This is a genomic window from Porticoccus sp. GXU_MW_L64 (assembly GCF_052983295.1).
Genome location: NZ_JBRKJK010000001.1, coordinates 1 through 55,759, shown reverse-complemented (window position 1 = coordinate 55,759; position 55,759 = coordinate 1). Strand labels below are relative to the sequence as shown.

Annotated in this window: 60 protein-coding genes and 1 tRNA gene; 26 read left to right on the top strand and 35 right to left on the bottom strand. The window is 49.3% G+C overall.

The genetic code is table 11. The annotated features are described in order from the left end of the window. Positions 1–276 precede the first annotated feature (276 nt). The 7 genes from ACVBEJ_RS00305 (at position 277) to ACVBEJ_RS00275 (ending at position 6,898) form a co-directional block, all read left to right on the top strand. Positions 277–2,286 (top strand): carboxy terminal-processing peptidase, encoded by a 2,010-nt coding sequence (locus tag ACVBEJ_RS00305; RefSeq protein ID WP_447127595.1) that lies wholly within the window; start codon positions 277–279, stop codon positions 2,284–2,286. A 22-nt stretch (positions 2,287–2,308) separates the two neighbouring features. Continuing rightward, on the top strand, positions 2,309–3,142 hold the full coding sequence (gene xthA, locus ACVBEJ_RS00300; RefSeq protein WP_447127594.1) for an exodeoxyribonuclease III: 834 nt from the start codon (positions 2,309–2,311) through the stop codon (positions 3,140–3,142). A gap of 88 nt (positions 3,143–3,230) precedes the next feature. Then, a complete protein-coding gene (locus ACVBEJ_RS00295; protein WP_447127593.1) occupies positions 3,231–3,827 on the top strand; it encodes a hypothetical protein in 597 nt (198 codons plus the stop codon). Position 3,828: 1 nt separating this feature from the next. Continuing rightward, positions 3,829–4,446, top strand: coding sequence for an RNA polymerase sigma factor (locus tag ACVBEJ_RS00290; protein WP_447127592.1), 618 nt, complete (start codon positions 3,829–3,831; stop codon positions 4,444–4,446). Positions 4,447–4,491: 45 nt separating this feature from the next. Next, positions 4,492–4,848 carry a hypothetical protein gene (locus tag ACVBEJ_RS00285; protein WP_447127591.1) on the top strand — a complete coding sequence of 119 codons (357 nt, stop codon included), beginning with the start codon at positions 4,492–4,494 and terminating at the stop codon, positions 4,846–4,848. Further along, complete coding sequence (locus ACVBEJ_RS00280; protein WP_447127590.1) at positions 4,845–5,105, top strand: DUF3106 domain-containing protein; 261 nt, start codon at positions 4,845–4,847, stop codon at positions 5,103–5,105. Before ACVBEJ_RS00285 ends, ACVBEJ_RS00280 begins: the two co-directional genes overlap by 4 nt. Before the next feature lie 167 nt (positions 5,106–5,272). Next, positions 5,273–6,898: an electron transfer flavoprotein-ubiquinone oxidoreductase gene (locus tag ACVBEJ_RS00275; RefSeq protein ID WP_447127891.1), complete on the top strand. Its 1,626-nt coding sequence runs from the start codon at positions 5,273–5,275 to the stop codon at positions 6,896–6,898. A gap of 55 nt (positions 6,899–6,953) precedes the next feature. Here ACVBEJ_RS00275 and ACVBEJ_RS00270 read toward each other — a convergent pair whose 3' ends face one another. Together ACVBEJ_RS00270 and ACVBEJ_RS00265 are read right to left on the bottom strand one after the other, a co-directional pair. Further along, positions 6,954–7,511 (bottom strand): DUF1285 domain-containing protein, encoded by a 558-nt coding sequence (locus ACVBEJ_RS00270; RefSeq protein WP_447127589.1) that lies wholly within the window; start codon positions 7,509–7,511, stop codon positions 6,954–6,956. An 8-nt stretch (positions 7,512–7,519) separates the two neighbouring features. Beyond that, positions 7,520–8,179 carry a TetR/AcrR family transcriptional regulator gene (locus ACVBEJ_RS00265; RefSeq protein WP_447127588.1) on the bottom strand — a complete coding sequence of 220 codons (660 nt, stop codon included), beginning with the start codon at positions 8,177–8,179 and terminating at the stop codon, positions 7,520–7,522. Positions 8,180–8,368: 189 nt separating this feature from the next. Between ACVBEJ_RS00265 and ACVBEJ_RS00260 the strand changes: the two genes are divergently transcribed. Beyond that, a tRNA-Pro gene (locus tag ACVBEJ_RS00260) sits at positions 8,369–8,445 on the top strand. A gap of 791 nt (positions 8,446–9,236) precedes the next feature. Further along, the gene (locus tag ACVBEJ_RS00255; protein ID WP_447127587.1) at positions 9,237–11,081 is read left to right on the top strand and encodes a ParB/RepB/Spo0J family partition protein; all 1,845 of its coding nucleotides are present in this window, start codon (positions 9,237–9,239) and stop codon (positions 11,079–11,081) included. Here the strand turns inward: ACVBEJ_RS00255 and ACVBEJ_RS00250 are convergent. Then, positions 11,078–12,016 (bottom strand): hypothetical protein, encoded by a 939-nt coding sequence (locus tag ACVBEJ_RS00250; RefSeq protein ID WP_447127586.1) that lies wholly within the window; start codon positions 12,014–12,016, stop codon positions 11,078–11,080. The two genes, ACVBEJ_RS00255 and ACVBEJ_RS00250, sit on opposite strands and share 4 nt — an antisense overlap. Before the next feature lie 245 nt (positions 12,017–12,261). On the opposite strand from ACVBEJ_RS00250, the gene ACVBEJ_RS00245 reads away from it, so the two are divergent. Beyond that, complete coding sequence (locus tag ACVBEJ_RS00245; protein ID WP_447127585.1) at positions 12,262–12,798, top strand: STY4526/YPO1902 family pathogenicity island replication protein; 537 nt, start codon at positions 12,262–12,264, stop codon at positions 12,796–12,798. Here ACVBEJ_RS00245 and ACVBEJ_RS00240 read toward each other — a convergent pair. After that, the gene (locus ACVBEJ_RS00240) at positions 12,795–13,529 is read right to left on the bottom strand and encodes a GntR family transcriptional regulator (protein WP_447127584.1); all 735 of its coding nucleotides are present in this window, start codon (positions 13,527–13,529) and stop codon (positions 12,795–12,797) included. The genes ACVBEJ_RS00245 and ACVBEJ_RS00240 overlap by 4 nt on opposite strands. A 429-nt stretch (positions 13,530–13,958) precedes the next feature. Here ACVBEJ_RS00240 and ACVBEJ_RS00235 point away from each other — a divergent pair, with 429 nt between their 5' ends. Continuing rightward, complete coding sequence (locus ACVBEJ_RS00235; protein WP_447127583.1) at positions 13,959–15,794, top strand: ATP-binding cassette domain-containing protein; 1,836 nt, start codon at positions 13,959–13,961, stop codon at positions 15,792–15,794. 30 nt (positions 15,795–15,824) lie between these two features. On the opposite strand, the gene ACVBEJ_RS00230 is transcribed toward ACVBEJ_RS00235, so the two are convergent. Then, on the bottom strand, positions 15,825–16,448 hold the full coding sequence (locus ACVBEJ_RS00230) for a thiol:disulfide interchange protein DsbA/DsbL (RefSeq protein ID WP_447127582.1): 624 nt from the start codon (positions 16,446–16,448) through the stop codon (positions 15,825–15,827). A gap of 199 nt (positions 16,449–16,647) precedes the next feature. Between ACVBEJ_RS00230 and ACVBEJ_RS00225 the strand changes: the two genes are divergently transcribed. Then, positions 16,648–17,340, top strand: coding sequence for a lasso peptide biosynthesis B2 protein (locus tag ACVBEJ_RS00225; RefSeq protein ID WP_447127581.1), 693 nt, complete (start codon positions 16,648–16,650; stop codon positions 17,338–17,340). A 2-nt stretch (positions 17,341–17,342) separates the two neighbouring features. Continuing rightward, on the top strand, positions 17,343–19,256 hold the full coding sequence (locus ACVBEJ_RS00220; RefSeq protein ID WP_447127580.1) for an asparagine synthase-related protein: 1,914 nt from the start codon (positions 17,343–17,345) through the stop codon (positions 19,254–19,256). A 314-nt stretch (positions 19,257–19,570) separates the two neighbouring features. Here the strand turns inward: ACVBEJ_RS00220 and ACVBEJ_RS00215 are convergent, their stop codons facing one another. Continuing rightward, positions 19,571–20,890, bottom strand: a complete 1,320-nt coding sequence (locus tag ACVBEJ_RS00215; protein WP_447127579.1) for a TlpA family protein disulfide reductase — start codon at positions 20,888–20,890, stop codon at positions 19,571–19,573. A gap of 70 nt (positions 20,891–20,960) precedes the next feature. After that, positions 20,961–23,465: a TonB-dependent receptor domain-containing protein gene (locus tag ACVBEJ_RS00210; RefSeq protein WP_447127578.1), complete on the bottom strand. Its 2,505-nt coding sequence runs from the start codon at positions 23,463–23,465 to the stop codon at positions 20,961–20,963. Positions 23,466–24,321: 856 nt separating this feature from the next. On the opposite strand from ACVBEJ_RS00210, the gene ACVBEJ_RS00205 reads away from it, so the two are divergent. The 5 genes from ACVBEJ_RS00205 (at position 24,322) to ACVBEJ_RS00185 (ending at position 27,160) form a co-directional block, all read left to right on the top strand. Continuing rightward, entirely contained in the window at positions 24,322–24,867 is a 546-nt protein-coding gene (locus ACVBEJ_RS00205; protein WP_447127577.1) for an RNA polymerase sigma factor, read from the top strand. Next, the gene (locus tag ACVBEJ_RS00200) at positions 24,864–25,907 is read left to right on the top strand and encodes a FecR family protein (RefSeq protein WP_447127576.1); all 1,044 of its coding nucleotides are present in this window, start codon (positions 24,864–24,866) and stop codon (positions 25,905–25,907) included. The genes ACVBEJ_RS00205 and ACVBEJ_RS00200 overlap by 4 nt, the downstream gene beginning before the upstream one ends. A 95-nt stretch (positions 25,908–26,002) precedes the next feature. Next, positions 26,003–26,326 carry a type II toxin-antitoxin system HigB family toxin gene (locus tag ACVBEJ_RS00195; RefSeq protein ID WP_447127575.1) on the top strand — a complete coding sequence of 108 codons (324 nt, stop codon included), beginning with the start codon at positions 26,003–26,005 and terminating at the stop codon, positions 26,324–26,326. 3 nt (positions 26,327–26,329) lie between these two features. Further along, positions 26,330–26,764: a helix-turn-helix domain-containing protein gene (locus tag ACVBEJ_RS00190; RefSeq protein ID WP_447127574.1), complete on the top strand. Its 435-nt coding sequence runs from the start codon at positions 26,330–26,332 to the stop codon at positions 26,762–26,764. A 93-nt stretch (positions 26,765–26,857) separates the two neighbouring features. Next, positions 26,858–27,160, top strand: coding sequence for a hypothetical protein (locus tag ACVBEJ_RS00185; RefSeq protein WP_447127573.1), 303 nt, complete (start codon positions 26,858–26,860; stop codon positions 27,158–27,160). A gap of 15 nt (positions 27,161–27,175) precedes the next feature. On the opposite strand, the gene ACVBEJ_RS00180 is transcribed toward ACVBEJ_RS00185, so the two are convergent. After that, entirely contained in the window at positions 27,176–27,814 is a 639-nt protein-coding gene (locus tag ACVBEJ_RS00180) for a helix-turn-helix transcriptional regulator (RefSeq protein ID WP_447127572.1), read from the bottom strand. Positions 27,815–28,131: 317 nt separating this feature from the next. On the opposite strand from ACVBEJ_RS00180, the gene ACVBEJ_RS00175 reads away from it, so the two are divergent. The 5 genes from ACVBEJ_RS00175 (at position 28,132) to ACVBEJ_RS00155 (ending at position 29,659) form a co-directional block, all read left to right on the top strand. After that, complete coding sequence (locus ACVBEJ_RS00175) at positions 28,132–28,338, top strand: helix-turn-helix domain-containing protein (protein WP_447127571.1); 207 nt, start codon at positions 28,132–28,134, stop codon at positions 28,336–28,338. Between the two features lie 114 nt (positions 28,339–28,452). Next, the gene (locus ACVBEJ_RS00170) at positions 28,453–28,719 is read left to right on the top strand and encodes a helix-turn-helix domain-containing protein (protein ID WP_447127570.1); all 267 of its coding nucleotides are present in this window, start codon (positions 28,453–28,455) and stop codon (positions 28,717–28,719) included. A gap of 45 nt (positions 28,720–28,764) precedes the next feature. Beyond that, on the top strand, positions 28,765–29,004 hold the full coding sequence (locus tag ACVBEJ_RS00165; protein ID WP_447127569.1) for a helix-turn-helix domain-containing protein: 240 nt from the start codon (positions 28,765–28,767) through the stop codon (positions 29,002–29,004). A gap of 59 nt (positions 29,005–29,063) precedes the next feature. Then, positions 29,064–29,300 (top strand): helix-turn-helix domain-containing protein, encoded by a 237-nt coding sequence (locus tag ACVBEJ_RS00160; protein WP_447127568.1) that lies wholly within the window; start codon positions 29,064–29,066, stop codon positions 29,298–29,300. A gap of 128 nt (positions 29,301–29,428) precedes the next feature. Then, positions 29,429–29,659, top strand: coding sequence for a hypothetical protein (locus ACVBEJ_RS00155; RefSeq protein WP_447127567.1), 231 nt, complete (start codon positions 29,429–29,431; stop codon positions 29,657–29,659). Between the two features lie 46 nt (positions 29,660–29,705). Here ACVBEJ_RS00155 and radC read toward each other — a convergent pair whose 3' ends face one another. The 8 genes from radC to ACVBEJ_RS00115 form a co-directional block, all read right to left on the bottom strand. Continuing rightward, entirely contained in the window at positions 29,706–30,197 is a 492-nt protein-coding gene (gene radC / locus ACVBEJ_RS00150; RefSeq protein ID WP_447127566.1) for a RadC family protein, read from the bottom strand. Between the two features lie 108 nt (positions 30,198–30,305). Continuing rightward, positions 30,306–30,881, bottom strand: a complete 576-nt coding sequence (locus ACVBEJ_RS00145; RefSeq protein ID WP_447127565.1) for a DUF3577 domain-containing protein — start codon at positions 30,879–30,881, stop codon at positions 30,306–30,308. A 207-nt stretch (positions 30,882–31,088) separates the two neighbouring features. Beyond that, the gene (locus ACVBEJ_RS00140) at positions 31,089–32,657 is read right to left on the bottom strand and encodes a conjugal transfer protein TraG N-terminal domain-containing protein (protein WP_447127564.1); all 1,569 of its coding nucleotides are present in this window, start codon (positions 32,655–32,657) and stop codon (positions 31,089–31,091) included. Between the two features lie 3 nt (positions 32,658–32,660). Then, complete coding sequence (locus ACVBEJ_RS00135) at positions 32,661–33,020, bottom strand: hypothetical protein (RefSeq protein ID WP_447127563.1); 360 nt, start codon at positions 33,018–33,020, stop codon at positions 32,661–32,663. Beyond that, positions 33,017–34,363, bottom strand: coding sequence for an integrating conjugative element protein (locus ACVBEJ_RS00130; RefSeq protein WP_447127562.1), 1,347 nt, complete (start codon positions 34,361–34,363; stop codon positions 33,017–33,019). Before ACVBEJ_RS00130 ends, ACVBEJ_RS00135 begins: the two co-directional genes overlap by 4 nt. Further along, positions 34,360–35,373, bottom strand: a complete 1,014-nt coding sequence (locus ACVBEJ_RS00125) for a TIGR03756 family integrating conjugative element protein (RefSeq protein ID WP_447127561.1) — start codon at positions 35,371–35,373, stop codon at positions 34,360–34,362. The genes ACVBEJ_RS00130 and ACVBEJ_RS00125 overlap by 4 nt, the downstream gene beginning before the upstream one ends. Beyond that, on the bottom strand, positions 35,370–35,828 hold the full coding sequence (locus tag ACVBEJ_RS00120) for a TIGR03757 family integrating conjugative element protein (protein ID WP_447127560.1): 459 nt from the start codon (positions 35,826–35,828) through the stop codon (positions 35,370–35,372). Before ACVBEJ_RS00120 ends, ACVBEJ_RS00125 begins: the two co-directional genes overlap by 4 nt. A gap of 106 nt (positions 35,829–35,934) precedes the next feature. After that, entirely contained in the window at positions 35,935–36,153 is a 219-nt protein-coding gene (locus ACVBEJ_RS00115) for a hypothetical protein (RefSeq protein WP_447127559.1), read from the bottom strand. 107 nt (positions 36,154–36,260) lie between these two features. Between ACVBEJ_RS00115 and ACVBEJ_RS00110 the strand changes: the two genes are divergently transcribed. Then, entirely contained in the window at positions 36,261–37,250 is a 990-nt protein-coding gene (locus tag ACVBEJ_RS00110; protein ID WP_447127558.1) for a DUF4238 domain-containing protein, read from the top strand. Here the strand turns inward: ACVBEJ_RS00110 and ACVBEJ_RS00105 are convergent. The 10 genes from ACVBEJ_RS00105 to ACVBEJ_RS00060 form a co-directional block, all read right to left on the bottom strand. Further along, positions 37,247–39,982 (bottom strand): conjugative transfer ATPase, encoded by a 2,736-nt coding sequence (locus ACVBEJ_RS00105; protein ID WP_447127557.1) that lies wholly within the window; start codon positions 39,980–39,982, stop codon positions 37,247–37,249. The two genes, ACVBEJ_RS00110 and ACVBEJ_RS00105, sit on opposite strands and share 4 nt — an antisense overlap. Before the next feature lies 1 nt (position 39,983). After that, the gene (locus tag ACVBEJ_RS00100) at positions 39,984–40,337 is read right to left on the bottom strand and encodes a hypothetical protein (RefSeq protein ID WP_447127556.1); all 354 of its coding nucleotides are present in this window, start codon (positions 40,335–40,337) and stop codon (positions 39,984–39,986) included. Continuing rightward, positions 40,297–41,652: a TIGR03752 family integrating conjugative element protein gene (locus ACVBEJ_RS00095; RefSeq protein WP_447127555.1), complete on the bottom strand. Its 1,356-nt coding sequence runs from the start codon at positions 41,650–41,652 to the stop codon at positions 40,297–40,299. The genes ACVBEJ_RS00100 and ACVBEJ_RS00095 overlap by 41 nt, the downstream gene beginning before the upstream one ends. Continuing rightward, complete coding sequence (locus tag ACVBEJ_RS00090) at positions 41,645–42,520, bottom strand: TIGR03749 family integrating conjugative element protein (protein ID WP_447127554.1); 876 nt, start codon at positions 42,518–42,520, stop codon at positions 41,645–41,647. The genes ACVBEJ_RS00095 and ACVBEJ_RS00090 overlap by 8 nt, the downstream gene beginning before the upstream one ends. After that, positions 42,517–43,203 (bottom strand): PFL_4703 family integrating conjugative element protein, encoded by a 687-nt coding sequence (locus ACVBEJ_RS00085; RefSeq protein ID WP_447127553.1) that lies wholly within the window; start codon positions 43,201–43,203, stop codon positions 42,517–42,519. The genes ACVBEJ_RS00090 and ACVBEJ_RS00085 overlap by 4 nt, the downstream gene beginning before the upstream one ends. Continuing rightward, positions 43,200–43,568: a TIGR03750 family conjugal transfer protein gene (locus ACVBEJ_RS00080; protein WP_447127552.1), complete on the bottom strand. Its 369-nt coding sequence runs from the start codon at positions 43,566–43,568 to the stop codon at positions 43,200–43,202. Before ACVBEJ_RS00080 ends, ACVBEJ_RS00085 begins: the two co-directional genes overlap by 4 nt. Before the next feature lie 2 nt (positions 43,569–43,570). Continuing rightward, positions 43,571–43,942, bottom strand: coding sequence for a TIGR03745 family integrating conjugative element membrane protein (locus tag ACVBEJ_RS00075; RefSeq protein ID WP_447127551.1), 372 nt, complete (start codon positions 43,940–43,942; stop codon positions 43,571–43,573). A 45-nt stretch (positions 43,943–43,987) separates the two neighbouring features. Continuing rightward, complete coding sequence (locus ACVBEJ_RS00070) at positions 43,988–44,224, bottom strand: TIGR03758 family integrating conjugative element protein (protein ID WP_447127550.1); 237 nt, start codon at positions 44,222–44,224, stop codon at positions 43,988–43,990. Continuing rightward, positions 44,224–44,514, bottom strand: coding sequence for an integrative conjugative element protein, RAQPRD family (locus tag ACVBEJ_RS00065; RefSeq protein WP_447127549.1), 291 nt, complete (start codon positions 44,512–44,514; stop codon positions 44,224–44,226). Before ACVBEJ_RS00065 ends, ACVBEJ_RS00070 begins: the two co-directional genes overlap by 1 nt. Before the next feature lie 176 nt (positions 44,515–44,690). Continuing rightward, a complete protein-coding gene (locus ACVBEJ_RS00060) occupies positions 44,691–45,107 on the bottom strand; it encodes a MarR family winged helix-turn-helix transcriptional regulator (protein ID WP_447127548.1) in 417 nt (138 codons plus the stop codon). Positions 45,108–45,230: 123 nt separating this feature from the next. Here ACVBEJ_RS00060 and ACVBEJ_RS00055 point away from each other — a divergent pair, with 123 nt between their 5' ends. Then, complete coding sequence (locus ACVBEJ_RS00055) at positions 45,231–45,692, top strand: hypothetical protein (RefSeq protein WP_447127547.1); 462 nt, start codon at positions 45,231–45,233, stop codon at positions 45,690–45,692. 1 nt (position 45,693) lies between these two features. Continuing rightward, complete coding sequence (locus tag ACVBEJ_RS00050; protein WP_447127546.1) at positions 45,694–46,065, top strand: antibiotic biosynthesis monooxygenase family protein; 372 nt, start codon at positions 45,694–45,696, stop codon at positions 46,063–46,065. A gap of 79 nt (positions 46,066–46,144) precedes the next feature. Here the strand turns inward: ACVBEJ_RS00050 and ACVBEJ_RS00045 are convergent, their stop codons facing one another. The 9 genes from ACVBEJ_RS00045 to ACVBEJ_RS00005 all read right to left on the bottom strand — a co-directional run. After that, positions 46,145–47,035, bottom strand: a complete 891-nt coding sequence (locus ACVBEJ_RS00045) for a DUF6602 domain-containing protein (protein ID WP_447127545.1) — start codon at positions 47,033–47,035, stop codon at positions 46,145–46,147. 139 nt (positions 47,036–47,174) lie between these two features. Continuing rightward, positions 47,175–49,058, bottom strand: coding sequence for an AAA family ATPase (locus ACVBEJ_RS00040; RefSeq protein ID WP_447127544.1), 1,884 nt, complete (start codon positions 49,056–49,058; stop codon positions 47,175–47,177). Positions 49,059–49,184: 126 nt separating this feature from the next. Next, complete coding sequence (locus ACVBEJ_RS00035; protein ID WP_447127543.1) at positions 49,185–49,901, bottom strand: TIGR03747 family integrating conjugative element membrane protein; 717 nt, start codon at positions 49,899–49,901, stop codon at positions 49,185–49,187. A 3-nt stretch (positions 49,902–49,904) separates the two neighbouring features. After that, on the bottom strand, positions 49,905–51,968 hold the full coding sequence (gene traD, locus ACVBEJ_RS00030) for a type IV conjugative transfer system coupling protein TraD (RefSeq protein ID WP_447127542.1): 2,064 nt from the start codon (positions 51,966–51,968) through the stop codon (positions 49,905–49,907). Continuing rightward, positions 51,965–52,444, bottom strand: coding sequence for an integrating conjugative element protein (locus tag ACVBEJ_RS00025; protein ID WP_447127541.1), 480 nt, complete (start codon positions 52,442–52,444; stop codon positions 51,965–51,967). Before ACVBEJ_RS00025 ends, traD begins: the two co-directional genes overlap by 4 nt. Continuing rightward, positions 52,441–52,977: a transglycosylase SLT domain-containing protein gene (locus ACVBEJ_RS00020; protein ID WP_447127540.1), complete on the bottom strand. Its 537-nt coding sequence runs from the start codon at positions 52,975–52,977 to the stop codon at positions 52,441–52,443. The genes ACVBEJ_RS00025 and ACVBEJ_RS00020 overlap by 4 nt, the downstream gene beginning before the upstream one ends. Further along, positions 52,974–53,798: a TIGR03759 family integrating conjugative element protein gene (locus ACVBEJ_RS00015; RefSeq protein ID WP_447127539.1), complete on the bottom strand. Its 825-nt coding sequence runs from the start codon at positions 53,796–53,798 to the stop codon at positions 52,974–52,976. Before ACVBEJ_RS00015 ends, ACVBEJ_RS00020 begins: the two co-directional genes overlap by 4 nt. Beyond that, positions 53,795–54,613, bottom strand: a complete 819-nt coding sequence (gene pilL2 / locus ACVBEJ_RS00010; protein WP_447127538.1) for a PFGI-1 class ICE element type IV pilus protein PilL2 — start codon at positions 54,611–54,613, stop codon at positions 53,795–53,797. Before pilL2 ends, ACVBEJ_RS00015 begins: the two co-directional genes overlap by 4 nt. A 166-nt stretch (positions 54,614–54,779) precedes the next feature. Next, positions 54,780–55,759: hypothetical protein (locus ACVBEJ_RS00005; protein ID WP_447127537.1), on the bottom strand; the 980-nt coding region annotated here is incomplete at its 5' end.

Below are 55,759 nucleotides of genomic sequence, written 5' to 3'. Positions count from 1 at the left end.
TTTGATAATTATAGTCTGCGTTCGGCTGAGGCGTTTCATCTGGTGCATTCCATTTATGTAAAAAACTGTAACCCCTCTAGGGGAAATTTTTACCACTGGTGGTAAACTCCGGCCAAAGTCCCTTGTCGTATTAAGGGTGAAATTGACAGGTTGTTTATGCTTATGCTGAAAATCCACAGAGCTCCTCTACTTCTTTCGCTGCTGTTCGCTGGCAGCTTTACCGCAAGCGCCGCGACACTGGATAGGCTTGAACCAGAGAAAAAACACGGCAAGTTAATGAAGGAGATGCTTTCAGCGCTGGTTTCCGGGCACTACCAAAAGCGCGCTATTAACGATAATTTTTCCCAAGAGCTTTACGACGCTTACTTGAACGCCCTGGATGCGACCAAAAGCCACTTTTTGCAATCTGATATCAACCAGTTCTCCTCCTGGCGACTGGCGTTGGATGATGCACTCAAACAAGGTCGCCTGGAGTTTGGTTATTCCGCCTACAACCGCCTGCAGGCTATTCGCCTGAAGCACCTGGAACACAATATCGAGTTATTGGAAAGCGATTATCAGTTCAATCTGGACGACGATGAATCCCTGCCGCGCAATCATAAAGAGAGGGATTGGCTGCAGTCTGCTACAGAGCGTCAGGAATTGTGGCGTAAAACCATCGAAGCTGAACTGGTGCAAAAACTTCTTGCAGGCGAACAGCTGGACAAGGCCCGCGAGCAGCTGGTCAAACGCTATCAAAATCAGTTAAAACTGCTGCAGCAAACGGAATCGCGGGATGTGTTCAGTGCCTACGCCGGCATCACCGCCACCCTTTTTGACCCCCACACCAACTACTTTTCCCCCAGCAACAGCGATACCTTCAACATCAATATGTCTCTGTCTTTAGAGGGTATTGGAGCGGTTTTACAGCGCACTGACGACTATATAGAAGTGGTGAGTATTGTGCCTGGCGGCCCTGCTGACAAGCAGGGGCAATTGCAAGTAGGCGATAAGATTGTTGCCATCAAAAACCCCGGTGATCAGGAGCATACCAACCTGGTAGGCTGGCGCCTGGATGACGCCGTAAATCTGATTCGAGGCCCCAAAAGCAGCATTGCTTCACTGCAGGTCTTGCCGGGCAAGGCGGAAGCCTCCGGGCTGATGAAAACCATCGATATCACCCGCGACAAGGTAAAGCTGGAAGATCAGGCAGCGCAAAAACAGATTGTAGACGTGCCCGTTGGCGGTACCACCTATCGCGTCGGTGTTATTGATATTCCCACGTTTTACCTGGATTTTGAGGCGCTGCGCAAAAACGATCGCAATTACCGCAGTACCACTAAAGACGTGTCTCGATTGATGGGTGAACTGCTCAGTGATGATGGTGTGGATGGCATTATCCTGGATTTGCGCGGCAATGGCGGCGGCTCCCTGCTGGAGGCCACACACCTCAGCGACATGTTTATCAACCCCGGCCCGGTGGTACAGATTCGCTCCAGCAATGGGCAGATAGACCGCACCCAGCGTTCACGGCGTCCCGCGGCTTACAAGGGGCCGCTGGTGGTATTGATTGATCGCCTCAGCGCTTCCGCATCGGAGATTTTCGCCGGGGCTATTCAGGACTACGGACGCGGCATTATTGTCGGCAGCCAGAGCTTTGGTAAAGGCACCGTGCAAACCCTGCAACCTCTTGGCAAGGGCCAGTTGAAACTGACCGAACACAAGTTTTACCGCGTTTCTGGCGACAGCACTCAAAGCCGGGGAGTGGTGCCGGATATTCACTTTCCCAGCCAGGCAAACCCGGAAAAAATTGGTGAAAGCAGTAACGAAAACGCCCTGCCCTGGGATCGTATTCGCGCCGCCCCCTACCGACAGTTTGGCAACCTTTCCGAGCAACTTGTTCTGCTGCAACAGAATCACCAACGCAGAGCCAATCAGGACCCGGATTTTAACTACGCCGTGGAATCTGCTGAACTGGGGCGTCGCTTCAGTGAGGAAAATGAGCTTCCCTTAAGCCTTAACCTGAAACAACGAAAAGCCATTCTGGAACAGCGTCAACAACAGCAGTTGAGTCTGGAAAACCAGAGGCGCAGCACTAAAGGACAAGAACCTTATCAAGACTTCGAGGCGTACGAGGCAGCAGTTGAGGATATAGATGTAGACACACTGCCGCTGGCAGAAAAAGACCCTCTGTTGATGGAGGCAAGCCGTATTGTTGCCGACATGGTTTTGTTGAAACAGAACCCCAGGCGCTTTGCCCGGCAACTGCAAAAAGACGAACTGAGCAATAACCTGAGCCATCAGTAATCCCAGTGCCCGTGAACCAAATATGAGCCAAACCAGCTTCAAATGTGTTTCCTTTAATGTGAACGGGCTTCGCGCTCGCTTGCATCAACTGCAGGCAGTAATTGACAGTCACCAGCCCGAGGTCATTGGCCTGCAGGAAACGAAGGTGCACGATGACGAATTCCCCCTGGAAGCCTTGCAGTCCATGGGCTATCAGGTGACTTATCACGGCCAGAAAGGGCATTACGGTGTAGCACTGCTGTGCAAGCGCCCTCCCCTGACAACCAGTAAAGGGTTTCCCGGTGATGATGACGATGCCCAGCGGCGCCTGGTAAGTGCCACAGTGGAGCTTGACAGTGGAACCCGCCTGCAAGTCATCAACGGTTATTTTCCGCAAGGGGAAAGCCAGCAACACCCCCTCAAATACCCGGCCAAAAAAGCCTTCTATGCCAACCTGCTTGAACTGTTAAACAGCGCCTGTAATCCGGCGGATCATCTGCTGATTATGGGTGATATGAATATCTCCCCTTCCGACCTGGACATCGGCATCGGTGAAGACAACCGCAAACGCTGGCTGCGCACTGGCAAATGTTCATTTTTGCCGGAAGAGCGGGAGTGGTATCAGGCGCTTTATGACTGGGGGCTCGGCGATTGCTACCGCAAGCACTACCCGGATAGCCAGCAGCATTACAGCTGGTTCGACTACCGCAGTCGCGGTTTCGAACGCGAGCCCAAGCGTGGCTTGCGTATAGACCACCTGCTGGCCACGGCGCCTCTCTTGCAAAGTTGCAGCGCCGCCGGTATTGACTACCAGATTCGAGCCATGGAAAAACCTTCAGACCACGCTCCGGTATGGGCGGAGTTTCAGCGACTGTAATCTGTCAACCACTACATAATCACCGCGTTTTCCTGTGCACGCCTGTGCTGTTTATTTGGCAACCTAACTTGGCAAACAGGAGAGCTCCATGAAAGTATCGGGATCAATTGCCCTGCTATTACTGGCATTAACCACCGCGCCGGCCTTTGCCGACAGCAGCGCTTATGACCAACAGGGCTACACTGGTAAATTCAGCAATCACCACAGCAGTTATTTACTGGCCCATGGTGGCGATCGCCACTACCACACCAACAAACATCGCAAATACAGAAACAATCGCAGGCACCATCGCAATCATTATCGCAGTCACGGCGGTTATGATTATCACTTGGACTTCCACGTTTACCCTTATTACCGCTCAGACCGTCGTTATCGCCACCACAAGCGCAATTACCGCCGCCACTACCGCCACCAAAAACGGCACCACCGATACCGTGACTATCGTTGCGGCTATCGCAATGATGGTGTGACCTGGCTCGCTGGCGCTGTTGTTGCCAGCGAGTTATTGCATTACGCCTTCGACAATCCTCAGGATGAATGGCACTATAGCGGCCATCGTGACTACTCGGCTGATGATTGGGCCGATGACTGGAGCGACGCGGATTTTCAAGAGTACGCCCCTGTCACCGAGGTTGATCACGAACAACACTACCGCAGCTACCATGCAACAAGGTATGGCGGCTGATATGACCACAGCAAGCAGCTATGCGGTTGGTATTACCAGCACCGCTCAAAAAATGGAGGTTGCGCTGGATAACCGCACTCTGAATGACTTTTTGCGCTCGGTAGAAAAGCGTGGCTTTCGAATGGCTCAGGTTGCAGTGGGCAACCGGGAAGATGCGCTGGACATAGTGCAAGACACCATGAGCAAACTGGCGCAGCTGTATGGGGACCGCACCTGGGACGATTGGCGCCCCTTGTTTTATCGAATATTGCGCAGTCGCATTAACGATTTTCACCGCCGCAGAGCGGTACAAAACCGCTACCGCACCTGGATAGAGCGCCTCAAACCCGCCTCTATAGAACCTCAGGATCAAGCGGCCGACCCCTATGAGTATGTCGCCGCAGCGGAGCACGTAAACCCGGATGCGGAGCTAGAGAGCGACCAGCGCATCGCCCGCCTGGAACAAGCCATACAGGATTTACCCAAGCGCCAGCGTGAAGCTTTTATGCTGCGCTGCTGGGAAGGTTTGAGCACCGCTGACACAGCCAGCGCCATGCAGTGCAGCGAAGGCAGTGTAAAAACCCACTACTTTCGGGCGCTGCAGGCGTTGCGCGCCAAGTTGGGGGAATGTTGGCGCTAGCCAATAGATATTGTAAATTGATCGACTATCAATGAGGTAGCAGAAATGAAACAGCCCGAGCAACTGGAACAGCAGCTTCGGCAAACACTGCGGGAGTCTGAAACAAATATTCCAGATAGCCTGCAGTCCCGGTTGGCCGCCGTGCGTCAGGAGGCCCTGGCCAATCCTGAGCCCGGAAAATCACAACCCATGTTTACCTGGCCCGGATTTGCTGTGGGCATGGCAACCGTTGTGGTCGTGGCAATGCTGTTCGCACCGATGTTTAACAACAATAACAGCGCAACATTCACCAACACCGCGGCGATGGCCATGGTGGAGCAGGAAATCGAAAACGACCTGGAATTCTATCAGTGGCTGTTGGAAACTGATGCCATAGAGGGTCTTCACGAGCAACAACCATGAAACGAACTGTTTTCTCTCTGGCTCTTATTGTCTTTTTAGCTGCTACTGGCTTGCCAGTCGATGCTGATGCCAGCGACAAAGACAAGCAGAAAAAGCATCAAAAAGACAAATCTCGAAACAACTATAAAGTCCTCCCGCCCAAGCAGCGGGAGAAAATTCGCAATGTTCGCGACCGCTATCAAGAGTTATCCCCCCAGAAAAAGCGACAGCTGCGCGAAAAATGGCAGCGAGACAAGCGCAAAAAACAAAGCAAGTAATCGCGACCACCCCGTCACTATCCTGCACTGATTTTTTCACCGTACCCATGACGCCTCCTCAATTGTCAGGGTAGAATGCCTTGCATCAGAGCCTGTTCTCCCTAGCGTGAACAGGTCTTGGAAACCTTCGTTAAAAACTTTTGGAGAGTGACGTGCAGCGAGAATCCATGGAGTACGACGTTGTAGTAGTTGGCGCTGGCCCGGCTGGTCTGTCAGCTGCGTGCCGCCTTAAACAGTTGTCGCCAGAAACCTCAATCTGTGTTGTGGAGAAAGGCTCTGAAGTAGGCGCTCATATTCTTTCTGGGGCTGTGTTCGAGCCCAAAGCGCTCAATGAGCTATTCCCGGACTGGCAAGAGCGTGGTGCTCCACTGCACACCGCGGTGAGCAGCGACGATATTCTGCTGCTGTCAGATGCCCAAAAATTCCGCAAGATTCCCGGTTTTTTTGCCCCTAAAACCATGCACAACCATGGCAACTACATCATCAGTCTGGGCAACTTGTGCCGCTGGCTGGCGCAGCAGGCTGAAGCTCTGGGTGTGGAAATTTTCCCTGGTTTTACCGCCTCCGAACTGGTGTTTGATGACAATGGTGCGGTAAAGGGCATCGCCACTGGCGATATGGGCTTGTCTGCCGACGGCAACCAGAAAGACAGTTACATGCCCGGTATGGAATTACACGGCAAATACACCCTGTTTGCCGAGGGTTGCCGGGGTCATTTGGGTAAGCAGCTTATTGCCAAATACGAGCTGGATAAAGATAAAGAACCCCAGCATTATGGTTTGGGAATCAAAGAGTTGTGGTCAATACCTGAAGAAAAACATCAACAAGGGCTGGTGGTCCACAGTGCCGGTTGGCCGCTTTCGGAAAGCAACTCCAGTGGCGGTGGCTTCCTCTACCATCTGGAAGACAACCAGATAGCTGTGGGCTTGATTACGGACTTGTCATACCACAACCCCCACGTCAGCCCGTTTGATGAATTTCAGCGCTACAAGCACCATCCCGCCATTGCCCGCTATCTTGAAGGGGGGCAGCGAATTTCATACGGTGCCAGGGCCTTGGTAAAAGGTGGTTTGCAAGCACAACCCAAAATGACCTTTGCCGGTGGTTTGTTGATTGGTGATGACGCCGGCACGCTCAATTTCGCCAAGATCAAGGGTACCCATACCGCTATGAAAAGCGGCATGGTGGCGGCAGAGTGCATTGCCGAAGCATTGGCGAACAGTCAAAGCGGCGATGATTTAACCGCTTTTGAAAGCGCATACCAAAACAGCTGGGCCTGGAAAGAGCTGCATGCACAACGCAACTTTGGCCCCGCTCAACACCGCTGGGGCAATGTGCTTGGCTCCGCTTACGCTTTTTTGGACATCAATATATTCAATGGCAAGCTGCCCTGGACCCTGTCAGATCTGAAAGCGGATTGGGACACTTTGAAACCCGCCAGTGATTGCCAGCCCATCAACTACCCCAAACCCGATGGCAAACTGAGTTTTGACAAGCCTTCCTCGGTGTTCCTTTCAAACACCAACCACGAGGAAGACCAGCCCTGTCACCTTAAACTGGCAGACAGCGCCATCCCTTTAAACCACAATTTGCCCATATTTGACGAGCCCGCACAGCGTTACTGCCCGGCAGGAGTGTATGAAGTGGTAGAAAGCGCCGACGGTGACAGGCAGTTCCAAATTAACAGCCAGAACTGCGTGCACTGTAAAACCTGTGATATCAAAGATCCCAGTCAGAATATCACCTGGGTGGTGCCCGAAGGTGGTGGCGGGCCCAACTATCCAAATATGTAAGTTAACACCTCCGCTCCACGATTGGTGGATTACGCCGCTTCGCGGCTAATCCACCCTACTCCAGAGCAAAGAATGCCCCGAGACTGACTACCCCATGGCGAGAACACCCATCGCCCTCGCCCAGCTGAGCCCAGTCTGCCAATTGGTAATAAACCGAGCGGCTCAACAGCCCCGGCAGATTGCCCCGTACGCGAATATAAGGGAGGAGTTCATTGCCCTTCCCTGACGGTTCCATCCAAATGGGATTGTCGGGCCCCGCCACCACCTGGTTGCCAGTATTGGCGGTAAAACAGAGTGCGTCTTCCCCGGCTTCCTGTCTGCGTTCGACCTCAACCAAAAGAAACGGAGCACATTCCACACGTATACGCAGCTTTTCCACGGGGGTTACTAAATAGTAGTCATTCCCTTCCCGCTTCAGTACGGTGGAGAATAGCTTTACCAGCTCCGGTCGCTGGATGGCACTGCCCTCGTACAGCCAGGTGCCATCCCGCCGAATCAGTAAATCCATGTCGCCACAAAACGACGGATTCCACTTATCCACCGGAGGCAGTGAGGCGTTGGCTTTTTGTTGTTCAGCAAGCAGAGTGGCAAACAGGGAGGAGACTTTTGACACAACCGTCGTCAGCTGCGCAGCTGCCCCCGGTTGCCCATAGTGACACCAATGTCGGTGATGTAGTCCAGCAGTTTATGCTTGTCGCGAATGTTGAGAAAATCCAGAGTCTGATTAAAAAACAGATCCACAGCCCCCTGAGCCAGAGCCCAACAAGCCAGGTAGTGGTGGTGTGGGGGAACATCTTCCAGGCGTCCTGCGCTGATCAAATCCGCCACCATGTTGTTGAGACGTTCCATATTGGCGTGGCGCAAATTGTGCAACTTCTTCAGCATAACGGACATTTCAGGCTCTGCTTCCAAACGTACTTCCAGTTGTTGAACCAGGCGATCCAGAGCCGGGTTGCTCAGACGGGAGCGAAAGTAGGCTGTGGCGGCCGCGCCGGGCTCGCCATTGCGGGCGCGTGCTATACCATCGTTGAGATTTTCACTTAAGCGGTTCTCGTAATCCATGACAATACGCATCAGAATTTCGTTTTTTGTCATGAAGTGCTTGTACACCGTACCCTTGCCGATGCCTGCCATGCGTGCAATATCGAACACAGTAACGCGATCCACCCCTTTATCCAGCAATAACTCTAAAGCGGCTTCAACAATTTTTTCTTCACGGGCCATAAAATGGCGCTTTTTCTCGCGAATTTTTTCGGTACTGGTGTTTCTGGTTGTTTTCATAACTAGGGGAATCACAGGAGAAGAACACCCTTAAGCATAGGCACCTAGCCGACGAAGAACAAATAAAATCTGCTCACAATTGTCCTTGGGTAAACTTTTTACAGCACAAATGGCCAGCGACAAGACAATATACAGGGCCATAAACGGTGCTATAATGCCGCCGTTTTCCGCTTCGGCAAGCGGAATTATCGGAGTGTAGCGCAGCCTGGTAGCGCACCTCGTTCGGGACGAGGGGGTCGGAGGTTCGAATCCTCTCACTCCGACCAATAAAAATCAAATAAATCAATAACTTAAAAAAATGTATCGCTGTTGTGTTTTTTGCAGCTTACAATTTACACAGTATTTACACAGAAATAAATCCCACATCTACTTTGCTCACATGACAATTATAAACAGGCTCAATACAGCATTTGAGCCTATATCTATATCGCCGTCAGAGAACTAAGAGGGCTTATCACTTTGCGGCCAGCCATGCTAAAAAGGCCGCTGATTATGTTCTGAGCTGCTCTGATGTAGATGCCCTGTATGAAAGCGAAAATTAATACAGGCAATCAATTATACGATATGAGTCGATTTCATTTATTCAAGTTCACACCTACCCTTTGAAATTGACTCAAGAATCATCCTGGGTGTAACTATTTATAGGTTCGCCGATTTGAACTGCCCCGTCTTCGACACCGGCAGATCAAAGCGGCGTTTTTTGGCAGATCGTTCCGAACTGCCTCGGCGGCACAAATCGCCGCATAAGGATGCCAGGCATTCGCCTTGGCGCTCACTGACTCTACCTTCCCTCTGGGCCTTGCCACAGCGTAGCACCTGATTCGCGGGCGTCGAGGTATCCCCCACATTTCGTAAACGAAATGCTGCGCTGGCTCACAACTGCCTTGAGCCTGCTTGCCCTTCGCCTTGCTTCGGGTGGCCTGCCCGTTGGGGGGAACCCTGCCTCGACGCCCGCGAATCCGGTGCTTTCGCGCCCGGTGGGGCTGGGCGCTGCTGGGGGTTTTCAACCCCAGAGGGAGTGGGGGTTAAACCCTTAAACACAACAAGAGGCAGAATCATGTATACACAAATACCTTTAAACCAACTCACCATTTCACCCCGCAATGTTCGCACTGTGAATCCATCGAAAGCGGCAGATAAAGAGTTGATCGCCAGCTTACAGAGTCACGGGCTATTGCAGAATCTGGTGGTGACACGGGCCAAACGTGGCAAATTTGAGGTGGAAGCTGGTGGCCGTCGATTGGCTGGCTTGGAGTATCTGGCCAAGCAGAAGGAAATCCCCGATGACTACCTGACAGACTGCAACCTCAAAACCAAAGACGATGCCCTCACTGAAATCTCTCTGGTTGAGAACACGCACCGCGTAGCCATGCACCCAGCGGATGAACTGGTGGCCTATTCCGACCTCATAGACAACCAAGGGCTTGAAGCGACCGAGGTAGCCGAGCGATTTGGCAAGCCACTGACCCATGTGAAGAAAATATTGAGCCTGGGCCGAGTATGCCCAAAATTAATGGACGAGTACCGCAAAGGGAAGTTAACCATTGAGGAAATGCAAGCCTTCACTCTGTCCGATGATCACGAGAGACAGTTGGCTTGTTATCGGGAACTGAGCAAAAACTACCAACTTTACCCCGGCGCCATCAAATGCTGGCTAATGGGTGAAGCGGTGACCACCAATAGTCGTATCGGTGCATTTGTCGGTAAAGCGGCCTACGTGAGAGCCGGTGGCGCTGTATCCACTGACCTGTTTGGGAAAAAGGTTTATCTCTCCGACCCGGAATTGGTATACACCCTGGCCGAGAAAAAACTCACCAAGACAGCCGAGAAGATTGTTTCTGATGAAGGCTGGTCGGGCTTTACGGTCGTTTGCAGTTCGGATTTCCGCGAAGCTGAGGAAGGTAAAGTCCAACTTTCGCCAGAACATATCGGCGTTCCAGACAAACTTCGCCACCGACTGGCAGATTTGGAGGCCGAATTGAAAGAGATCGATACTCGTGGAGAAGATGAAAATTGGCCCGATGAATTGCTCGATGCTTCTAATGAGAAAGAAGATGAAATCACCCAAGCAGAGAAAGCGATTGACGAATATCTCACCTACACCGATGATCAAAAAGCCATTTCCATCATTATTGTGGGGTTCGACTACCAAGGTAAGCTGCTGGTCAAACGTGGTATGGCTGATCGCAAAGCCGTTCAAGCCAACAATACGAACGACGAAAACCATGAGTCAGATACTCATGACCAAGGCGAGAAACAGCCCTGTATCTCAAATGCACTGAAAACCGATTTGGGCATGTATCGCCAACAGGCCTGCAAGGCTGTTATTGCCAACAAGGCTTCTGTCGCCATTGATTTGCTGCACTACACGATCTGTTTCAAAGTGCTGGCTGAGTGGGGTTGCAGCAAGTGTGATCTGCTTGATACCAGCATACGCTTTGTTGGCAGCGAAACCACACGGAAAGACACCAAGGAATCCATCGCTGCCTCCGAACTGGAAGAAGCCCGCGCCGCACTGGATACACAATGGCTGACCCCAGACACCCAGGCAGAGCGATTTGATGCCTTCCGTGCCTTACCCAAGCGGACAAAAGAGAAGCTGCTGGCCTATTGTGTGGCATCGTCCCTGACCATTGAAACCCGAGGTGTATCCGATCTGCAAGACCACTTGATTGATCTGCTGGAAGTCCCCTTTGAAAAGTACTGGCGGCCAACAAAGGAAAACTACTTATCAAGAGTTAGCCTTCCAATTCTGGCCAGCACACTGGAGCCAGTTCTTGGTAAAGAGTGGGCAGATAAAGCCAAAAGTGGGAAGAAAGGCCAAGTGGTTGAGGGGTTGGTTGAACACTTTACCAATCCGCCAACAACGGAAGCGGCCAAATGGGTGCCTTCTGAATTTTAGGCATCCTTTGAATCAGGGAGAGATAATTGATAGCCGCTCTTGCGGGCTGATTGTTCAATCAGTCCGCTTTTTTCCAGGCATTTGAAGATGAGTTTAAGGAAACTCCGACTGACCCCATAGCCCGCCGCCTGGCATTGTCGCAATGAGGGCTTCACGTTCCCCAAAATAACATCCATTGCAATGCGAATGGCTTTGGCCTCTCGTTGTTGAAAGAGTTCGGCCTCTGTGGGGACTCTTTTAGTTTTATTTTTTTTGGGTCTCGGGGTGTTGAGGCTGATCATCCCAAGACTGCTGACTTCCAGTAACAACCCAAGCAGCCCGTAGAAGACCATTCTTATCCAACGGCTGTCAAAGCCCAATAAAGCAGAGATGTCAGTAAAAAGTTGGCGGCTCGCAAGCCGTGGGGCTAGCTCGCTCGTTAATGCTGCTTTTTGCTGAATGTGCATTGCTACCTGCGCCTTTACATCGGCTATGGCCTGAACATCTTCCTGAGCGCGTTGCCACTGGCTGTGATAAGCACTGTCGAAACGCTTGTTAGCCAATCGTTGCAGATTCTCTGCCTGAGATTGCAGGCTGGTGATTTTGTGGTTCAGGGACTCTACCTGGCGTTCCGCGTCTCTATGGCCCGACAACAAATTGACTTCCGAGGTAAAAAAGAAAGCGCAGCTGGCCAACCAGGAAAAGAGCATCAATGTTAAAGCGGTAACTGTATTGAAAACACCCCGCGCCCTGTACCGCCAAAAGATGTACTTGCAGGCGTCTATTGCCACTCCCAGACAAACCAGCAATACGGTTCCCAAGATATAAGATAGGCCATTCCCTTCCAGAGTGTTCTCTGGTTTTCCGACTTGACCAATTTCTATCGCAAACAGGCAGGTAAAAACCGCACTTATCAGACAAATAAAGTACTGCGTTATCTGTAAAACCCGTTTCACAAATTGACCACTTTCATAAAATTATCATGTAGCCTATAAATAGAGTTAACCCTTTATATTGTTTTTCCAATCGGGTTTCCTATAAAATTAATGTTGTGTTTTTTTAGTTTCAGATAGCCAATATCCCCTTTCCAATATTTTAAAAATTTCTTTTTAAGTCGCTTACTTTTTAAGCGATATTACAACCTTCATTCGTAGTATTCAGTCGCAAAGGCAACTGCCCTTCACGACAAGGAATCTATGGTATGGCTTACTTTGAAGACAAAATGTGCGAATCTGCGGCCCACTTTTTGGTGGCCACTTCTGAGAACCTGATTGCCGATCACTTCAAAGGCAACGCGCTCACCGATGAGTTGATCTGCAAGCTGTCTCAGCTCAGCCTCTCACAACAAAAATCCCTGGTTCAACGGGCTAAGAATTTTCTCAATATTTCCATCGACACCCCTGCCCTCAAAAAGCAATTGTATGAGCTGGACTTAAAACGGGAAGAAAAGGAACTTGAAGATATCTATATGCTTATGGGCGCACCACTGATATTGATGCGCCGTCTGTTTGGCATGCACGCTGCCGAGTTCTCACGCCGCCGCTGCGCGCTCAAGATTCAAGGCAGTGGCTCCGGGCGACCCAGGAATTGCGAAGAAGAAATCGACCATCAACTCTGGCAGCTTTGGAAAACCCACCACGAACTGGATGAACGGGAGCGGTTTATGACCATAGCCGAAGAGTCCGGATTGGATCTTCACATCGTCTGGAGTTCACTGAGAGACTACATCGATTCTTAAGTTGAAAGCGTGTATTCCCTACTTATCATCTTTGCCGCTTTCGCCCTCGGCCCAAATTGGTAGGTACAATCTGTTTTTTCAAACGATGTCCGCACCAACTTGCACAAGTCAAGCAAGTGATAAAACCTCGATTCAAAGTAGGTGTCGAGAGCTTGCCGTAAATTTTGATGGTCAAGAGCGTTATAAAAATCACAGATCTTGAGCAGCTCCTCACTGGCCGGATCATGTAACTCAGTCTCTATGCATCGAATGTAATAAAGCCTTTCCAGCAAATTCTTGGTCTTTTGAACAATCAGTTCATTACCCGACCGAACACTCAACTCTGTGAAAAACGCATTACTGAAATCAACGGACACCTGAATGCCGTTGGATTCCGCCTTTTCCAGCCGTTCTTTGAAGCGGTCAACACTGAAATGTGGGGTATTGAGTGATTTACGGGTATTCAAAGAATCCGAACAATTCAGGATTATCATTCGTAAAAATTCGTACATATCTCTGACTTCGGTTTCCGACAGGTTCTTCATAAAGAAACCGACTTTAGGTACCAAAATCAAAAAACCTTCTGAAACCAGTCGATTCATAATAGACCGAACCGGAGTAGCACTGACTCGCAGTTCTTCTGCGATCAAATCTATACAGAGTCGATCACCGGGCCGGTATTGGCAGTGCATCACCCGCTGTTTGATATCGTCGTACACGCGGGAAATAATATCTGCATTTTGCGTTTCCATGTCACACCTCAAGAGTAAAATCCATGGCGTAGAGGGCAGTGGTGACTGCCCTCTACGGCCTACTCTCCCCAAATGCGACTATGCGCATCCATTAAAAAACATATCCATCGGGCTTTATGCCTCATAAATTGGGCGGGCCATCGTAAATCAGTGTAGCAGACTAGTATCTTTCTGCCACTTTCGTGGTCTTCACATTCGAATTGTGAAAATTTCATTTATTTACAGAGAGTTAATTCGCGTCAGGCCACATATATACGGATATATGAACAATATTTTCATCCAATATTATTCTTATATTCCTAAATCGGATTTACCTTTTTGCTGATTTATCAACCAACATTTCAAATATTCCTCCTATATGGCTAACACTCAATGGAAGTGGTTTATATCATTTCAATCCGCATTAAGTCACAAGTCACCGGGGGCAGAATGGACAATCCGCGCATCAGCTTTGAACGACTGCCTCTGTTCAGTACGCTCAGTCGAGCCTTCACACTGATCAAGCCGAGCATTGAACGATTTGTGGCGCTACGATTGCTTGGTTCATTGGGTTTGGTGGTACTTGGCACCGCGGTGACAACCTTGATTCCGGTGCTGTTTTCAGCCCTGATTGATGCGCTCAGTGACGGAAAGCACACCACCCATGTTGCCCTTGCTCTCTCCCTCCCCTACGCGCTTCTTATTGCCTATGTGGTGGCACATTTCTCCAGCCGCCTGTTGGGTGAGTTGAGGGCCACGCTGTTTGGCAAAGCCGATGCACGACTGGCTCGGTCGATGAGTCGAAGACTGTTACTCCACGTTCTGCACTTGCCTCTGGATTACCACCTCAAGAATAAAAGCGGCACCACCAACCAAACCCTGGTGCAGGGACTCAGCGGCTACCGCATACTGCTGCAAACCGCCCTGTTCACCTTTTTACCCGTGATTGTCCAGGTGGTACTGGTGGCGAGCATTTTGTGGGGGTTGCAGCCGTTGTTTCTGTTGGTGCTGCTGGTGTCTTGCCTGGCCTATGTGGGCATATTTTTGAACGGCACCCAAAAGATCAGTGACGCCACGCGCTCGCTGTCCGGCTCACAGGTGGCCACCCACGGCATTTTGACCGACTGTCTGCTAAACATCGAAACGATCAAGAACTTTACCAACGAACACTATGCAGCCACGATGTATGACCGCTCATTGGGGTTGGCAGAATCCAGCTGGAGCCACTTATACCGGCATCGACTGCTGAATAACCTGCTGTTGTCCATCGTCTTCTGCCTGTCTCTGGGAACGGCCAACTGGATTGCTGTCAGTCAGTATTTGGAAGGCAACCTGTCTATTGGTGAGCTGGTTCTGATCAACACCTATCTCATTCAGATCATCGCCCCCCTGGAACAATTGGGTCACAGCTTTCGAGGACTGACCGAGGGCATTGCCTATCTGGAAAGGATGTTGTCTATTTTTGATCGAGCCGTAGAAGGTGAGCAGGCACCAGCAACTCAGCGATCTATTGACGAGGAGCCAAATCAAAACAGCAGTCAACCTGCATCGATTGAGTTCGACCAGATTCAGTTTGCCTACGACCTGCACCAGCCGATCTTGAAACATCTCAATTTTCAGCTTGTCGGCGGCAAGAGTCTGGCGGTGGTGGGTGCCAGCGGTTCCGGCAAATCCACGATTATCCGGTTACTGCTGCGACTGTACTCCCCGCAGAGTGGCGATATTCGGATAGGGGGCGAGTCCATCTATGGAATGCCCATTCGGGAGTTGAGATCGAAGATTGCGGTGATTCCGCAGGACACCATGATGTTTAACGACTCCCTGGCCACCAATATCGGTTTTGGCGACCCGGATGCGCCCATGAACGATATTATCTGGGCGGCGAAGCAGGCTCGCATTCACGAAACGATTCAGTCTTTGCCGGAACAATACGACACCGTAGTGGGCGAGCGTGGGTTGCGACTGTCTGGCGGTGAGCGCCAGCGTATCGCCATTGCCCGCGCCATCCTGAAAAAACCCAGTGTGTTTGTGTTTGATGAGGCCACCTCATCGCTGGATGTCAAAACCGAACAGCGCATTCAGGAAAACCTCTGGCAAATCTCCCAAAACACCACCACCATTATTGTCGCCCACCGGCTGTCTACCATCGTCAACGCCGACCACATTCTGGTCTTGGATAACGGTGAGATTGTGGAACAGGGGTCACATCGTGAATTGTTGGCTAAGGAAGGGCCATACTATGAGCTATGGGCTTGTCAAAATGAACCGGCCAATATTCAGCTTTGATCCAGGTTATATCGATTGAAACCCAAAGAGCTATTTGGCTTCTTCACCCTTCTCAATTAGCAAGCGTTCAATGACCGGAATGACATTATTGAAACCACCTGCGGATTTCAGGGTGATCAAATACCGGCCTTTGACCACCACAACCGGCGTTCCCGTTACACGCCATTCCCGAGCCAGGGACATCGCGGCTTGTTGGCGGTCAGCAATGATTTTAGACTGAATCAGGCCTTCTATTTTGGCGCGATAAATGCCCGTCTGTTGATGGATAAACTGCGCAGCCTGTTCCTCACTGTCCAGCGACCTGCGGTCATTTTTTAGCTGGTTATAGATGGGTAAATGCAATTCATCCAGGCGGTTTACTGCCTGGGCTACGTAGTACAACTTGGCGTGAACGACTTTTTGTTTGCTCAAACCCACAGGCAGAAAGCCGGTGGAAATGGTCGCGTTTTGTTCCTCGCGCCACTGCTTGAGCTTTAGGTGTAATGCCAGGCAATGGGGGCAACTGTATTGAAAGACTTCAAGCACATCCGGCGGGTTAGCGAGCGGTTTTTCCAACAATCGATATGGTTTCTCTGTTGGCTGATCAGCGTTAGTCATCAAGCCGGTGCACATCAAAACTACAAATACCATCCGGCGAATTCTTTTGGGGTTCATCGTCCTTTACTCATTGCAGTGACTTTCCGAACAGCTTAATCAGTCACTCTCAGCCAAGACACGCCTATCGCCAGAATATTGGATGTAGAAAAAACCCTATTTTTAAAGCCTATCGGGGCAGAATAGAGTGCCAATATGATTACACAGCCCGTTTGCTTGCCAGTACCATCGATACTCACCTGTCAGATGGAGTGCACGCATGACTCAGCTATCCCTGTCACCAAATACCTTTGGCTGCCTGGTTGATCAACAACTGGTGATTCTGGACTTGGCAACCGATCAGTATTTTTCCATGGATCGGCACAAAACCCGACTTTTTCATCAACTGCTTTCTGCCAAGGATCTCGCCCCTCTTTCCCAGGATTGCCAGGTATTGGCACAAGAACTACAAGAACAGGGGGTTCTGAAAAAAGTACCCACCGGGGAATCCACCAAACGCCTGACTGGGCAACACCCGGCACCGGACTATGATCTGGTGGGTTTTGATATTGGCTTAAAACCCGGTATTCAGGGCAAACATCTTTTTCGGTTTTTGCGCGCTGCCTGGTTTGGCTACGCTGCTCTGAAATGGCGCCCCATTGAAAAAGTGATTGCCCGTATCAAACGCAACCAGTCTCGTTTGTCTAAAGAACCCGCTCCGGAATACCAGCTACGCACATTGGTGGAGGTGTTTAATCGGCTTCGTCCCTTGCTGTTCACTGCCCACAATCAGTGCTTGTACGATGCCTTGGTATTAGCGCATTTTCTGATGCAACATCGAATCCGGCCCACACTGGTGTTTGGCGTACACCTGGGGCCATTTGGCGCCCATTGCTGGGTAGAGCATGACAACTTTGTACTCAATGACACCGTTGCCCTCACCCGCCTGCAAACCCCCATTATGGTGGTTTGATCATGAGTGGCCACTACATCCTATTTACCTGGAACCCCAACAGCAGCAGAGACACAGCCGCCGCCAACAGGCTGATTACTTACCGTCTTTACGAGAAGACTGACATCGATTGGACGGTATTGACGTTCCGGCAGGGTCTGGTTGTCTTAACAGCTGATATAGAGCCGGTGGGCGATAGCCACCCTATTCCAAAACCCGAACTTCCTTTGGAACTCTCAAAAAAAAACCGGCAACCAAATTCCGATGTATTGGTACTGGGAGAGCTGTTTTCCAAATCCAATATAGAGAGCTATCAGCCAGGGGACGCGATCCACTCACTGGATCGACTGTCCCCGGATGTCATTCGCAAGATTTTGGATTCAGAAGGCCGGTATCTGGTAGAACAATGTTGGGGACATTACCTCGCGGTCATTTACGAGTCGGATAAGCAGCACTGCCATGTGTTGGCCGACCCAACCTGGGGCGTACCGTGTTTTTACAGCGAAATCGATGGCGTTCACCTGTACTTCTCCAGTGTCACCCTATGCACGGAGATGCCAGGGGCAGAATTCCCCATCAACTGGAATCAAGTTGAGCAGCGTCTATTGGGCTTCCTGATACAAACCCGCGAGACGGGTCTGCTGAATGTCCACAAGTTAATGCCCGGCGAATGCCGCACCACCGGTGTTAAGGGCAACCGCCGTGAACAGTACTGGGACTTGGTGAGCATTGCTCAACACCCAAATCCAAAATTAAAGGATGCCGAATACGCTATGAAGGAGTTGCGCAGAGTCACCATCTATTGCGTCAATGCCTGGGCCAGCATTTATCAGCGCATTCTCTTAAGCCTCTCCGGCGGCCTGGATTCCACTATCGTCTTAGGTTGCCTGAAATACGCATCAACGCCGGTGGCTGTCACCGGACTGAATTACTACGACCCCGGCAATGACGAACGGGATTTCGCAAGACAGGCCGCCTGGTTTGGCAACATTGAACTGATCGAACAGCCCGCCTGTTTGGAATCCATCAACCAATCAAAAGTCGCTGAAATCCCCATCGCTGAAAAACTGCACGACTATCACTACGGCCTGCACTTCGCTCCTTTTGTAAAGAATCTGGCCAATCAGACCCAATCCGATTGTTTGTTTATCGGCCAGGGGGGCGACGAGTTGTTCTATGCGGCTCATTCCCCGTTCTCGGCCATCGACTACGCCCGAGAGCAAGGCCTGTTCCGACCAGGATGCATCCGCGCTGCTATGGATGTGGCTCTGATACTGCGGGTATCACTGGGGAAAATTCTGAAACTGGTGTATCGGGATCGATTCAAAAGACCCATTAACCCATTGATTGCCTATCAGAGCTTTCAAGGGAGTGATGTCATCGCCCAATCAGTACGCACTCGCCATAATCTGGCCGACAACCTTCATCCAGCCATCAATATCGACACCCCTCTTGCTCCGGGTAAGCTGGAACACATATCGGCCATGCTGGCGCCTTTTTTGGAACATCCAACCGTCCGGCCCGAACACCATCTCAACAAATGCCTGCCGTTGTATTCTCAACCGTTGATTGAGCTGTGCGCTCAAATTCCGACTTATCTAATGAGTTACGGTGGTAAATCTAGGGGATTAATCCGTCATGCTTTTTTGAAGGATATCCCCTATCGTATTGCCAGCCGCGAATCCAAGGGCTGTGGTACCAGTCACCACAACGATGCTTATAAAGACGCCAAAGAGCTGCTTTCAACGATGGTAAAAAATGGAATGCTTGGCAACATGGGCCTGATCGATACCGAAGTTCTGGAATCGTTCTTGACGGGAAAAACCATTCGCTTGGATGCCAATTCGGTTTGCTTAAAGGCGCTTATCAGTATCGAGAGTTGGGTGCAAAAATGGGCATCACTGGATCACACAACCAGGGAATCCAATAGCCCCTGAATATTCTCGTAATTTCACTTCGATATGAATTGGTGATAGTTGGGGTTCTTTTTATGATCTGTATTGCCAGCTTGTCTGGCATCAAACCCAACTAACCAAATGGTGAATATCATGGAAAAAGTAGGAATCGTTTCAAAAGACACAAAAGCCCTTGCGACTGCCCCAGGTTCTCAAGTTGACTACCCTGCCGAGGCGCAATTTCACAGTCAATGTGAAGTAATCCTGTTCGAACTTGAAGATCGAACTCCGACCCAAGATTGCCCACTTTTTTAAGTGGAAAACATGCAGAGGTACATTTTGTACCTCTGCTTTTTTTATTGGGTAATGATTAGCTGTTGTATTTCTTCCTTTAGATTCTCATCAAAAGGAAATTTTGATTGCAAATTATTTTTTTGGTCAACCAGGAAATAAGTTGGGTATCGGGCAATATGCCATTTTTCCAAAATATCGTGATCCGGCCCTGCATACCACTTTACCGTTCCAGGCACATTCACATTTTCCTCAAACTCCATTGCCTCTTCCAGATTATCGTCCACATTGATCAAAATCAGCTCAAAAGGTTTTCCGGCCATTCGTTCCTGAAATTTCATCAACTCTGGAAACTTAGCAATACAGGCACCACACCAGGTCGCCCAAAAATCAAAGAGCACCACTTTGCCACGGTGATTGGCGAGATTATCCAGTTTGCCATTATAGAGATTGACGGTCACTTCAGGCATCGGCTGGCCAACTTGCAGCGCCAGCATAGCGGAAGCCAGATTACCGAGTCTGATGGGATTCAACCCACCATATCTAAGAGCTTTTAGGTCGCCATACTTGTCTCTAACTAATTTCGCCATCTTGCGCCCTTCTCGCTCATAGACAAGGCGCTGGGATTCAGAGTACTTTTTATTCTGCGACCTCAAGATCATCGCCTCAGCATAGGCAAACGCGTACTGTCCCCGAACATGGGGGTAAGGGCTATCCAAAGCCAAGGTGTTGGCGAAAGCAAGGGCTTCGTCATTGGAACGGATTTCGTAGAGTCCTCCTCGATCATCAAATACCTGTAGCAGTTCTTCCCGGTTAAGATGATATTTTAAAAGGGCATCAAAGGCTTTTTTACGCAAAACTTGTCGTCGATCTTCTGTCCACAAGGTTTGCACTTTGGCGATGCGCTCATCGACCTGTTTTTGAGTGAGATTGTAATTAGCTTGATACCTTTCCCTGAGTTTACTCATCTCAGCCAACTGACCTTCTGGCAAAGGTCTGGCCCAAAGTGCGACAAATATCATCGCTCTATAACCCGCTTCACTTTGCGGCTCTTGCTGGTAAAAAGCATGGGCCGACTCTGTTAATCGAGCCAGTTCAAAGGGGTCAACTGTAGTCACTAGCTTTGTTAAGACAGTGGGTAAAGTAACCTCCCCGAGCAGTGTCAATACTGGCTCAGAAGGTGGCCTGCCGTTTTCTTTATAGTCATTCTGTATATCTTTTAATAATCGATATTCCTTGAGTTTTAACTGGGTGAGTTCAGGACTCATTAGCGTCCATTGCTTTGGAGGTTGATCGTGAATGCTCTCAAAATGCCAATAGGCAAGGGCGACTGCCAATAATGACAGCCCCATAAGCCAAGTGGCTTTAGTGGGTAATCGTCTCATGATGTATTCTCGGGTAGGCTGGTAAGTGCCTCACTCAAACTGAGCGAGGCAGGAATGCTTCAGGGAAGTATCACCAGGATTTGATGAGCTGCAGAGTGATCAGCCGACCTTCAAGAGAGCCACCCACACTGTCGGTAAAACTCAAGGTGCCAAATCGGTTTAAGAATGTCGGTGGATCTCGATCAAACATATTGCGGATGATCAGTGACACATTGCTATTGGCCAGAAACGGTGGCCAGTCCTCTGTGAAGGCGTATCGTGTCACCAGATCCATCGTATTACTGGAAGGTACATGGGTTGTATCTGTGGCACTCACTGAGTAGTCATCGATATGGTAAAAGGTGGTATCGACACTCCAAGGGCCACTGTGCCAAGACAGTTGGGTATTGAGTCGCAAATCTGTAGGCCGACCGAGACTATTGATCTCATCCACAACGTCAGCGTTTGCAAAGGCCTGGGTATTATTGTCGATCAAGTAGGTGGCGTTAAACATTACTCTGAAGTCACCCACCAGGCTTTCCCAATCATATCCCAACTCCAAATCAACGCCGCGATTGCGAACACGCGCCAAATTCTGGATGCGCCCATCGAGAATCAAGTCCACATTATCGGCATTCTGCAATGGCGTTGAATTGAACGCTCCCGGTAGATTAAAGAGCATCGTTGCAAGGCTCTGAAACGCTTGTTCACCCTGTACATCCGATGGATTTGGTCGGCGCTGGATAAAGTCTGAAAATGCCCCTTCATTTGCCAGATTGACGGATACACCGCCAATTTGGTTTTTCGTATCCGTATCAAAGAGGTTCACCTTTGCCGATAAACCCTCAATATATTTTGGACGCCACTCAAATCCAGCCGTGAAGGTGTTGGTTGTTTCTTCCGCCAAGCCATCAATTGGCCCCAAACGGGTAATGGCAAACGCCAAACCATTGGGATTGGCCGACTGGGGGTCGATGACGCTACGTACGGTCACAGGAAAGAAAGCAGGTGTCAGTTCCGTTAAACGTGGAGCACGGGTTGCCTCACCAACGGTTGCTTTGAATGTCAGTTCCTCATTGACTGCCCAAACAACACCCAGCTTGGGGCTGACAAAACTGCCAAAATCACTGTAGTCATCGTACCGTAGGGCCGCTGTTACCTCGATACTTTTCGCAATCCTTGTGTCAGACACAATAGGGACATACAGTTCGCCAAAGAGTGCGGAGATATCTCGGGTCAGGTTTGTCTGCAATGAGGAAGTTGCCAGCTCTTCGTCACGATACTGGCCACCAATCGCCAGTTTGGCATCGCCACCTGCTGCAGCAAATACATTGCCATCGGCTTTTACATCCAGTGTCAGTGTTCTGTAATTGGAAAATCCCGTGGACTCAGCACCGCTAAAATTGCTGATTCTGGTCGAAAGAGTATCAAATTCTGTATATCCAACAGCGGCGTTTAGCTGCCAACTGTTTGACAACTCTTGGTCTATGCCAGCTAGATAGTTAACCTGCTGAACGTCAGAGTTCCCATGCGATGAAAAAGTATTGAAATTGACTTCTCGCTCATTGCCCAATGCGTCCACAAAAAAATCGGTAGACTCCCCCAACTCTTGCTCTACGCGAAAAAGCAAACTGCGAGTAGTAGATTCTGACTGTAGATCATTGATTCGAGAGTTACCTCGCGTAATTGTTCGCTCTGACCCATGCAGTGTGCTGTTATGCTCGATATTAAAACTGCCGAAAATTTGTCCGCTTCCCCAGCCAGTTCCCAAGGTTTGAACGAAGCCACTTTGACTAAATCCACCCCGAGTGGGTGCGCCATATCGAGCCAGTGTTTCACCACCGACAAAAATATCCCTCAAGACAATATTAATCACACCGCCCACGGACTCACTTCCATACTGTGCAGATGCGCCATCTGCCAACACTTCGATGCGTTCAATGGCACTGATCGGTATGGAAGATAAATCCACCCCACTCCCCGATTGAGCCGCTACGCGCCGTCCGTTAACCAGTACCAGGGTATTGTCTTGTCCCAGTCCTCTTAGATTGGCTCGATTGGTTCCAGTAATGCTGCCAATACCCGATAACCCATTGCCGTGGTTTTGGGGGAGAGACTCCAAGAATTCCGATGTGGTGGTAAACCCGCGACTCGCCAACTGATCCCGATTGTAGACAAACACCGGAGATGCTGTGTTTTCGACACCCCGAATATGGGTACCGACGATCACAAGCTCTTCCCCGGCCTCCTTTGTAGTCTCTGATACTTGCTCTACTTGATTGCTCACTGGGGGATTACTGCTGGATGTGGGCGAATTGTTGGTTTCTTGCTTGGCTTTTGATGGGTCGGCTTTGCTGTCTGAACCGGGCTTTACAACATAGGTGCCGTCCCCTACCCGCTCAATGGCCAAATTATGCTTACCGATCAATTTTTTTAAGGCGGCTTGTTTGCTGTACTCACCCACAATAGAGGGGGCTTTCATGCCTTGAACAAGTTCCGGGGACAATAGAATTTCGCTGTCGGATTGAAGGGCAAACTCTTTGAGCGCGTCCGCCAGATTCTGGCTCTTGATATTAAAGGTGTCCGCTTGGGCCAAGGGGGCCGAGAGGGATACTAAAGGGACTAATAGGCTGATTATACTGGCTGTGAGTGATTTTGACCGGATATGAGAAATCCACGACTCACGGGATGACGCCTCCTTTCTGGGGGGCAAAACCATTTGCTGACTACTCCCACTTCTCCTGCGCACATTATTTATGTGTAGACCATATTCTTTGTTGTTGCACATGTATTTTCCTCCACTCTTGTTAGGGTGTGGTAGCCATCACGTTTTTGGGGCTACTCAGGAGGAATACCGAAGAATTGACGGTCATACTCAAAATTATTTTATGTACAGATTTGTGCCTTTCTATACCTCTTAACTGTTCAAGGGCTAATGAAGCCATAGTTTGAAAATACGGCAGAAATAAGATGACAGAATTGTGCCATACCATCGAATAAAAAAGCGCTTTAGATATCTGGGGAGAGTTTTGGCGATAAACAAAGCGCAACCAGTCAATCTGAAACTATTTTGCAGTAAAACGTGCCACTGGCCGGAGTTCTCTCAAGCCATATAGTGAGTGGGCTATTTTCACCCGCCCACCTACACATTAGTGCCAACAATTTTTTTAAACCATTACCTTACTAAACGTAAATTATTTAACTTTCCTCAGGTTAATTTTTAAGACATTGAAATAACTTATGTTTTTTGATCGTTAAGTGTATGGCGCAGTGCAGGATACAGGTCGTACTGAATCAATATCTGGCACTTTTATTCCGAGTTCTGGCTATTACCAACAAATACTCTGTGAATCGGAAAATATAGGATTAATATAGGATCGGGATTTTTACAAAATCCAAACTTTAGTTGTGTATTTCTTGGCTATACTGGCGGTGACATTCAGAGAGTAGCAATGACATTAAACAAGCCCAAAACTGGTCACAAAGAGAACCCCATAAACGAAATCAGGGGTCGGACAGTATTGGCTCAGTATCGGGAAAGGCTCCATGAGTATTTCCTCAGACGGACATCCAACCAGCAAGATTCGGAAGAATTGACCCAGGAAGTTTTCTGCAAAGTGATTAAGCGGGGCGGGATTGAAAAACAAGGCAATCTGGAACCCTATCTTTTTACCGTGGCCAACTCGGTGTTAAAAGATCGTATTCGCTCAGATTCAGCAAAACTCCAATACGCCCACCACCCGTTCGATGATGATAAAGCCAATGATGCCACCAGTTCCGTTGAGGAGGCACTGGAGAGTCAAATGCGTTATGAGCGCTTTTTGGCCTCACTGGATAAACTGGGCCGCCAAACACGTACTATCTTCTTGCTCAATCGCTACGAAGGCCTGACTTATCGAGACATCGCCCACCGTTACGGGATTTCAAGCAGTGCGGTTGAAAAGCACATGATGCAGGCCATCAAAGTGATTCGGGCTGCATTGGGAGGTGATTCATGAGCACCGATCACGAAAAAGTTATTCAAACTTTTGCCCGGCGCCTGGATAACAACCCAACCTCAGAAAGCTTGAACCTGCCCGAACGCCGCTCTCTCAAGGAATTGGAGGGCGTGTGGGATGAGCTGACCGACTTTGGCAATGGCAAGGAAATCCTGGAACTTAGAGAAGAAGCCCTTCACGACTACAACAGCCAACCCTCCAGGCCGAATACAGATACGAAGGTTAACGATCCCAGGGTGAGCAATCTCTGGCGATGGGGCGGCTTGGCAGCAGCCGCATCTGTTTGTGCCGCCATTGGCTTATCCCTATTGTGGCCCCCTTCTTCTGTACCAGAGTATCTGCACACAACCACCGTGGGCGAATTGAAAGAAGTTAAGCTAGATGACGGCTCTCTGGTTCATCTGGACGCTCAAACCCGCCTTAAACAAACGTACACCGATAAGGAACGAGCCATCGAGCTACTCCAGGGGCGAGCCAGGTTTGATGTGGCTCACGATGCCAACCGGCCTTTTAGGGTTCAAGCCGGTAACGGCCAGATAACCGCCCTTGGCACCGTCTTTGTAGTGAGTCGAGATCACAGCGATGTCGAGGTCACTCTTCTGGAAGGCAAAGTGGCGGTGATCAACACAGATAATATTCAGCAGGGAGAGGCTACGAACACAGAAAACAACCCGTTACCCAGCGATCTGCAACCTGTCATTCTGACTCCGGGCCAGCAAGCTACTTATACGGCATCGACAAAACCACAGCAGATAGCATCTGCCAATATCGAGCAGGCCACCTCATGGCAAGAAGGCCGTTTGATTTTTGAAGACAATAGATTGGAACAGGTGGTAGAACACTTAAATCGCTATTCCACCAAGAAAATCATTTTGGGCAGCCCTAAACTGACTTCTTTGCGAGTAACCGGGGTGTTTCGGACAGATGATCACAGCCGGGCTATTGCAGCACTCGAAACCCTGTTTCCGCTCAAAGCCATAGAAAAGCGAAATGGAATGATCGTATTGTTGGCCGCTGCAGAGCCAATTGAAACTATCTGATTGACAGGACGCAATACTTCCCGTATTCCTACATAGGCCCAAGAATTGGTTGACAGAGAGTCAACCTAGATCTATAGTTGACTCACAGGCAACCCATGCACGTAATTTCCAAACGGCCCTTTAATGATGCGGCCAAAAAGTATCCCAACGACCGAGAGTCGTTGATGTATATGTATAAAGTGCTTAATGGCACTGACTTTAAGACCCCAGAGGAATTGCGCGCGGTGTTTCCCTCGCTCGACAATTTCAAGTACAACGACCGTTGGTGGGTACTGGATGTTGGCGGTAATAATCTGCGGGTATTGGCCTTTATCCAGTTTGTAAATGGCCGGATATACATTAAGCATATTGTAAATCACCCGGAATACGACAAATTAACGGCTAAATACCGGAAAGCGAGTAAACAGAAGCGGAGGTGAGAAATGGCACAAGCGGCATTGATCGATGCATACCAAGACTTTATGCACATCGCCCAATCGTATCTGATTATTCGCAATGAAGCGGATTATGAAGGGGCTGTACAGACGCTAGAAGAAATATTGGAAGAAGCCAGTGACACTGTGGACGACCCTCTGAACCCGCTGATCGAGCTGTTGAGCCAGGCAATTGAATCCTATGAATCCCAGGATGCCGAACTGGTGGCTTTTTTGGAAGAGGCCGAATCGATACCTACGGATATCGCATTACTCCGTAGCTTGATGCAGCAGCACCAGCTTACCGGCTCCGATTTGCCAGAGATCGGTGATAAAACCATGGTTTCAAAAGTCCTCAATGGAAAACGTACCCTACAGCGGGATGCCATAGAAAAACTGGCTGACCGTTTCGGAATCCGACCGTCGATGTTTTTGGGCGGATAGTTGAGTAAATGCGGTCTTATAGATACAGACTGATTATCTATTGATCGATTACCTCTCAGCATCAAGAATGACCTAGTAGCAAGGAGGCAACTCATGGAACAAACTACCTACGTGAAATACCCAATCTGGGTAAATCCTGAAAACCTTGTAAGCTTCAAAAGACACTGGGCCAAAGTGATTAGTGACCTGAAAGAGCTGGGCGTAACCTCGGGTCAGGTTACTGAAGGCTACGGATCACCCTATGTCGCCTGGTTGGTTTGGAGGGATGGTGAAAGTTGGGCTAACTTCCAGGAATACGGCGGCAATAACATTACCACCATGCTGTCCGGGTTGGAGAGGAACATCGTTTATGGGTATTTGAACCCGGAGATTACCACCCAGCCTCGATTTGTATAAACGGGCGTTCGGTCACTAAATCAGCCCTTCTCTGGCGGCCTTGTAAATCAGTGACGAGGTGTTTTTCACCCCCAACGCCTTTTTTGCGGCAGCGATGTGCTTGTTGGCCGTATCTCTGCAAATAAGCAGGTTTTCAGCGGCTTCACCCAGCTTTAAATCCTCTTGAGCCATCAACGCAATCAGGCGGCGGTGCTTTTCTTCCAGCACTGGCTTTTCAACAACATCCAGGAACAATTCTGGAAACGTAGCCTTGAGGGACTCGTAGAGGGTTGTAGATAGTGCGTGCAGCTGCATGGATACCACTTGAACCTTTGCCAATAGCTTGTCGCCTGACTCACTTTCGGCCATCAAGGCCAGAGATGCGATGATTCCTGGCCCCACTGGGGTGTTCACAATACCGTAATTCCCCCTGTCGGTACTCAGTACCACCTCTGACTGGAAGTAAACCGTCCCACCCTGCCCGGTTACACGGGTTTCAGTGCGATACATGTGATTGGTGTATCCATCAGGAGGGCTATTTTCCAGCACTCGCTGCTGATACTGCCTGCAAACCGATAGCAATGGCCCACTCAAATTACTCAAGGGGCGGATGGTAATTGGGGTTACTTGATGCGGTATTACCTGCTGGAACACATCAAAGGTATATTCGGACAAGCCCTGCTCACCGATCAGCTGTAGAACTCTGGATTGGTATTCAGGCCAAGCGTTTAAGGCCGACAGAGTCTTTTTGAATCGATGCGCTGCCTTGGCGACTGTAAGGTATTGGTCGCAACTATCAGGAACAAGGTAGTCGCTACTCGGCTCATCAATCCACCCAGAGTTTCGGCATCTTCTGGAAGTTGATATGTCTTCCAGTACGTCCTGTCTGTGTTTTTCTCTTAGGGTTCTCATTTCAGATAAGTCGCAAACTCAATGCATACAGGCTGAATTTGTATCACTTGTGATACAAATTACCGATTACTGTTCGCCCCATGAAAGCGGACTTAAAACACCGGATAGCTAAATTTATCAGCGAAAAGCGTAACGGTATGCCCTACCGTGAATTTGGGCGCCTCTATGGAATCAATAAGGACATGGCCAGCAGACTAGAAAAAGAAGAAGAAAATATAACCATTGATTCTCTCGAACACCTTTGCAAAGCGTTTCGATGCGATATTGCTGACTTATTCCCCAAGTAGTACCTATCTAAGAGAAACCCCTCATAAACCATAAATAGCTTATATTTCTGGCACTTAGCAAATCTACCATAATTCGATTTTTGAATCAAGAAGGTTTGTACGCACAATCGCGGCATGGAAAAAACCCTTCACAGCCCTCAAGGCAAAGCCATCGCTAAATTTCTTACCCGGCTGAGAGATGAAAACACGAATTTAATCCAAGAGACATTGGCGGCTAAATTGGGTAGGGAGCAATCATTTATTGGAAACATAGAGCGTGGTCAACGAAGAGTGGATTTATTTGAGTTCTACCAAATCTGCAAAGGTTGCAATGTCTGCCCAGCTCAAGCTGCTGCAGAACTCATGGAGATTCTAGAAAATATGTCCACCACAACAAAGTAACAGCATAATATCCAAACCTACCCTCCCTCGTAGAAAGGCAGCTGCTTGAGCAATAATAGACAGAATATCTGTGGCGAAAGAATCGCTGAATCTCGACAGAAAGGTTCGCTCTCCCAAGCCGAAGTCGCTGCGGCTATGGATGTTGAATTTGGATTAAACATTGACCGATCTGATATTTCAGAAATCGAACGTGGTGTACGAGGAGTTAAAGACTATGAGCTGGATGCAATAGCGCGAATCCTTGAAGTCTCGCCATTATTCCTTTTAAGAGGCAATGAGGACTAATTAACGGCAAATCAATCATTTGCATTTTATTTACAAAATTATCATCCAAGCTGGATATTATGGAATTAAGCCAAAGATTGGCAAGAAATTTGAAGTCGCTTCGCGGGGACACAAAACAAGGAGCATTTGCTCGAAAAGCGGGCATCTCTCGCCCTACTCTGAATAGATTGGAGAGTGGGAGCCAGAATATCAGCCTGAAAACTCTTGAAACTATTTGCAAAAGCCTAAAATGTGATATGTCAGATTTATTTGAGGAAACCACTCAGAAAGTATCAAAACAAAATACTGACAAATAGTCGTTACGTTCTCTAATATTCCAGTCATATATTTTCCACATTTGGCCAATTATTCGTATATAGTGATGTAAGTGTCACCCACAGAAACACTGCGGAGTCACTTAGTAGATACGACCAGTGGTCAACCAATGAATATTTTTAAAGCCAGCCTGAAACTCCTGTTCGCATTTGTAGTCGCGGTACTACAGGTGGCTTCTAATGTGTTTATTTTTCTTATCGGGCTTATCTTTGATAAAGATGAGCCAGAGGAAGAAGATTCCAACTACCCGCCCAAACTGATCGAAGATTTAGCGCCAAGCCATCCTTATCAGATCTATGGCGATCCAGACGAAGTATTTCATAACAATCAAGTAAAATAAAAACACCACTATCCATTATTAATGGGTAGTGGTGAAGCTCAAGCGTTCAAATCATGCACCTTTCAGCAAAAGAAACGCAGTGGTCATGCCCCAAAATCATATGATCAAGAACCCGAACCCCGACCAGGTCTAATGCCTCTTTGAGACGACCTGTTATTTTTTTATCTGCAGGGCTTGGCTCTGCCACACCTGATGGGTGGTTATGGGCAAATATTACCGCAGCAGCATTTACCCGAAGCGCCTCTTTTACAACCTCTCGCGGATATACTGAGCAACCGTCAATGGTGCCATTGAATAATCGACTAAATTCGATAAGACGGTGTTGCGTATCCAGAAAAAGACCATAAAACCCTTCAGATTCATTCATGCTGATCTCTAGTGTTAAAAAGTCTTTTAAGGCGTCTGGTGTAGAAAAATAAATACCTCGTTCTCTCGAGTCTCTAAAAAGTAGCTCTTTGGCTCTTTTAATTAGCTCTAATTCCTGTTTGGTTAACGGAGCTTGTTCAGCGTCGATAACAGACAAAATGGAACCATTCATAGTGTTCACCTTTTGGTAGTGGGAACACACCACCCCTGCTGGGAACGGTAGTTCCCGGCAGGAATGGGTTGGGCAGGTAGCCTGTTCGCTTAACTGCCCTGTTTAGACTCAGAATAGGATTTCTTCGCCATCAATCTCGCTCCAGTTTGGCGGCTCATCGCTGGTAACGGTTTCAGCGTCGTCAAAGATACGTTCATCCTTGTAGACTTCGTTACCATCAACCTTGAGGTAGAAAATCCTTGTTAGGAATCCACCTATAGACGTTCCGATTTGCCCTACTTTTTTGCCACTCTTGTAAATGAATGACTTAGAGCGGGGGTTACTCATATTAAAATGAGCAATTACTTTTACGTCTTCGTTGTTGATGTCCTCCTTTTGCGCTAAGAGCGCGTTGAGGGTCACTTCTGATGTGATAATGAGGTCATGATACTCATAATGCACATTATCAACTGGCCCCTGGAGTACAGCCAGCTTTACACCGTAACGCAGTGAGCCATCGCTTGCCTTGAACTCTTTGAGTGCATTGACATAGGCGATGCCCGAGCTGTATTGGTTAAAGTAATGGCTGTTGTCAGCGTTGTTCGATACCGTTTGTTTCTGCGGTTCGTTCTTCGCGTCTCCAGTTTTTTTCTGAGTTTCCTTCTTGGTTGCGCCAGATGCTTTCTGGCTTGGTTTAGAACTCATAGCAGTTCTCCTGTTTCAATGGTTTTGATTCCGGGGAAAACTGCCTCCCAACGGGAGAGGTTTCCCGGCTGGGGTGAGTAAAGTGATCATTCAGGTTTGTTGTGACTAATCCTGCATACCCTACCAATGGCGTTGATCTGGGTATGTGTTTGCTATTGAGGCAGCAATAGCGACTGTGTAGATTCGATTGAGTTGATTTGGTGGCCATCATTTTTTGGCGCCTTCGGTAGCACTTCTTCTAAGGCCCCTTCCTATTGTTGGTGTGACGTTTCTGGCACCTGCAATTGTGCTTGTTATAGTTCGAGTCGCCGTATCAAGTTGCAGAACACCATGTACACCGGCGAACGCAAAGTAAGTCGTCAATAGCAGAGGCAGTAAGATATAAAGCCCGCCCGTCAGGAAATTGAGAATGATGCGTTTGATGGTCAGGTCGAAGCTATAGAGGGTGCTTACGGCACCAGGCTCGGGGTAGAAAGCCCTAATCAGGTTTTGGTCTACCCACCATGCAAACAGCCAAAGTACCGTCCAGAGTTTTACGGTGAACAAGATGATCGCGCCATTGGCCAGCAAGGTGAATTTGTAGCGGCTCAATAAAATAAAAAAGGGCAGCAACGCATACAGGCCCATCAGTACGAGCGCCTGAACCATTGGGGCTGCTTCCAAAAACACTCTCAGGTAAGCCGCATAGGAAAGACTGGATTTCACCAGGCCGTAAGCGGCTAACCCTTGCTGCCCTTTGTTCTGAACCGCAGTGCCAATAATGGTGTTCAGCTCGCCTGTTGCACCATCCACAAAGTTTCCGTACGCCAGGTCGTAGCCACGGGTTGTCCACCGTGGTGGTGAGTTAAGAAGGGTCAGTTGGGTAATGCCGTCGCGCCGGGCGGTGGCATCCCACCCCGGCTCTGCGGCGGCGGCCAGAAGTTCGAGGTCGCCCAATTGATCAAGGATTCGGGTTTGGATGCTTGGCCACCATTCGCTGCAATACGGTCTGCCGAAAACCGGGTGGTTGGTGACATCCCACTCCACATCTCTTAACGCTGACCAGGGGAAGCCATTTCTAATGGCGCTAGATCGCAAGCTGTCGTAATAGCCCGCCGTTTGTTGGAAGACGTGAGAGCCAATCCAGTCGGTGTCCTGGCGGCCAAAGTTATTGAGAATAGTCGTTATGGCGGCGGATTCAGGCCGTTCGCTTAAGTATTTGGAGCGGGCCGGTATAAAACAATCTCGGTAAAAGTCGTTGATCTCGTTTTGCAGCTTAGGGTCTTCGATCTGGGCATCGCTCAGTTCGTGGATGTACCCCCGAAAATCGACACTTGGCGGCACACTTTCCATCACCGCCCGGTTAAACCCCGCACTCAACCCCATTACCGCGTACCAGAACACCGGCACATCCACTTGCTGGGGCGCACCCGCAAAGGAAATACCACCGCCAAAGGTTGTACGTGACGAATTTATGGTTTCGATGGGCTGGGCTTGGGTTCCCAGAATCGCTCTTGGGGTAAACGACAGATCCACGGCGTTGAGTGGCATGGCTGGCACGGCGGCAATAACGATGACAAAGAAAGCGATAAAGAATTCCACCTCCAGAGTGCGTAAGGTGGTATTGGCCGCTTCGTCGCCCTCCTCCTGAGCGTAGGCCCGAATAATCGTATCCAGCATGATGCCCAGGAACGGCAAAAACACCATGCCTGTGGCCACCATCACGTCCCAAATGCTGTTGTAGAACAGCCAGCCATACAGGGTGGTGAACAATTCCAGTGTGCTATCGACAGCCACGGCTTAACCCACCATCCCCAGCAGAAACCCCAACGGGTTTTGCACGATCAGCAGTTCATAGAGTGCGATCAGCGACAGCAGCTTGAATCGGATTCGCTTTGTATTGAAGGGCTGAGTATTGAGGAGCTGTGTATTGAGGGACAGCTTGCTGACATATCGTTGGGCCAGAATGGGCAACAACCCGATTGCCAACACATAAAGTGCCAGACGCACAGGCACCAAACCCCAAGTGCGAGGGGTCGGGTTAAGTACCTGGGCATCTGGGCTTAAAGCGAGCAGCCAGCCAGTGGCCAAAACAATGGCAATGGACAGGCTGGTAAAGAACCAGAGTTTCAGTTGAGATTTGAGAAAGGCCAGTTTCACCGCTCTGCCCCTCCCCGTTTGAATGGGTGGTCGTCTTTCGGCAGTGAACCGGGTGTGGCTACTGATGAATTGCGCTCGGCGTTTTCCCGCAGCAGTAACTCGATAACGGTAGAAGATACAAAAGCGTTTCTTGCCTCGCGCTCGAAAATGACGTTTTGGATTTCGCTGTTCAGCTCATTCAGGGCGCGTTCGATTTCTTTTTGCGCCGGTTCGCTGGCGGCTACATGGCCTTCCTTACGGCCCGAAAGCAGAAAGCGCCGCACGATCATGGCCTCTTCCATCACCCTGGCCTCGGCAATGTCCTGGGCCAGTTTGTGGGTAACAATGTCGCCATCTCGGAGTGTTTGGTTTCGCAGGGCTTCAATCACCTGTGCGGTAATCACCATGGCGGGCGCACCGACACGATTAAGGTTGGTGCGGTTTGGTGGAATTGCTCCAGAGACAAGTTCCAGCAAGATAGCCTGCACATCGTCAGTGGTTTGTTCGATATAAGGGATGAGCCCTTTGCCCGGTTGTGCGCCGGTATTGCAGCCGTCACATAGGCCTATTTCCACATCGCCCAGCACATTGATAATCCAGCTTTGCAGGTCTTGTGGCCCGGAGAAATGGCGGTAAAACGGCGAGGTATCCGGCAGGGCGCTGGTGGATTCCGGGGGCCGTTGGGTCAGAATGTTCAGTCCGGCGGATGCCACATCCGATATCACCCGTAGACTGGGCTGATTGGCTCCACCCTTGCGAATGCCCCCCACCCAGACTACGCCGTTTTCGGGAGCCACTTCGGCGGCATCCACCGCATCGTGAATATTGGCTCCGCCAATGCCCACGGACTGCTTCCAGGAATCGCCCCAACTAACAGTTATCCATTCATCAAACGGGTTGGTACCATTGGCAATCTCATACTGGATGCGTTCACAGGATTTGGTGGCCAAGGAAAATGATTCGTTGGCACGCAGCAAGGCATTTTGAAACAAGTCGTACAGGCCGGGGTTGGCTTTTTGCAGTATGTAGCCTGGCAGATTGGCAATGGCTGCTGAAGCCGCGTTCTCAAGGGCATTGATGGCGTTATCGACGCCGTTGCGCAGGTTATCCAGTGAGCTTTCAATGGCGATCAGTGGGTCAAAGCCGCTGCAATTCAAGATAGAGGCATTGGCATTCAATGACAGATCGATGGTGGTAATGGACAGTCTGGGAGGTATGGCAATATCACGCCCTCCCCCGATCTTGTAATAGAACAGGCTATCGTCGGTGGGTGCTTGAGCAGCCTGGGTTGGCTGACTGATCTGGCCAATAGCCCCCGCCAGTAATAGCGCCACTGCCATTGCTTTGGGTTGAATGGATTTCATAGACAAACCCTCAACGGCACTGTGAATAGATACGCACCCCTGGCTTCACAGCATTCATAGGGGCGCCACAGGCTGAACACATATCGGTTGTCGTCGCTTTGGCGGTCAGTTGACCAGCTGGTGCGAAATACATCGTTTTCGCCAAACACATAGCAGGTGTCGTCCTGTTTGGGGGCCAGCATTTGCCAAACGCCGGTAGTGGGGTCGTTCTCAACCATTTCCCCCGGCAGCCAGGTTCGGTTGTAGTTGTTGCCATCCAGGGGGTTGTAGATATGGGGTTGGCTGTTTTGCGTCACCACATTGCCTGCCCGCTGGGCGGCAACCGCTGCCGCTTTGGCATCGTCTTTTTGCTTTACAAAGCCCGTGCGGGGCCAGACGGCACCCCATTGCTGGTGGATGCCTTCGCCGATCACACGACGACCTGGCAACAGGTTTTGCAGATAAAGGTATTCCGGGGTTCCCAGCCGCCAGGTCAGGGAATCAAAGGCCGACGAAAAATAAGGAATAAAAGATTCCGCTTCCGATGGGCAGAAGTAGCCCGTGCTGCCAATAAAATCCGTCAGGCTACTCAGGGGGTGGCCAACAGCGGTGACTTCTTTAAAGCGAAGGCTTTGATCAGTTGAGGAATTTCCGCCTTCGGTGCCGTGACCGCCACCGGCCTCGGCATCGTGGAACACGCCGACCAGACTGCCAGTCAACTGTGCTTCCAGTCGACCATACAGACTTTGTGCCTCCTGCCAAGGGTTATCCCCTGGTTTGTCGAAAACACTCACTACCAGATCCGGGTTGTTATGGCCTACGCGGATACTGGTTTCGATATCGCAGCCAGCGATGGTGCAGCGCAGCCAAACGCAAACGCCGGTAATGCAGTAATTGAGGCAGGAGCTATCCAGACTCAACGAGCTGATTATGTCCGTGGTGTTAATGGTTGTTGGTTCGGCTTCGGCAGCGGTGGCCCCATTGGATATCAACAAGCAAAGAGTCAATGGCAGGGTTTGTTGAAATCTCATTTCGGCGCTCCCTGCTGGTGTTTCCATTGGCGGTATATGGCTATGGCTTCCGGTATATGAGTGACGCCATAGATAACCGCCCGGTCATTGACGATGATTGCCGGAAATCGGTTTATTCGGTTGGTAATGAGCGTGACCAGCCCTTGGTGCGCATCCCTGAATTGAGCCTCCAGCGTCGATTGGCCCATTAGCTCGATGCGCTTTTGAAGTTGAGCGTGCGATTTGGCTGCCGTATTGGGGAGGTTCTGGCCAAGTGATTCAGTCAGTCGATCTACGTTATCCAGGTTGTAGATAGCGATATCCGCCTTACTGCCTGAAAGTGCCGTATTGCCCGTTACCGGGTAGTTATCCGAAGTGATCACCTTTAACTCCAAAGGTAATCCATTAGCCAGGCAAATGGGTGCCGTGATAAATACGGCAATTAGGCTGGCAAGGATGGTTTGAACAGGTGACATCGGCAATTCCGGTTAAATGCGGGATGCCGGTATGTTCGTTGAGGTGGGTTTTTATTGGGACTGAATTGCGTACAGGTGAGTATGTAACTTTAGAGGCGCTGTAGGTTTACGCGGTCTCTTTTCCAGTTACGGATTTGTGAGAAAGGGACACTTTTAATCGATCATCCGCTGCTATCGCATTCGCCATCACCCCGGCCACTTCTCTTAGCTCCATCGGTGTAAATTGCTTTTTCAAGTGAAAAACGATGGGGCTTTCGGGGTTCTCCTCGTGGAGAATGGCGTTCAAGAAAATGGATTCAAGGTGATTTTTGGTGGTGGACTTCATGTGATAGCGTTTGCGTTTGGTATGGCATTAAGAAATATATTATCGTATTTTATGGAAAGCTGATCGTAAAAGTAGTCTTCTATGGCGATATTAAATAAAACAACACATTGAATCCCTCCATCAAAATGCCTGATACAGTAAACAAACCCAACAATGGCCCTAAATGGCAGCATTATCTTCCTTGTTGCTATCTGAAACACTTTGCACACGATGGCGACTGGAGTAAAGGCAGGAAATCAAAAGTTTATTTTACAGACGGTGAAAAATCCATCTGCGTTAAGGTCGAAGATGTTGGAGCTGAAGATTACGCTTATTCAAAAGAATTTCCCGAATTTGACCACGAATTTCATGATATGGAGAGTGGCTATCCTGTAATTGTTGGAAAGATCATATCCGGAGAAACCCTCAGCAAGAGGGAATACTATCTTTTGATTACAACAATGGTGGATTTTAATACTCGAAATATCGCCTACGAAAACCAGACAGATAAGGAACGCAAGGAGATTTATACGGCAATATCCAGAGCTTTTATGGAAGATATATTTTTTGAGGCTAAAGGCGGAGGAACTGACTTGCAGGCCATGATGGATTGGTTCTCTGAGCATTGGAGATTACAGCCTTTCCGGTCAGATAGTGGCGAAAAGTTCATTACCAGTGATAATCCATCGACTATTTTCAGTCATCCTCAAACTGGCCGCCCGGTTATGGTTTACTTGCCAATCCACCCGGATTATGCCCTTGTCGCTTATGACAAAAGACACCTGGATGTAAAAGGGAACTCAATGTCAGATGATGCTCTTGGATTACTTAATGGCCTCCAAGTCAATCGCTGTGTCCGTCATGTATTTTCTGACCATGATATTCTCAATGGCGATGACCAGAAGAGTGCTGAAAGTTTAAAGAGGTTGCTGCAGAGAGCAAAGCCCAAGCGTTACGTCACTCAAGAAGGGGCATGGGTGCGAGATTTTATTCCGACGTCGGAAAAATTATTTAGTCGTTTGACGTTTATGAAGATACCGTGCAGTTTAGCTCTTAGAAACTCAATTCACCGTATTATCTCAAAGATCCAATCTGGAAAATTTACATTAGGCAGCTAATTATTGATTTGCTCTAAATTTTCTGCAACTGCGAACACTGCTTCCAATTCAGAGCAATATTTGGATTTCATAATCTCGGCGCGCTCTTGCTTTTCGTGCTTTTCGGTCATCGCCAAGGAAAGTGCCAGTGGTGGCGGCACATTGCGGAAAAGGCTTTGCAATTTGTCAGAGATCACCACCCCTTCAGTGTATTTGCCCGGCTCTTTGCGCGCGGCGAGCAGCAGTTGTTTCTGCTCGCCAGTTAAATCTTTGAATCGGGCAATTTGGTCAATTTCCTGTTTCGGGCAGACCATGGCGATCCACCACTCAAACATATTGAGCAATTTTTTGGATTCGTCGGGAAAATCTTCCAAATTTTGCGTTGCTAGCCACAGCCAGGCACCGAGCTTGCGCCACATCTTGACGATCTTGACCAGGAATATGGCCAGCAATGGGTTGGTGGTGATGAGGTGGCCCTCATCACCCAATACAAAGGTTGGGCGCTGATCATTCTGATCGCGCTCCACCACCCCATTGATTTGATTCATCAGTCCCATAAAGCCAAGGGCCATTTGATCTTCATAGCCTTCGGATGCGAGGAGTCCCATTTCAAGGATGGTCACATCCGCTTCCGGCCAGGCTACGCCAGCACGGTTAAAGAAATGTCCTGCCGTACCCGAACAATACAGCGCCATTGAATCGGCCATATCCTGGGCGCGTTCTCGGCGTTTGGGGGTACTGGTTTCGTCGTTAGTGAGATTGTGTAGAGCTTCGACCACATCTTCCGTTAATACAATTTGATCGGGCTTTTCTTTTTGCTTGTTTTTTTGCTTGTTCCGCGCCGCCTGAATAATTGCTTTACGAATGGTCAGACGGTCGGCGCGGGTCAGCAATTCTTCTTCCTTGCTGTCACCGCCAGTAATCATGATTCGGGCTTTGAGTTCCATCTCCCCCAACAGGTCGCGTTCTTCTTTGTCGTCGCTGCTATCCGAGGCTTCTAATGAGGCTTGCTCATCGAATGTCGCAAGGTTCGTCTGCTCACGCTTAAGCATCTCGTAGGCATCGGCAAAGGGCGGCAGGCTGACATCCGCTTTGGGGTGCAGTGTGACCTGATTGACGGATAAGCCGAAATACCGGCAGTAATCCCCGAACAGCTTGAACGAGCCGCCTTTTTCGATGATGTAGATGCGCGCCCCATAGAGAGCAACCACTTGCATCAGGATATAGACCATCAGTGCCGACTTACCGGAACCCGGCGGCCCCAGTACCAGGCCAAAGGCGTTTTTGGCGCGGTCGGATTTGTTGAGTGGGTCAAAGGTGAGCGGCTCGCCGCCCCGGTTAAAAAACGTCAAACCGGGGTTGCCAGTGCCTCGACTACGACCATACAACGGCAGCAAATTGGCCAGATCACAGGAGAACACCAGACGATTTTTTCGGGTCAGCTTATCGCGTGCGGGTTCATAGTTGATCGGCAGGTGCCGAATATAAGTATCCAGTGGCAAGAGTTCGTCTTTTTCCCGAATGGGGTGCAGGCCATTGGCCAGCAGCAGTGCATTGGCCTGATTGGTGCGCTGTTGCAGATCAGCCAGATTTTGGCCACGCACAAAAAGCGTCATGACCGTGGGTAACAGATAATCGCCTCGTGACATCCATGAGAGGGCATCTTTGGCGTCCTGCTCGGCGGCCATCGCCTCGGCGGTTTCGCCTTTGGCGGCATTGAGTATCTGAACGATGTCATTCTCTACTCTGTCCTGGGGTTGTATGGTCAGGCAAACAGAGAGAACGGTTCCCGGCGGAAATTTATCGAATACTGCGTACAAATTGTCGCCAATGCGGCGCTCGCCGGTCAGATGTCCGGGGCTGGGCTTTCGGCGCAGGGCATCCACGCTGATGGCGCGGTGTGGTCTGCCATCAAACAACCAAACACCGTTTCTTGCATCCGATTCTGGCTTGTTTAGAAACAACAGGTCTGAAAGATCGTGGCTCGCCGGTTTGGCGCTCGATTCCGGCAAGTCCACTAAATGAGCAAGTTCATCCAGATCGCCATTAGTGACCTCGGCGGCGGGATTGAACCAGCGCAACAACCAGCCATACAAATCTTTATCATTACAGCGAGTTGTCGGGATGCCGGTGGCCTGCATTTGTGTCACAAATCGCTCCGCCACCTGATTGACTTCGGTTACCGGGTCAATCGGTTCACCGTCATTTGGGGAACGCCTTCGGTACAAAAACACCCTCACCCGCCGTACCTTGCCTCGCCAGGCTCCGCCGGTGACGGAGGTGTCTTCAAAAGCCCCCTCTTTTCGGGAGATGCGCTTGAAATGCTGTTGCAGTCGCCCGACCACATGGCGAGACATCAGCCGGTGTTCAGGGGTATCTCGCTGATATCGGTTGGCATAGTTGGTTAACTTTGCTGACAGATCTGCCAGTGAGTAATCGTCAGAGACAAAGCATTGCAATACAAAGGGATTATCTAATGCCGGGATAGTGTGGTTTATGCAGGTTTGGATATTGGCCCTTACTTCCTGCAAAAAATGGTCAGACCGCGCCTCGGTGGAAACGCCATTGATTTCAAACATGGCCGCGGCGCTGTAGCCGTCTTCCAGCGTAAAAGTTCGTGAGGCTTCCTCGTAATCCACCCAGGGCAGCCAATCTGTCAATGAGGGTGGTCGTAGGTAAAGACGGTCTACATCGGCATCGGTTATGAGGGGCGGTTTATTGGCTTTTGGCTTTGATTGTCTTTGGGCAAGCATATTACTGACTCCTCATCACTTCATAAGGCAGTGCAATATGGTCACGGTCGTACAGGCGAATGTAGGTGCTGTATCCCGGAATGGGATGCCCTGCCCCGCTTAAGTGCGGGAATACATAGACTTCTAAAGTCGGGTTGGGCAGCCACAGCGGTTGTTTTAGTGAATGGCCATCGTTGTCGCCAATTGCCCGTTTAGGCTGCGGGAGCGGAATATCCGCTTGGGCAAACTTTTGGTCGTGGATGGTTTTCATGGTGGGCATGGATTCACCGAACACTCGCTTTTTTGAGCTGGTGCAGCCCGTGATTAGCAGCCCACTAATCAAGCTGATAATCAGTATTTTGGGGGTCTTTTTCATAACGAACTCTTCGAGCCAGGCTGTTTTTATCCAGCGCCAGCGATTGGTCTAAATGGATGGATACGGCAGCACCCGGATTAACCACCACCGCGTCGAAACTTTGCTTCTGCCGCGCCAGCAGCCATCGGCTGACTTCCGCCGTGGCGGATTCCACCGCTTGCCCTGTGGCCAGCTTGTGGATATCCCCCACCACCGTGCTGGTGGTGTTGCCGGTTAAGGAAGACGACTGCCGCTGTTGTTGAGCTTCGGCGTAGGCAGAGCCAGCGGCCCCCAGCGCGGAAAGCCCGATTCGCTGGCTAATAAAGGTCGGAGCGTTGGTGACAAACTCTCCGGCAATGCAGGGAATGCCACTGGGGTCGGAGATATAGCCCAAGGGTTGACCGTCCGAGCTGTGAGTAACGATGGCGCCGTCTTCAAAAATAAAGGTGGCCGACATCAAACGTGCACTGACACAAGACAGGTTCCAGTCACCAATGCCCAGGCCGCTAAAGATCATCCCTTCCACTTCGGGAAGGCGTTGGCCATTGGCCAGCAGGTTTTCTTTGCCCACATAAATCTTGATCGGGTATGGGTCGGGGGTTTGACCTTCCACAGGAATGCGACCAATCAACGCAGTCAGAGCCAAGCCATCGGTTAAGGTGGCGTCTTTGGGGAGCGTATATATGGGTTCGATAGTGACCGTTGGGCCTGCGGATTGCTCGGTTGTATCCGGCTGCACTGCCTGAATGCTTTGGGGAGCTTGCGGCAGCAACCCGGTAAACCCATTGCCTTCGCTCCCGGCCTCGCCTTCCACCACAAGGTCGATGGGGTCAAACCAATTGCCCTGATCGGGCGTGGTGGGAATCGACTGGCTTTCGTCAAAACCAAAACCGATGGGCAAACCCTCTGGGGTTTGTTGATCGGGGTTAAGGGGCCTTTGCCGAGACTCAGATATCTGGCGCTGTAGGTCGATCAGGTTTTGTTCCAGCGATTCGATGGTGGCCTTAGCGTCTGCCAAGGTTTGTTGTGCTGACTGGTTCTCCAATTCCAGGGCATTAACGCGCTGTTGATTGTGAGCAATTTGCTTCAGTCGGTTTTCGGTGGATTCGCGCAGGGTATCCGCCTTGCTCACCGCTTCTTTGGCGTAGGCTTGCAGTGCCTTGATGGTGTCGGTTTGGGTATCTCCATCCGGGCGCTTGTCTTCCGTGTTCACCGTGGGCAGCGCGTCCATTGGGCTATAGCTGTTCTGTGATTGGGAACACATCGCCAGTGTCAGGCACACCCCGGCAATGCCAACGCCACCGACCAGTAAGGGGTTTATTCGTTTCTCAGCCATCGTTGCCCGCTCCTTCTGTTTGGTCATCCACATGCCAAAGGCCCAGGCTTTCAGAGAATGCGCGTTTGGATATCAGGTACAGGGTGGTGGTGTCGTCTGGCTGGCCCAATGGCCCCAGGTATTGGTGCTGGAACGTGGCAGTCAGCCAATTGCCACGAATCTGGCGATCTATAGGGAAAACATCGGCAGTGCCTTGCGCCTGAAAATTCAGCGCAACCGCGTTATCCGTCAGATTGATCAGTTTGATGGCGGTCACGGTAAAGCCACCACCTCGCCAAGCCGCAATAGGCGTTACTTCCAATTGCCCACCCCGAAACAAAGCCAATGGCTTGTTTTCGTTGATGGGGATACGCCGGATAGCAGGGTCACCGTCTAAAAGACGTTCCGGCGCATACAGTTGTTGCGCCGCAAAGCGAGTCAGCCGAATGCGCCAATCTTCGGCGGGTATTTTGGTTGCCTGCTGTTTCGCCCGGTTTTGCGAGCTGCCGGGGAGCATCACCACCAGTTCATTGGTGGCATCTTTTTGTAAATCTGATGACACATCCAATAAGAAAATACGCTGATCCGTGAGGCTTTGAACCCGAATACGTGTTTTGGGGAATGCCTCATTGGCACGGATATAAAGAACCCCATTGGCCGCCACCACACTGACTTTGCGTTGCAGACGATCCGGCAGCCAATAACGAACATCGCTGGGAAAGTGAACAATCCGCTCTTGACCCTGTTCGATATGCACAGGAATTGGTCGCTTTTCCCAGACTACCCGCTCGGGGGCCAATGATTGAGCTTGTGCCGGTAGCTGTGGCGCAAAAATGAGCGCCACCGCCAGTACCCAATACGTCGTATGGGAAAAAATATTCAGTGTCATTGCGCCACCCCCGGACGTTGAAAGGGTTGGCCCCGGTCATTCTCGGTGAGTAAAACCGGGGACATTTCCAGGTTACAGTCCAGCGCCAATCCCCAGGGGTTTACTTCTTTATCCACGTCATAACGCACAACCCGCAAGGGGTAGCGGAGCATGACGTTTTTTACCGGGTGGCCATTCATGGATTCTGTGACTTGCACATCCAGCCAGATTAGCCAGGAATGGTTGCTTTCGATAAATACACGCTGACGGGTATAGGTTTGCCCAAGCACTTCTTCCACAGTGCGAACGCGCTGGCGCAGTTCACCCAGGCGAGACTTTTCGTTCATGTCCGCCTGCAAGGCCATGCGGCAACCGGAGGTTAAGAAACCTTGAAGGCTGTAAATCTGTTGCGGGTAGTCCTGCTCGCCGTCTATCTTCCAGCGATTGAGCTGCTGGAAGATGTAATAGGCGAAGGTGTAAATGGTCGGTGACGGCACACTGTCAAAATCCGTTTCCATCCCCTGAGTCAAATCCGGCGGGATATACAGGCGGCGGGTATCCTGCAGGACGCCATTACGCCACCACAGGGCAACCACCGCCATCAACAAACAGGCCGAGATAATTCGCAGGGTACGAATATGATCGCTCGCGGCCAGCAGTCGTTCTCTGGCTTGGTTGTTTCGTTTTATCAGGGGGCTTTTCATGGTTTCAGGCTCCGTCCGATATCCCACACCTGGCTTTTGCGAATAAACGGTGAGCGAATCAGGTGACAATCTTCCAGCCAGAGGCGTAGCCGCAGTTGGTAATACCCCAAAGGGCGGCCCCGTTTTAGTTTTTGCATAACGGTTGCGCCAATCACCACCCAGGCGATCACTAGAAGAAGGCCCAGTCCTACGCCCATCATCAAGTAGCCGAACAAACCACAGATAATTACAGAAAGCGGTACCAGAGTACTGCTGCCGATAATCACAAGCAGCATCAACTCTGATAGGGAACACCCTCGAAATATGGTCGGTTCCGCATTCAGGCGAATGGGCAACAAATCATTGGTTTCGGTAGAAGCCGACATGATCAGATGATTCCAACGGCTTCGTTCAGGAAGAAGGAAACGATGGCCAAGAGAACACCGGCAATTACTGCTGTCAGACCGACAGAACCCCAATCGGGATCATTGGAGCTTCGAGCTTCATTGAATTTAGATAACAATATCCAACCCACCCACAAAAAACCGGCACCGGATATCACCAGTGCCACGTAATCGAAGGCATCCCCCGACCAGCCCTGCATAAAGGCGAGATAGTTGCCGTTGGGTGCACCACTGGTGGGGTTGACGGGTGTGGGTAAATCGGCGCGTGTGACTGTGGAGATCAGCCACAAGCCAATCAAATGCCAGGGAGAGACTGTGTGTTTGGTTTTGTGAGTCTGTTGTTGTACTGGGTTCATGGGTTTTCCTCTATGGGTACTTTTTTGCGGTAGATCGTTTTGAATTCACAGTAGGAAGCCAAGAACGAGGGTAAGAACGACCGAGCGAACGGCTCGAATCAAAAAATCAAAAAAATCTATTTTGCGACGCGCCCAAGCTCGCCATTGAGTGACAATCACCCAGGAAAGCCAGATATACAGCAGGGAATAAAGAATCAGCAGAATGGCGGTGCTAAAGCTGCTCATTGGCAGGCCAAGCGTAGCCCCGGTAAAAGCCGACTCCTGGGCGGCGGTGATTGCCATTATTGGTACTCCCCTTTGATCGGGGGTAAAGAACGAGGCTCTCGGCGTTTCGACAGGATGACCTCTGCAATCCCCTTTTGAATCTTTTTAAGGTCCTCCAGGAGTCGTGTGTAATTGACTTTTTGGCGGTCGTTTGGGTTGGCAGACTTTGCTGCTTCTTGCACCAATTGAATGGTGGCGAAGATTTCGTCGTGGACACGCTTTAAGGCTTGCCGTTCGCTATCTGTAACGGCATGGGCTGGGAGTATCAGTAGAGTTAGAAGAATTGCTGCTGTGAGTTTTTTTCGCATGACCATTGCTCTTTAGAGTGAGCAATGGTCGTGAATTTATTAAAGCGGGGTAATTAGAAATGTTACCAAGTAGATAGAAATTTATTCCGAAATATTTCAGACACTGTCATTTAAAGTTATGCGAACACAAATGGATGTAATCGGCCAAAAGCGGACTTTTAGATTTCTCTATCTTTTTATGAATCCAGCTGGCAAATAAGATTTTCTAATACAGAAGCTGTTAACTTTAACTCTTCCTCTTTAAAATTACCCGCTATTGAATTAACCCAAGGTATTTGCTTTTGCATTGCCTGCTCATACACTTTCTTTCCCCTATCTGTAAGGTTCATTAATTTAGCTCGTTGGTGATTTGGGTTTGGTTGAGCTTTTAATAAACCATCCTGGATCATTTCATTTGATAATCTTTGTACAGCTTGTCTAGATTGTCCCATCATTCGGGCAATATCCGACACTGTCATTGGCCCAGGCCCATTTGATAACGCGCCAAGCACCTTCCAACGAGCGCTTGTCAATCCTAAGTCATTGATTAATAAGTCTCCTTCTGAAACCAAAAGGCCATTTAGCCTAAAAGTCTCCAATATAATATCGGTCATAAGGCGGCCTTCAGCTGTGTGTTGCATTATCTATCCCCTTAACATACGACAACATGTTGTCATTTTTGAAATTGATGTATATAGTGTCAATATGTTGTCATTTTATATAAGGGTGGTAGGCCAGTGAAGAATAAAATACATCCTATTGCATCAATTGTAGCAACTTTATGCATTGCTTCTTTTCTTACTACGACTGTTTTCGTTGAACTGTTCGGATCGCAAGAAGCCATCGCTACAATAAAGAGCTTAATCGTCACGCCTGGTCTGTTCATCCTTATACCTGCATTAGCAATAACAGGTGGTACTGGCTTCGCGCGTGCAAAAAATAGGAGAGGTCGCTTAATTGATAACAAATTAAAACGAATGCCTTTCATTGCTGCAAACGGATTACTCGTATTAATTCCTTGCGCGATATTTTTGAATCAATGGGCCTCTGCGGGGCTGTATGACACAAGGTTTTATACAGTTCAGGCTATCGAGTTATTGGCAGGAGCTATCAATTTAACATTAATGAGTATGAACATGCGAGACGGCTTAATGATGACAGGAAAATTAAAACGAAAGAAACAAACAAAGGAAAAATAACATGGTGGATTTTAAAGAACTTAACGACAAAGTGGGTATCGCTGATCAAATACAATCCAACGAGGATGGTTCTGTCGTTCTCATTAATGTATTTACTATCGATCCAGAAGAAGAAGAAGCATTGCTTAATGCATGGTCCCATGATGCAGATTTCATGAAAAAGCAGCCGGGATACATTTCAACACAAATGCATAAAGGAATAGGCGGTAGTTCTACTTATATTAACTATGCAATCTGGGAAAGCGTGGAAAGTTTTCGCAATGCTTTTACCAACCCAGAATTTCAAAAACGTATTGCTGATTACCCAGAAAGCGCTATTGCTTCACCGCATCTTTTCAAAAAATTATCTGTCCAAGGGCATTGTGTCGCATAAGTAAATGCGACCAAGCCTCCGGCCAAAAGCGGACTTTAGAGTCCTAACGAAAGAGCATTAATATTAACATACCTGTACACTAATTTTCATCGACACATTGAAGCAACGAGCGTCTACCAACCATCATCGAAGATAAGTAGTTGCTAAGGTTTGGCGGCTCAAGAAACGAATCATTAATGTGCTCAAGAATCGAATAGTAAAGATAACCTAAGGTGTTTCCTTCTAACGAACCATTCTCGCCTATAGGAGGAAATGGAGAAAAATACCATTTATAGCTTTCATCTTCGGCCTCATCTGGATAACGCGTACTAGCAAATTTATCCTCATCTATTTTTCCAAAAAGGATTGCCCCCGAATTCAATAAGACACTGAGGCCTGGTAAGTTTCTTTTGTCAGTATTCTTTAGCAGATGCTTAACATCATCAAACTTAAAATCTCCCTTATCTACAAATATCATGAAGGAAAATATTTTATTGAGTGTTTTGTTCCTCTTGCCGAGATACATATCCCTTATCAAGGTTGACCCATCAAATTTCCCAGAATACGCTGTATTAGGAATTTCTTTGTGAGCCATTTCTTCGTTTACTTTTGATAACACATCAGAAAAAGTATCGATATAATTAGAGTTTTTGTAATAAGTTGATTTTACTTCACCACATGCATATACAGAATCAATTGGTACGTATTCTGTCCCATCTTTTGTGGTCATTAACGAAGGAAGATTGGCAGCATCAGATACAATTATATCCAGCTGAGGGCTAACTGATCCGTTCTCATCTATCAGGTGCCCATGTGTTACATATACAGTTTTAGGAAGCATCCTTCTAAAAATTTCACGTACATGTTCCTCAATCTCATTTCCTGCCGATTTTATATCCCCAGTTCCATGAATACGAATAGCATTCTCTCTGACTTTCATGAGGTCATCAGCTTCGCTTTTAAATATTTCAGGAATATTCAGTTTACGCACAATCTCTCCATATATTTTTTATATCAATGTACGATTTGAGTGGTTATAACATGGTAACTTTTATCTACCAGCAGCCAAAACGGACTTTCAAAGCCACGCCCTTGAGCAATTTTAGGAGCGATTAATTATCCAAGAGAGATCAAATTAATTTATCGAAAAGCTCTTTCCATCGTTTTATATCCTCTTCCTCAACATACCGAACTGTATTCGCTAAAAGCTTATCCTTGACACCTAGAGCGAGCTTCACTTTCCATCCATGTTCCATAACGAAGCCTTCTTGTTCAGCCCAATTCTTTATCTGAGGGATGATCGGCTTCTTTGGGTCATGAACGTCTTCAAAATCTTGATCGGCTCGTCGCTCCATTCGGTCAAGTACCTGAATCACTAGGTTAGTGGGCATAAGATCTTCGATTTCAGTACCTTTGAGGTTGGTGAACACTTCATCAGTTTCGAATACTCGATCCTTAGCATCAGAATAAAGATCATCTCGTAAAGACTTTATTGCCTGCTTCCCAGCGGCATCACTGTCTAGGAGCACCTTAGGTAGAATATCATCGCGCCCCGATAAAATTGACGCGATGACTTTTGCAGTCTTGGCACCACCAGAGGGGGGAAACACTAGTTCGGACTTAGGCGCAATCTTTCGCTTGCCAATCAAAATAGTTTTGATTGCGGTTAAGTAGTGCTGGTCTGATGGGCCTTCTACGATGATTGGCTCACAGCCTAGCAGTAGGCTCTCCGATACCGTCAAATTCAACGCAGAATGGACAGCGTAGGTTGCTCCTTTATCTTTCAAACCTTTAGCACCTTTAGTAATACCTAGATCACTTGACGCCTCAGTACTACCATCTTCGCCTACGTACACTTTTCGAACACGATCCAGACGATCTGCGTCAATCATAAATGGCGAGTGGGTGGTAAAAATTAGCTGGTTTGTTTTTGCGAGATTATTGAAAAACTCCGTCAAATCTCGCTGCGCAAGTGGGTGTAAGGAATGTCCAGGCTCGTCAAGTAACACGATTGCGCCTTCATGTGTATCTTCACTTTCATAAGTGAATACCAAAAAGAAACTAAGGAACCACTGAAGACCTGCACTTCTGTTTTCAAGTTCGATTTCCTCTGGGCGGCGCTCATCAGCAACTAAAATTCGGAAATAATTCCCATCAGCGACAAGCCGGAACCTATAATCACCCTGCTTCCACCAATCCGAGAAGTTTTTTGTTAGTTTTGAGGAAGCAGATTGAAGAAGCGCTAAGCGCTCACGAAGCTGCTTATCGTCTTCTAATATCTCTTCGTCAGTCTTGTCTGTAACGCTCCCAATACTATGACCGTGCTGGTTTACTCTCTCGACCACTCCAGTTGAACGAGCCAGCTCTAGCATTTCCTCAGCGCTTAGGCTTACCAAATCAAATAGGACTTTAAGAGTGCGTGTCTTTGCCGCTTCTCGTTGACCGAGATCGTCGCGATCCATATTCTCGACGACATGCGGGAGGTAAATTTGATCATCTAGATTGCCGTAGTTCGAATAATAGACAAAATGCGGTATCCGATTTATGAACTTTCGCCAAAGGGTGGGTCCTTTGTTAGGCTCTTCGTCTTCTGACTCTGCAAGCTTTTCAAGCGCAGGGTTGTAAGTATTTAAAAAGTCTACTTCGGGAAAATCAGGAAATTCGAATCCATATCCTCCGCCGAAATTGCGTCGAGCAATTATTGTTGCGTCTTCTTTAAGCTCGACGCCGTAATCGTTTGCAATCTGAATATCGGAGTCATTCAATTGGAATTCGCAGTAGATGAAGCGATGAGATTCTGGCGTAGTGCGCATTTCCGCGTATCGACTACGTGGCATATCATCAAGTAGGCTAATTTCACCAGCGGCAGTCGGATTAAATTTCCAAAGAGGTAGCAGTAAATTTGTCTTCCCTGCTTCGTTTTCACCGATTAGTGCGGTCACATCGGAAACATCAAGCCAACCACTATCGGTTACAGATCGGAAGTTTGTTACTCGGAATTTTAATAATTTCATAATCCAATGTCCTTACTATATAAAGCTACTCGTACATATCTGCATAATAAATGTCCGCTTTGGGTCGAAAGCAGACATTTATTTTTCAGTGTTATTAACCTGCTGTTTTAACTTATGCTTTATTACTCAAAAATATTTCTTTAAGCGTTCAAATGTTATTCGGACAGTCAGGCCGTAAAGGCAGGCGAAGGGTAGGATGATGAGTGCGGGGTTCAGACTGAGTGGTAGGCCAATATAGATCACGCAAGCGGCGACAAAGGCGGGCATGACAGATCGTTTGGCCAGGTTAAAGACATTACTGCTTTCCCTGCCACCACCCCAGCGCCTCAGGTCTCTTTCGACCAGTCCGTCTACCGTCCCGACTAAGCCTGCAAGCAGGAATACCGGGAGTGAGAACAGGATCAGTGTCACGCGGATAATAAACGTCTGCGAGACATAACCTGCTGCCAGGATGTGGTCATAATAACGGCTTTTCAGGTTGCTTGACCATCTTTGCAGGCCCTTCAGACTGAAATTGTTCTGCTTTGTCGATTTGGAAGGTTTCAATGCCTTTTCAAGCCATTGAGTCAGGAGATGAGCCTTCGTGGCGATCTTGTGCTTGAAGGCATTGGTTTGTGCAGAGATGTGATGATTCAGGTAGCTTTTGTCAGCTTCAAGTACTGCCTTTGCATGCTCGCTTTTTTCCTCTGGCCAGAAGTAGGCCATGCCCACCCATTCCATCAAGATGGACAGGATCAAACTGACCAGTAACCACACGACAAATTGCGTGATGCTCGACAGTAAGCGCCCTATTGGCCCTGGTTCTTTGCGTCTGGGTGGTGGGTAATTTTGTTGCCGTGGCATCGGTTATCGACCCTGATAACTGGGCCAATCGGCGATGGAGGTGTAGCCCTTGCGCATTTGTTGCAGCATTTGACCAAGGTCGTCGGGCAATTCCTGATCATCCGCCTTGGTGGGCATCGGGATGCGGATTTTCCAGAGCTCACTGCCTTTGAGGAGTACGAAGGCCTGGCCCTTGGGTAGTGCAACGATATCCGCTGGGGAGATCATGGGTACCCGGTTGATACTGACTCGATCTTGATTGTTTGATGTAAAGTTAATGCTGCCCGTACCATCCGTTGCATCGGTTACTCCAGAGACAGCCATAATCTCACTGACACTGACTTCGGGCAGTTGCTTGGTGAACATCTCGCAGGTGGCCACTTCCTTGACGCCCATAATGAGCATGGTGCCGATATTGCCCGCCAACTGGCCGGCTTTGGCTTCACTGCCCAATTCGGCTATTGGGTCGCTCCAAGTCTGGGTGTACAAAACTAGCTCGTAGCCCGCGCCGCCACTTTTGTTGATCAAGGTCTTGAATTGCGGGCCGATCAGATCAGAAAACTCTTCTCCATGTATAACAATGCTTGGTGTTTTTCGTTGAGTTCCAATCTTATTGTCTGGTGGATCAATGCCGTGTTTGAATATATGACCAGCCAAGCTGGTCAGATCGCTAAACGCGGAGGCGCCAACAACGCTGGCTACTTCCGGCTCGGTCAAGGCATCCAACCCCACATACACTACCGCGTTATTACGGATGGCATTTGCCCAGTCCAGGATGGGACGATTCTTGTCCTTGCTCGTTGGGTCTGGAGCCAGTATGTCACCTATACTTCCTGTTGTAAGCTTATCCAAGAATGGCTTAACTGCCACTGTAATTTTATGAAAATATTCCCGATCATATCGAAAAGCGGAGATTAGTCCTTCTAATATCTGATCAACTACTTCCTGCTCCTTGAGATATTGCACAAGAGCAATGGCTTCTAAATCCTTTCCTTGGTCTACTCTTGGCAATGATTTTGGGCTCAATTGGTCATGTACGATTTCAATTTCGGTCTGCCAGTCATCTTCGCTATTTTCAGCAAGCCAGTACCTTCCATATCGAATCAGTAGTGGGTCAATATCCGAGATATAGCGCCTAATTTTTAAGAAGTCGGGTTTTTCACCCAAGGCCTCCAAAGCAACAGCAATTACATTCACAAATTGCCAGGCAAACTCTTTGAAAGCGCTGGCATCTCCTTCTCCCGGTAACTGGTTCGCAATTCGAGTGGCCACTTCAGTAATGCGAGAGAAGGAGCCAATGGCGTTATAGCGAGCACTGAGCTCTGGATAACCCAGATGGAAGATGATGAGTGGTCGTTTGGCTTTCTGGCTTTCAAGATAGATACGTTTTAGGTAGTCCGCATCGCCTTTGGGGTCGAAGACAATCACACAGTTATTTTTTCGGTGTATATCCTGAGTAGTAAGCAGCTCCGCAAGGCGGGTTTTGCCGTGACGGGTTCTGGCCACGACCACCATGTGGCCCACCCTTTCAGATAGCGGCATGGTGGCATTGGTTTCGCTTTCGATACCGACCCCGTGAATCACAGGATCGCCACCGCTGGGGGACGGTGGTCGCAAAGGATTGAAGGGAGAGTCGATGGCCGTTAACCGGGCCAGGTGTTTGAGGACAGGAGTTCGCTCCCAGGCAATCTCCTGTCGGCGTACCCACTGTTTGAAGGCGCTGGGTTGCAGGTATCGCTCGGCCCGTTTGTCTCTGGCCGCATACAGCCGCTCGGTATGAGTCTGATTCCAGCGAAAGCCCCTACCCAGAAACAACACCGATTGGCTAGTGGGTATTTGGCGGGATGACATGGTGTAGCGCGGTGTGCGCTTAAGGTGCCGCTGATAGCGCAAAACTCGCCAAGCCTGCTTCCCTCTTTTTGCGGCGATGATCAGCAGCAAGATGGCACTGGCGTACGCTACTGTTGGTGTCATCATCAAGGTATGGGGAGCCATCAAAACAATCGCTGCGCCGCACAGCGCCACCGTTGCGGAAGCCAATTCCACTGGCGGCCTGAGCAGGACTTCCACTTCGTACTTGTCGGTCACTGCTCCCAGCCTTGCCGTGAGATCAGAATTGGGTAGTGACGAATACCCAGTTGGTTGGCAATGGATTCGGCGGATGCGGGAACCATGCGAAGCTCGGGGGCGATTTTGGTGATTCGTTGAATGTCTTCGAGGGAAGTGGCTTCGACAATCAGCCCCACGGCTCCGGCTTGAATCAGCGATTCTCGCCGGGCCTTAAGCCAGGTCCGAGATGTTGGGTCAGTGCCAATCAGAAACAGCGGTTGCTGGAGATGGGGAAAGCTCTTTGCAGTAGTTGCTACCTTACCCGGCGTCATGGACGGCGTGGTTATAGGCAGCGTGAATGGCAACGCGGGCTTTCGCTTCTCTGCCTGCTTGATGGGTTTGGGCAGGTATTGTTCGACGGAGGATGTGTTGCCCGAATCGTGAATAACGATCAGCGCTTTCGCCCACAACACAGGTGGTGCCCCCAGGCACAGGCACAGCAGCAGCCACCTCATTGGAAGTTGGCCTGCCAGTGCTGTTTGACGCGCTGGCGGTAGTTGGCTGCTGCCGCCCGTGATGTTTTGTCTTGACCGGGGTCGTGGTAGCGGCCTACGGCCTGCCACCATTCCCCGGTGTTGTTGTATTGCTCTCGCAACACTTGCGCCCCGGCTTTGAGATTGTGCATGGGCAACAACGCATCGTTTGGGCTGGCAAACCGTTGCTTGTGCCAGTGCCAGTTAATCTGCATCAAGCCAATATCCACCAACTGATTGCGTCGAATGGCATCGGTTAGTCGGTGCAGGGCATCTTCACGGCTGTCGCAGTAAATACCTTGGCCATTGATATTCAGCGTCCATGGCCAGGGTTTTGGTTGTTGGCGGTACGGCCTGGCGCTTTCCGCCAGTGCCACGGAATACAAAATGTCCGCTGGCACCTCTACGGATTTGGCCACCACCAAATAGGCCAATGGAATATCTTCCAGAGCAGCCAACTCCATCGACTGGAGCAATGCTGCGCCTGCCAACCAGTTTTTGACGGACAGCCTCATAACCCTAACGCCTGGTTCTTCAATTGGTAGATTTGATCACTCCGCTTCAGAAACACCGAGAAGCTGGATTGGGTTTTGGAACCCGTGCGTTGACGAAGGCGCTGATACAGGCCTTCGTCTTTATTCAGGGTAAGGCGCTGGCTCTCTATCCATTGGGAGTCAATTTGGTGGGCCTGAACCCAGCGCCTTACCACTGCATCGCCCTGTACACCAACCAGGTACAGATCGATGCGGGTATCACGGGTTGTTGAGATCAGGCCCATTAAACGGGTTATTTTTGTTTGGCAGTCATTACAGTCTTTTGAAACAAAAGTCAGCAGCCGGTCACCAGCCTGTAGCTGGCTCTTGGCCTTTTGATGGTGCCATTGACGTTCGGATTTTTGTTGCCGGTGCTGAAAATACGGGGTCAGCAACTTGGAATGAATCAACCCTTGATTCGGGTACAGCCGATTAAAAGCTTGTTGGTAGAGGCGCTGGAACGCCAATGTGCGTTGGGTCAGATCGTGCTCCTGGCGAGCATACAACTCGGCGTATCGTTTGGATTGCTCTGGGGAGGTGGCATACATGCCCAGTGCCAGCAAGGGGTCAATATTGGGGTTCCATTTGCCCAGTGGGCCATTGAGCAATGCCAGGTACGTTTGATACTCATCCGCTGTTAGCGACCAGCGCTGGGCTTGGGACTCCAGAGCCTCACTAAATCGAACCGTAGTTTGACGAGTAGTAGATGACTCAGCATTTGGCACTGAGTTGTCGGCAAACACCTCTGGCACCAGAATGAGCAAGGGCGACAACAAGGCTATTGTTGATGTGGCCCTGCTCATTGAGTGTCGTCCTGCTGCTCAATCCACTGTTGATAGTGGGCTTCCACAATGGTTTCAGCCTGTGGTACGGGAAGGGCTTCTTGTGGGTTGAAATCTGGAATATTGAGAATGACACCAACACGGAGGTTGTTCATATTCTCGTGAGTGAAAGCATCAGGATTGGCTCTGGCGGTTTCCACCAAGGCTTGCTCCAGTGTCAGCCCGTGCCACTGAAAATACCGAACGATGCTGCCCAGGGTTTCGCCCTGCTCGACCGGGCCATAGGTACGTAGAGCGGATTGTGCGGGTTTATGCCTTTTTCTGCGGGGCGGTTGTTTGTTCGCCAGAGATTCAACAATACTTTTCCAGCGCTCGTGTGCCTCTTGAATATCCGTCTCGGACACATACTGCTTATGGGTGTCTTTGAGTTGATAGCTGATTTTGCGTGTAACGGGGTTGATATGGGCGGTATAGCTCTCACCACCAAAAACGCGGATAGCCTCTGAGACCGTTATTGGGCCAATACTGCGCAGTGGTTGAGGAAGTGGCAGGCTGAGTAAAACTGACTGCCCCTGGGGATATTCGGGTTGGAAAGACAGGCGGAATCCATAAGGCTTAACGAGATAGGCCAGCCCTTGGCCAATAGTGATGTATCGATTCGGTATTGTTGTGCGGATGATGGCATCCAACAGATTGGTTTGTTCTGTGGTGGCCCCAACTTTTAGCGTTGTATAACGCCCATCAGCAACAAACTGGTCACTGGCTAATAATGGTGTGGTTTGAAGCAGCCCTACCATGATGGTCACTGCTCGGATTGAGTATTTCCTGTTGTTCACCTGTTTGCCCTTCTCAACGTCAATGTGGTGAGAAGATTAATCAGGGGGCAATCCACATGGGACGGAAAAGCATTCGGCCTTTTAAATAGTTTTTGGCTTTAAGAAAGGGTTGATTGAGGTTTTACACGGCCATAGAAAAAACCCTACGGAGGTAGGGTTTGAATTTCTAGGATATTAACAGGCGAACTTTGACAATTTCATCGTCGTCGGGATGACAGCCAAACTCCTCTACATAGTGGATAATGGCATCGATTTCTGCTTTGAAAAACAGGGCCTTTTGCAAGTCAGGACTCCATTTGCCTTTTTTTGAGAAAAAGGAATTATCGTCCTCCGAGTAGATGGCCCACCTTTTGATAAAGGATATGTTTAGAGCAGTCGTCATCGCGGTCACCAGTTTCTGTGTGTTGGCTTTCAACTTGCCGTTTAGCTCAGCTTGTTTCAGGCGCTTTACGGCATTGCCAACCAGGCCAGAAAGTGTTTGTTGCGCGGCTGGCAAATTCCACTTTTTTGCAGAGGGCGTGTCCAACTTATCCACTGGGACTTTCACTAAATGTTTGAAAGATACATTGGTTTCCCAAAGTGCTGAATCGACCTCTATTGTGGAGTCCTCATGCAATTGATTTTGCAATTGTCGCAAGGCTTTGCGTAGACAATGGCTGTCAGCAATCGCGCCTTCTGCCGAAATGCTGATTTGCTGACAACCAATGCGAAGATCCACAAAGCCGCTGCCGCTGAACTCGATTTCTCGCAATTTGCCCACGAGGTGTCGAACCACGCTCATGTCCGCGTCTTTTTTCAGCGCCACGGTGCCGTGCATATCCAGGTATTCCATGGTTATTCTCCTATTCATGGTTGAAAGGGAGAACAACACCCTGCGGGAGTTTTTTCTCCCGTAGGGGTGGTATTGCTGGCTTGCGTTTTTGCTGCTGCATTGAACGCAGTCGGGCAGTACCGATTTTTGCAGGTTGTGACCTGCGGTTTTGCTATTGAGGCTGCAATAGCACAGTGTTGATTCAGTGGTGCTGTGGTCGGGTAAGCCGACAGTATTGCTACTGCCGGCTCCCCTAAGAACCGTACGTGCAAGTTTCCCTGCATACGGCTCAAGCCTTTCAAAGGCCGAGTAATCAACCCGGCAACAAGACCGAT

What these genes read in the sequence shown, in the direction of transcription:
- ACVBEJ_RS00305 (WP_447127595.1), top strand. Translation starts at nt 277, where the DNA reads ATGAAGGAGATGCTTTCAGCGCTGGTTTCCGGGCACTACCAAAAGCGC.
- xthA (WP_447127594.1), top strand. Translation starts at nt 2,309, where the DNA reads ATGAGCCAAACCAGCTTCAAATGTGTTTCCTTTAATGTGAACGGGCTT.
- ACVBEJ_RS00295 (WP_447127593.1), top strand. Translation starts at nt 3,231, where the DNA reads ATGAAAGTATCGGGATCAATTGCCCTGCTATTACTGGCATTAACCACC.
- ACVBEJ_RS00290 (WP_447127592.1), top strand. Translation starts at nt 3,829, where the DNA reads ATGACCACAGCAAGCAGCTATGCGGTTGGTATTACCAGCACCGCTCAA.
- ACVBEJ_RS00285 (WP_447127591.1), top strand. Translation starts at nt 4,492, where the DNA reads ATGAAACAGCCCGAGCAACTGGAACAGCAGCTTCGGCAAACACTGCGG.
- ACVBEJ_RS00280 (WP_447127590.1), top strand. Translation starts at nt 4,845, where the DNA reads ATGAAACGAACTGTTTTCTCTCTGGCTCTTATTGTCTTTTTAGCTGCT.
- ACVBEJ_RS00275 (WP_447127891.1), top strand. Translation starts at nt 5,273, where the DNA reads ATGGAGTACGACGTTGTAGTAGTTGGCGCTGGCCCGGCTGGTCTGTCA.
- ACVBEJ_RS00265 (WP_447127588.1), bottom strand. Translation starts at nt 8,179, where the DNA reads ATGAAAACAACCAGAAACACCAGTACCGAAAAAATTCGCGAGAAAAAG.
- ACVBEJ_RS00255 (WP_447127587.1), top strand. Translation starts at nt 9,237, where the DNA reads ATGTATACACAAATACCTTTAAACCAACTCACCATTTCACCCCGCAAT.
- ACVBEJ_RS00245 (WP_447127585.1), top strand. Translation starts at nt 12,262, where the DNA reads ATGGCTTACTTTGAAGACAAAATGTGCGAATCTGCGGCCCACTTTTTG.
- ACVBEJ_RS00240 (WP_447127584.1), bottom strand. Translation starts at nt 13,529, where the DNA reads ATGGAAACGCAAAATGCAGATATTATTTCCCGCGTGTACGACGATATC.
- ACVBEJ_RS00235 (WP_447127583.1), top strand. Translation starts at nt 13,959, where the DNA reads ATGGACAATCCGCGCATCAGCTTTGAACGACTGCCTCTGTTCAGTACG.
- ACVBEJ_RS00230 (WP_447127582.1), bottom strand. Translation starts at nt 16,448, where the DNA reads ATGAACCCCAAAAGAATTCGCCGGATGGTATTTGTAGTTTTGATGTGC.
- ACVBEJ_RS00225 (WP_447127581.1), top strand. Translation starts at nt 16,648, where the DNA reads ATGACTCAGCTATCCCTGTCACCAAATACCTTTGGCTGCCTGGTTGAT.
- ACVBEJ_RS00220 (WP_447127580.1), top strand. Translation starts at nt 17,343, where the DNA reads ATGAGTGGCCACTACATCCTATTTACCTGGAACCCCAACAGCAGCAGA.
- ACVBEJ_RS00215 (WP_447127579.1), bottom strand. Translation starts at nt 20,890, where the DNA reads ATGAGACGATTACCCACTAAAGCCACTTGGCTTATGGGGCTGTCATTA.
- ACVBEJ_RS00205 (WP_447127577.1), top strand. Translation starts at nt 24,322, where the DNA reads ATGACATTAAACAAGCCCAAAACTGGTCACAAAGAGAACCCCATAAAC.
- ACVBEJ_RS00200 (WP_447127576.1), top strand. Translation starts at nt 24,864, where the DNA reads ATGAGCACCGATCACGAAAAAGTTATTCAAACTTTTGCCCGGCGCCTG.
- ACVBEJ_RS00195 (WP_447127575.1), top strand. Translation starts at nt 26,003, where the DNA reads ATGCACGTAATTTCCAAACGGCCCTTTAATGATGCGGCCAAAAAGTAT.
- ACVBEJ_RS00190 (WP_447127574.1), top strand. Translation starts at nt 26,330, where the DNA reads ATGGCACAAGCGGCATTGATCGATGCATACCAAGACTTTATGCACATC.
- ACVBEJ_RS00185 (WP_447127573.1), top strand. Translation starts at nt 26,858, where the DNA reads ATGGAACAAACTACCTACGTGAAATACCCAATCTGGGTAAATCCTGAA.
- ACVBEJ_RS00175 (WP_447127571.1), top strand. Translation starts at nt 28,132, where the DNA reads ATGAAAGCGGACTTAAAACACCGGATAGCTAAATTTATCAGCGAAAAG.
- ACVBEJ_RS00170 (WP_447127570.1), top strand. Translation starts at nt 28,453, where the DNA reads ATGGAAAAAACCCTTCACAGCCCTCAAGGCAAAGCCATCGCTAAATTT.
- ACVBEJ_RS00160 (WP_447127568.1), top strand. Translation starts at nt 29,064, where the DNA reads ATGGAATTAAGCCAAAGATTGGCAAGAAATTTGAAGTCGCTTCGCGGG.
- ACVBEJ_RS00155 (WP_447127567.1), top strand. Translation starts at nt 29,429, where the DNA reads ATGAATATTTTTAAAGCCAGCCTGAAACTCCTGTTCGCATTTGTAGTC.
- radC (WP_447127566.1), bottom strand. Translation starts at nt 30,197, where the DNA reads ATGAATGGTTCCATTTTGTCTGTTATCGACGCTGAACAAGCTCCGTTA.
- ACVBEJ_RS00145 (WP_447127565.1), bottom strand. Translation starts at nt 30,881, where the DNA reads ATGAGTTCTAAACCAAGCCAGAAAGCATCTGGCGCAACCAAGAAGGAA.
- ACVBEJ_RS00130 (WP_447127562.1), bottom strand. Translation starts at nt 34,363, where the DNA reads ATGAAATCCATTCAACCCAAAGCAATGGCAGTGGCGCTATTACTGGCG.
- ACVBEJ_RS00125 (WP_447127561.1), bottom strand. Translation starts at nt 35,373, where the DNA reads ATGAGATTTCAACAAACCCTGCCATTGACTCTTTGCTTGTTGATATCC.
- ACVBEJ_RS00120 (WP_447127560.1), bottom strand. Translation starts at nt 35,828, where the DNA reads ATGTCACCTGTTCAAACCATCCTTGCCAGCCTAATTGCCGTATTTATC.
- ACVBEJ_RS00115 (WP_447127559.1), bottom strand. Translation starts at nt 36,153, where the DNA reads ATGAAGTCCACCACCAAAAATCACCTTGAATCCATTTTCTTGAACGCC.
- ACVBEJ_RS00105 (WP_447127557.1), bottom strand. Translation starts at nt 39,982, where the DNA reads ATGCTTGCCCAAAGACAATCAAAGCCAAAAGCCAATAAACCGCCCCTC.
- ACVBEJ_RS00100 (WP_447127556.1), bottom strand. Translation starts at nt 40,337, where the DNA reads ATGAAAAAGACCCCCAAAATACTGATTATCAGCTTGATTAGTGGGCTG.
- ACVBEJ_RS00095 (WP_447127555.1), bottom strand. Translation starts at nt 41,652, where the DNA reads ATGGCTGAGAAACGAATAAACCCCTTACTGGTCGGTGGCGTTGGCATT.
- ACVBEJ_RS00090 (WP_447127554.1), bottom strand. Translation starts at nt 42,520, where the DNA reads ATGACACTGAATATTTTTTCCCATACGACGTATTGGGTACTGGCGGTG.
- ACVBEJ_RS00085 (WP_447127553.1), bottom strand. Translation starts at nt 43,203, where the DNA reads ATGAAAAGCCCCCTGATAAAACGAAACAACCAAGCCAGAGAACGACTG.
- ACVBEJ_RS00080 (WP_447127552.1), bottom strand. Translation starts at nt 43,568, where the DNA reads ATGTCGGCTTCTACCGAAACCAATGATTTGTTGCCCATTCGCCTGAAT.
- ACVBEJ_RS00075 (WP_447127551.1), bottom strand. Translation starts at nt 43,942, where the DNA reads ATGAACCCAGTACAACAACAGACTCACAAAACCAAACACACAGTCTCT.
- ACVBEJ_RS00070 (WP_447127550.1), bottom strand. Translation starts at nt 44,224, where the DNA reads ATGGCAATCACCGCCGCCCAGGAGTCGGCTTTTACCGGGGCTACGCTT.
- ACVBEJ_RS00065 (WP_447127549.1), bottom strand. Translation starts at nt 44,514, where the DNA reads ATGCGAAAAAAACTCACAGCAGCAATTCTTCTAACTCTACTGATACTC.
- ACVBEJ_RS00060 (WP_447127548.1), bottom strand. Translation starts at nt 45,107, where the DNA reads ATGACCGATATTATATTGGAGACTTTTAGGCTAAATGGCCTTTTGGTT.
- ACVBEJ_RS00050 (WP_447127546.1), top strand. Translation starts at nt 45,694, where the DNA reads ATGGTGGATTTTAAAGAACTTAACGACAAAGTGGGTATCGCTGATCAA.
- ACVBEJ_RS00040 (WP_447127544.1), bottom strand. Translation starts at nt 49,058, where the DNA reads ATGAAATTATTAAAATTCCGAGTAACAAACTTCCGATCTGTAACCGAT.
- ACVBEJ_RS00035 (WP_447127543.1), bottom strand. Translation starts at nt 49,901, where the DNA reads ATGCCACGGCAACAAAATTACCCACCACCCAGACGCAAAGAACCAGGG.
- ACVBEJ_RS00025 (WP_447127541.1), bottom strand. Translation starts at nt 52,444, where the DNA reads ATGAGGTGGCTGCTGCTGTGCCTGTGCCTGGGGGCACCACCTGTGTTG.
- ACVBEJ_RS00020 (WP_447127540.1), bottom strand. Translation starts at nt 52,977, where the DNA reads ATGAGGCTGTCCGTCAAAAACTGGTTGGCAGGCGCAGCATTGCTCCAG.
- ACVBEJ_RS00015 (WP_447127539.1), bottom strand. Translation starts at nt 53,798, where the DNA reads ATGAGCAGGGCCACATCAACAATAGCCTTGTTGTCGCCCTTGCTCATT.